39 protein-coding genes, 6 pseudogenes and 2 CRISPR repeat arrays are annotated in these 47,261 nt (G+C 69.8%); of the genes and pseudogenes, 23 read left to right on the top strand and 22 right to left on the bottom strand.

The annotated features are described in order from the left end of the window. The first annotated feature begins 157 nt into the window (after window positions 1–157). From ACFWXC_RS48670 to mgtA, 3 genes are read left to right on the top strand one after another with little or no spacing between them, the layout of a single operon-like run. Window positions 158–883 (top strand): GAF and ANTAR domain-containing protein, encoded by a 726-nt coding sequence (locus ACFWXC_RS48670; RefSeq protein WP_384489956.1) that lies wholly within the window; start codon window positions 158–160, stop codon window positions 881–883. A gap of 25 nt (window positions 884–908) precedes the next feature. Continuing rightward, entirely contained in the window at window positions 909–3,320 is a 2,412-nt protein-coding gene (locus tag ACFWXC_RS48665; RefSeq protein ID WP_384489954.1) for a phosphoketolase, read from the top strand. Continuing rightward, on the top strand, window positions 3,302–5,929 hold the full coding sequence (mgtA, locus tag ACFWXC_RS48660) for a magnesium-translocating P-type ATPase (protein WP_384489952.1): 2,628 nt from the start codon (window positions 3,302–3,304) through the stop codon (window positions 5,927–5,929). Before ACFWXC_RS48665 ends, mgtA begins: the two co-directional genes overlap by 19 nt. Window positions 5,930–6,005: 76 nt before the next feature. On the opposite strand, the gene ACFWXC_RS48655 is transcribed toward mgtA, so the two are convergent. From ACFWXC_RS48655 to ACFWXC_RS48620, 8 genes are all read right to left on the bottom strand, one after another. Continuing rightward, the gene (locus ACFWXC_RS48655) at window positions 6,006–6,986 is read right to left on the bottom strand and encodes an SPFH domain-containing protein (protein WP_384489950.1); all 981 of its coding nucleotides are present in this window, start codon (window positions 6,984–6,986) and stop codon (window positions 6,006–6,008) included. Window positions 6,987–7,000: 14 nt separating this feature from the next. Next, window positions 7,001–7,291 carry a DUF5994 family protein gene (locus ACFWXC_RS48650; protein ID WP_384489958.1) on the bottom strand — a complete coding sequence of 97 codons (291 nt, stop codon included), beginning with the start codon at window positions 7,289–7,291 and terminating at the stop codon, window positions 7,001–7,003. Next, window positions 7,240–7,404, bottom strand: coding sequence for a hypothetical protein (locus tag ACFWXC_RS48645; RefSeq protein ID WP_384489960.1), 165 nt, complete (start codon window positions 7,402–7,404; stop codon window positions 7,240–7,242). The genes ACFWXC_RS48650 and ACFWXC_RS48645 overlap by 52 nt, the downstream gene beginning before the upstream one ends. An 84-nt stretch (window positions 7,405–7,488) precedes the next feature. Next, window positions 7,489–7,908 (bottom strand): hypothetical protein, encoded by a 420-nt coding sequence (locus ACFWXC_RS48640; protein ID WP_384489948.1) that lies wholly within the window; start codon window positions 7,906–7,908, stop codon window positions 7,489–7,491. Between the two features lie 265 nt (window positions 7,909–8,173). Next, on the bottom strand, window positions 8,174–8,611 hold the full coding sequence (locus tag ACFWXC_RS48635; protein ID WP_384489946.1) for a DUF5994 family protein: 438 nt from the start codon (window positions 8,609–8,611) through the stop codon (window positions 8,174–8,176). A 33-nt stretch (window positions 8,612–8,644) separates the two neighbouring features. Then, window positions 8,645–9,646, bottom strand: coding sequence for an acyl-CoA desaturase (locus tag ACFWXC_RS48630; protein WP_384489944.1), 1,002 nt, complete (start codon window positions 9,644–9,646; stop codon window positions 8,645–8,647). Window positions 9,647–11,038: 1,392 nt separating this feature from the next. Next, window positions 11,039–12,499: a phytoene desaturase family protein gene (locus tag ACFWXC_RS48625; protein ID WP_384489942.1), complete on the bottom strand. Its 1,461-nt coding sequence runs from the start codon at window positions 12,497–12,499 to the stop codon at window positions 11,039–11,041. Beyond that, a complete protein-coding gene (locus tag ACFWXC_RS48620) occupies window positions 12,496–12,753 on the bottom strand; it encodes a DUF3556 domain-containing protein (protein WP_384489940.1) in 258 nt (85 codons plus the stop codon). The genes ACFWXC_RS48625 and ACFWXC_RS48620 overlap by 4 nt, the downstream gene beginning before the upstream one ends. Before the next feature lie 517 nt (window positions 12,754–13,270). Between ACFWXC_RS48620 and ACFWXC_RS48615 the strand changes: the two genes are divergently transcribed. From ACFWXC_RS48615 to ACFWXC_RS48605, 3 genes are all read left to right on the top strand, one after another. Continuing rightward, window positions 13,271–14,284: an ice-binding family protein gene (locus ACFWXC_RS48615; RefSeq protein ID WP_384489938.1), complete on the top strand. Its 1,014-nt coding sequence runs from the start codon at window positions 13,271–13,273 to the stop codon at window positions 14,282–14,284. Between the two features lie 316 nt (window positions 14,285–14,600). Further along, on the top strand, window positions 14,601–15,185 hold the full coding sequence (locus ACFWXC_RS48610) for a DUF5819 family protein (RefSeq protein WP_384489936.1): 585 nt from the start codon (window positions 14,601–14,603) through the stop codon (window positions 15,183–15,185). Further along, entirely contained in the window at window positions 15,172–16,320 is a 1,149-nt protein-coding gene (locus ACFWXC_RS48605; RefSeq protein ID WP_384489934.1) for an HTTM domain-containing protein, read from the top strand. The genes ACFWXC_RS48610 and ACFWXC_RS48605 overlap by 14 nt, the downstream gene beginning before the upstream one ends. Before the next feature lie 240 nt (window positions 16,321–16,560). Here ACFWXC_RS48605 and ACFWXC_RS48600 read toward each other — a convergent pair whose 3' ends face one another. Next, window positions 16,561–18,429 (bottom strand): DUF4158 domain-containing protein, encoded by a 1,869-nt coding sequence (locus ACFWXC_RS48600; RefSeq protein WP_384489932.1) that lies wholly within the window; start codon window positions 18,427–18,429, stop codon window positions 16,561–16,563. 259 nt (window positions 18,430–18,688) lie between these two features. Between ACFWXC_RS48600 and ACFWXC_RS48595 the strand changes: the two are divergent. The 5 genes and pseudogenes from ACFWXC_RS48595 to ACFWXC_RS48575 all read left to right on the top strand — a co-directional run. Next, window positions 18,689–19,033: pseudogene (locus tag ACFWXC_RS48595) on the top strand (transposase family protein); the annotation flags it as partial. Continuing rightward, window positions 19,030–19,188, top strand: coding sequence for a hypothetical protein (locus tag ACFWXC_RS48590; RefSeq protein ID WP_384489930.1), 159 nt, complete (start codon window positions 19,030–19,032; stop codon window positions 19,186–19,188). The pseudogene ACFWXC_RS48595 and the gene ACFWXC_RS48590, both read left to right, overlap by 4 nt. A 35-nt stretch (window positions 19,189–19,223) precedes the next feature. Continuing rightward, window positions 19,224–19,697 carry a nuclear transport factor 2 family protein gene (locus ACFWXC_RS48585; RefSeq protein ID WP_384489928.1) on the top strand — a complete coding sequence of 158 codons (474 nt, stop codon included), beginning with the start codon at window positions 19,224–19,226 and terminating at the stop codon, window positions 19,695–19,697. A 25-nt stretch (window positions 19,698–19,722) separates the two neighbouring features. After that, window positions 19,723–20,271, top strand: coding sequence for a TetR/AcrR family transcriptional regulator (locus ACFWXC_RS48580; RefSeq protein WP_384489926.1), 549 nt, complete (start codon window positions 19,723–19,725; stop codon window positions 20,269–20,271). A gap of 744 nt (window positions 20,272–21,015) precedes the next feature. Further along, on the top strand, window positions 21,016–21,255 hold the full coding sequence (locus ACFWXC_RS48575; protein WP_384489924.1) for a hypothetical protein: 240 nt from the start codon (window positions 21,016–21,018) through the stop codon (window positions 21,253–21,255). A 229-nt stretch (window positions 21,256–21,484) separates the two neighbouring features. Here ACFWXC_RS48575 and ACFWXC_RS48570 read toward each other — a convergent pair whose 3' ends face one another. The 5 genes and pseudogenes from ACFWXC_RS48570 to ACFWXC_RS48550 all read right to left on the bottom strand — a co-directional run. Continuing rightward, complete coding sequence (locus ACFWXC_RS48570; RefSeq protein ID WP_384489922.1) at window positions 21,485–21,694, bottom strand: hypothetical protein; 210 nt, start codon at window positions 21,692–21,694, stop codon at window positions 21,485–21,487. 153 nt (window positions 21,695–21,847) lie between these two features. Next, window positions 21,848–22,729: a helix-turn-helix domain-containing protein gene (locus ACFWXC_RS48565; protein ID WP_384489919.1), complete on the bottom strand. Its 882-nt coding sequence runs from the start codon at window positions 22,727–22,729 to the stop codon at window positions 21,848–21,850. A gap of 30 nt (window positions 22,730–22,759) precedes the next feature. Beyond that, on the bottom strand, window positions 22,760–23,290 hold the full coding sequence (locus ACFWXC_RS48560; protein WP_384489917.1) for a hypothetical protein: 531 nt from the start codon (window positions 23,288–23,290) through the stop codon (window positions 22,760–22,762). A gap of 112 nt (window positions 23,291–23,402) precedes the next feature. After that, window positions 23,403–23,801: an STAS domain-containing protein gene (locus tag ACFWXC_RS48555; RefSeq protein ID WP_384489915.1), complete on the bottom strand. Its 399-nt coding sequence runs from the start codon at window positions 23,799–23,801 to the stop codon at window positions 23,403–23,405. 106 nt (window positions 23,802–23,907) lie between these two features. Beyond that, window positions 23,908–24,354, bottom strand: a pseudogene (locus ACFWXC_RS48550) (DUF5994 family protein); the annotation flags it as partial. Between the two features lie 429 nt (window positions 24,355–24,783). On the opposite strand from ACFWXC_RS48550, the gene ACFWXC_RS48545 reads away from it, so the two are divergent. The 3 genes from ACFWXC_RS48545 (at window position 24,784) to ACFWXC_RS48535 (ending at window position 28,172) form a co-directional block, all read left to right on the top strand. After that, window positions 24,784–26,097 (top strand): ice-binding family protein, encoded by a 1,314-nt coding sequence (locus tag ACFWXC_RS48545; RefSeq protein ID WP_384489913.1) that lies wholly within the window; start codon window positions 24,784–24,786, stop codon window positions 26,095–26,097. Between the two features lie 301 nt (window positions 26,098–26,398). Then, a complete protein-coding gene (locus ACFWXC_RS48540; RefSeq protein WP_384489911.1) occupies window positions 26,399–26,956 on the top strand; it encodes a DUF5819 family protein in 558 nt (185 codons plus the stop codon). Further along, complete coding sequence (locus ACFWXC_RS48535; RefSeq protein ID WP_384489909.1) at window positions 26,946–28,172, top strand: HTTM domain-containing protein; 1,227 nt, start codon at window positions 26,946–26,948, stop codon at window positions 28,170–28,172. The genes ACFWXC_RS48540 and ACFWXC_RS48535 overlap by 11 nt, the downstream gene beginning before the upstream one ends. Window positions 28,173–28,958: 786 nt before the next feature. Here ACFWXC_RS48535 and ACFWXC_RS48530 read toward each other — a convergent pair. Next, entirely contained in the window at window positions 28,959–29,420 is a 462-nt protein-coding gene (locus tag ACFWXC_RS48530) for a hypothetical protein (protein WP_384489907.1), read from the bottom strand. Here ACFWXC_RS48530 and ACFWXC_RS48525 point away from each other — a divergent pair. From ACFWXC_RS48525 to ACFWXC_RS48515, 3 genes and pseudogenes are all read left to right on the top strand, one after another. Beyond that, window positions 29,410–29,823 (top strand): hypothetical protein, encoded by a 414-nt coding sequence (locus tag ACFWXC_RS48525; protein ID WP_384489905.1) that lies wholly within the window; start codon window positions 29,410–29,412, stop codon window positions 29,821–29,823. The genes ACFWXC_RS48530 and ACFWXC_RS48525 overlap by 11 nt on opposite strands. A 255-nt stretch (window positions 29,824–30,078) precedes the next feature. Beyond that, a pseudogene (locus ACFWXC_RS48520) lies at window positions 30,079–30,273 on the top strand (CopG family transcriptional regulator); the annotation flags it as partial. After that, a pseudogene (locus ACFWXC_RS48515) lies at window positions 30,273–30,443 on the top strand (DNA-binding protein); the annotation flags it as partial. The pseudogenes ACFWXC_RS48520 and ACFWXC_RS48515, both read left to right, overlap by 1 nt. A gap of 347 nt (window positions 30,444–30,790) precedes the next feature. Beyond that, a CRISPR array of direct repeats spans window positions 30,791–31,429; the repeat unit is 29 nt; unit sequence CGGATCACCCCCGCGTCGGCGGGAAGCAC. 33 nt (window positions 31,430–31,462) lie between these two features. After that, window positions 31,463–33,013: a CRISPR direct-repeat array (repeat unit 28 nt; unit sequence GTCCTTCCCGCCGACGCGGGGGTGTTCC). Between the two features lie 364 nt (window positions 33,014–33,377). Here the strand turns inward: ACFWXC_RS48515 and ACFWXC_RS48510 are convergent. After that, window positions 33,378–33,884 carry a transposase gene (locus ACFWXC_RS48510; RefSeq protein WP_384489903.1) on the bottom strand — a complete coding sequence of 169 codons (507 nt, stop codon included), beginning with the start codon at window positions 33,882–33,884 and terminating at the stop codon, window positions 33,378–33,380. A 27-nt stretch (window positions 33,885–33,911) separates the two neighbouring features. Further along, window positions 33,912–34,127, bottom strand: a complete 216-nt coding sequence (locus ACFWXC_RS48505; protein ID WP_179879016.1) for a DUF6243 family protein — start codon at window positions 34,125–34,127, stop codon at window positions 33,912–33,914. A 550-nt stretch (window positions 34,128–34,677) separates the two neighbouring features. Between ACFWXC_RS48505 and ACFWXC_RS48500 the strand changes: the two genes are divergently transcribed. Next, window positions 34,678–35,340 carry a hypothetical protein gene (locus ACFWXC_RS48500; RefSeq protein WP_384489901.1) on the top strand — a complete coding sequence of 221 codons (663 nt, stop codon included), beginning with the start codon at window positions 34,678–34,680 and terminating at the stop codon, window positions 35,338–35,340. Window positions 35,341–35,404: 64 nt separating this feature from the next. On the opposite strand, the pseudogene ACFWXC_RS48495 reads toward ACFWXC_RS48500, so the two are convergent. After that, window positions 35,405–36,002 (bottom strand): annotated as a pseudogene (locus tag ACFWXC_RS48495) (DinB family protein). A gap of 677 nt (window positions 36,003–36,679) precedes the next feature. On the opposite strand from ACFWXC_RS48495, the gene ACFWXC_RS48490 reads away from it, so the two are divergent. Then, the gene (locus ACFWXC_RS48490; RefSeq protein ID WP_384489899.1) at window positions 36,680–37,537 is read left to right on the top strand and encodes a TetR/AcrR family transcriptional regulator; all 858 of its coding nucleotides are present in this window, start codon (window positions 36,680–36,682) and stop codon (window positions 37,535–37,537) included. A gap of 37 nt (window positions 37,538–37,574) precedes the next feature. Here ACFWXC_RS48490 and ACFWXC_RS48485 read toward each other — a convergent pair whose 3' ends face one another. After that, entirely contained in the window at window positions 37,575–38,525 is a 951-nt protein-coding gene (locus tag ACFWXC_RS48485; RefSeq protein WP_384489897.1) for an SDR family NAD(P)-dependent oxidoreductase, read from the bottom strand. A 254-nt stretch (window positions 38,526–38,779) separates the two neighbouring features. On the opposite strand from ACFWXC_RS48485, the gene ACFWXC_RS48480 reads away from it, so the two are divergent. Then, the gene (locus tag ACFWXC_RS48480; RefSeq protein WP_384489895.1) at window positions 38,780–39,352 is read left to right on the top strand and encodes a TetR/AcrR family transcriptional regulator; all 573 of its coding nucleotides are present in this window, start codon (window positions 38,780–38,782) and stop codon (window positions 39,350–39,352) included. A 7-nt stretch (window positions 39,353–39,359) separates the two neighbouring features. On the opposite strand, the gene ACFWXC_RS48475 is transcribed toward ACFWXC_RS48480, so the two are convergent. Then, entirely contained in the window at window positions 39,360–39,512 is a 153-nt protein-coding gene (locus tag ACFWXC_RS48475; RefSeq protein WP_384489893.1) for a hypothetical protein, read from the bottom strand. After that, window positions 39,509–40,375, bottom strand: coding sequence for an alpha/beta fold hydrolase (locus tag ACFWXC_RS48470; RefSeq protein ID WP_384489891.1), 867 nt, complete (start codon window positions 40,373–40,375; stop codon window positions 39,509–39,511). Before ACFWXC_RS48470 ends, ACFWXC_RS48475 begins: the two co-directional genes overlap by 4 nt. Before the next feature lie 230 nt (window positions 40,376–40,605). Here ACFWXC_RS48470 and ACFWXC_RS48465 point away from each other — a divergent pair, with 230 nt between their 5' ends. The 3 genes from ACFWXC_RS48465 to ACFWXC_RS48455 are packed head-to-tail and all read left to right on the top strand — an operon-like array spanning window position 40,606 to window position 45,795. Then, window positions 40,606–41,535: a hypothetical protein gene (locus ACFWXC_RS48465; protein ID WP_384489889.1), complete on the top strand. Its 930-nt coding sequence runs from the start codon at window positions 40,606–40,608 to the stop codon at window positions 41,533–41,535. Continuing rightward, the gene (locus tag ACFWXC_RS48460; protein WP_384489887.1) at window positions 41,528–43,690 is read left to right on the top strand and encodes a bifunctional serine/threonine-protein kinase/ABC transporter substrate-binding protein; all 2,163 of its coding nucleotides are present in this window, start codon (window positions 41,528–41,530) and stop codon (window positions 43,688–43,690) included. The genes ACFWXC_RS48465 and ACFWXC_RS48460 overlap by 8 nt, the downstream gene beginning before the upstream one ends. A gap of 5 nt (window positions 43,691–43,695) precedes the next feature. Continuing rightward, on the top strand, window positions 43,696–45,795 hold the full coding sequence (locus ACFWXC_RS48455) for a bifunctional serine/threonine-protein kinase/ABC transporter substrate-binding protein (protein WP_384489885.1): 2,100 nt from the start codon (window positions 43,696–43,698) through the stop codon (window positions 45,793–45,795). Between the two features lie 11 nt (window positions 45,796–45,806). On the opposite strand, the pseudogene ACFWXC_RS48450 reads toward ACFWXC_RS48455, so the two are convergent. Beyond that, window positions 45,807–47,099, bottom strand: a pseudogene (locus ACFWXC_RS48450) (SWIM zinc finger family protein); the annotation flags it as partial. Between the last annotated feature and the right edge of the window lie 162 nt (window positions 47,100–47,261).

Raw genomic sequence — 47,261 nt, 5'->3', positions numbered from 1 at the left:
GACAGCGTGGTCGCCCACCGGATCCGTCTCTCGCCGGGCACGACTCCGTCCGGCCTGCAGTCGCCGGATGCACGACCCCCCGACACACAACCGCCGGATGCAGGACCGCCCATCGAGGAGCCCTGATGCTCACGCCCCACACACAGAGGTGCGCACGATGAAGGAACAGCTGATGGCCCGGACGTTCGTCGAGCTGGCGGACAGTCTCGTCGCCGACTTCGACCTCATGGACTTCCTGCGCCTCCTCACCGACCGCTGCGTCGACCTGCTCGACGCGAGCGCGGCAGGCGTCCTGCTCGCCGACCGTGAAGGCGTTCTGCGCGTCATGGCCGCCTCCGACGAACGAGTGCGCCTCCTCGAACTCTTCCAGCTCCAGAACCACGAAGGCCCCTGCCTGGACTGCTTCCACACCGGGATCACCGTGTCCGTTCCCGACCTGCGCGACGAAGCCGCCCGCTGGCCCCTGTTCACCGCCCAGGCCCAGCGCAGCGGCTTCACCGCCGTCCAGGCGCTGCCCATGCGCCTGCGCGACGAGGTCGTCGGCGCCCTCAACCTCTTCCACACCGCCCCGGGGCCCATCAGCCCCGCAGCCACCCCCTTCGCACAGGCCCTCGCCGACGTCGCCACCATCAGCCTGCTGCAACAACGCACCACCGAGCGCAGCACCCTCCTCAACGAACAGCTGCAGACCGCCCTCAACAGCCGCGTCCTGATCGAACAGGCCAAGGGAAAGCTCGCCGAACGCCGGCACACGGACATGGAGCGGGCCTTCACGACGCTGCGCGCCTACGCCCGCGCCCACAACCGCCGCTTGGCGGACGTCGCCCGCGCCTTCATCGACGAAACCGAGCACCTCCCCGGTCTCAGTCCGGGAAATTCCTGATCAGCCCCTGCGAGAAGGGTTCGCCATGCCACTTGGCCCCACTACCGGGACCTCCCTCGACACTCCGGGCACCCCCGACCGCCTCGACGAGGAGGAACTGAGCGCTCTGGATGCCCACTGGCGGGCGGCGAACTACCTGGCCGTCGGGCAGATCTACCTCATGTCCAACCCCCTGCTGACCGAGCCGTTGGCGCCTGAGCACGTCAAACCGCGGCTGTTGGGGCACTGGGGCACCTCACCGGGCCTGAACCTGGTCCACACCCACCTCAACAGGGTCGTCAAGGCGAGGAACCTGGACGCGATCTGTGTCTGGGGGCCAGGGCACGGCGGGCCGGCCGTGGTGGCGAACTCCTGGCTGGAGGGCAGCTACACCGAGACGTACCCGGACATCACCCGGGACGCGGCCGGCATGACCCGCCTCTTCCGACAGTTCTCCTTCCCGGGCGGCATCCCCAGTCATGTCGCGCCCGAGACCCCCGGATCGATCCACGAGGGCGGCGAGCTGGGTTACTCCCTCTCGCATGCCTATGGGGCCGCGTTCGACAATCCGGAGCTCCTGGTGGCCTGTGTGATCGGCGACGGGGAGGCCGAGACGGGCCCGCTGGCCGCTTCCTGGCACTCGAACAAGTTCCTCGACCCGGTACGGGACGGTGCCGTCCTGCCGATCCTGCACCTCAACGGCTACAAGATCGCCAACCCGACGGTCCTGGCCCGGATACCGGAGCCCGAACTCGACTCCCTGCTCAGGGGATACGGCCACGAGCCCCTCCACGTGACCGGGGACGACCCGCACGCCGTCCACCAGACGATGGCTCGCGCCATGGACGAAGCTCTGGACCGTATCGCCGCCTTCCAGCACGCCGCCCGTGCCGGTTCCGTCATCACCGAACGCCCGCGCTGGCCGGTGATCGTGCTGCGCACGCCCAAGGGCTGGACCGGACCCGCCGAGGTCGACGGCCTCCCGGTGGAGGGCACCTGGCGAGCACACCAGGTACCGCTGCCCGCCGTACGCGAAAACCCTGACCATCTACGGCAGTTGGAGCGATGGCTGCGCTCCTACCGGCCCGAGGAGCTCTTCGACGAGCACGGACGCCCGCGGGAACAGGTCCTGGCCTGCGTCCCCGACGGCGCGCACCGCCTGGGCGCCAACCCGCACACCAACGGTGGCCTGCTGCTGCGCGACCTGCCCCTGCCGCCCTTGGAGCGGTTCGCCGTCCCGGTCGACAAGCCCGGCTCGACGACGCACGAGCCGACCCGCGTCCTCGGCGACCTGCTGGCGCAGGTGATGGCCGACACGGGCGAGCGGCGCGACTTCCGTCTGGTCGGCCCGGACGAGACGGCCTCCAACCGCCTCCAGGCCGTCTACGAGGCGAGCGGCAAGGCATGGGAGGCCCAGGTTCTGCCCACGGACGAGCACCTGGAGCGCGGCGGCCGGGTACTGGAGATCCTCTCCGAACACACCTGCCAGGGCTGGCTGGAGGGCTATCTCCTCACCGGGCGGCACGGCCTGTTCTCCTGTTACGAGGCTTTCGTCCACATCGTCGACTCCGTGGCGAACCAGCACATCAAGTGGCTGCGCGTCGCCCGCCGGCTCCCCTGGCGCCGCCCGATCGCCTCCCTCAACTACCTGCTCACCTCGCACGTGTGGCGCCAGGACAACAACGGCTTCTCGCACCAGGACCCCGGTTTCGTCGACCACGTACTCAACAAGTCGCCGGAGGTCGTGCGGGTCTACTACCCCCCGGACGCCAACACCCTGCTGTGCGTGGCGGATCACGTGCTGCGCAGCCGCGACTACGTCAACGTCGTCGTCGCGGGCAAGCAGCCCTGCTTCGACTGGCTCGACCTCGGCGCCGCCCGCGCGCACTGCGCCCGCGGCGCCGGGATCTGGGCCTGGGCCGGCACCGAGTCCGACCCCGGCGAGCCCGACGTGGTGCTCGCCTGCGCGGGCGACGTACCCACCCTCGAAGTGCTGGCCGCGGCCTCGCTGCTCCGCCGCCACCTGCCCCAAATCGCAGTACGGGTGGTCAACGTGGTGGACATCGCCCGGTTGCTGCCCGCGGAGGAACACCCGCACGGCATGCCCGACAGCGAGTACGACGCGCTGTTCACCCCCGACAAGCCCGTCGTCTTCGCCTACCACGGCTATCCGTGGCTGATCCACCGGCTCGCCTACCGCCGCGCCAACCACCCGCACCTGCACGTGCGCGGCTACAAGGAGGAAGGCACCACCACGACCCCGTTCGACATGGTCGTACGCAACGACCTCGACCGGTACCGGCTGGTCATGGACGTCATCGACCGGGTGCCCGGTCTCGCGGTCCGCGCGGCGGCGCTGCGCCAGCGGATGGTCGACGTCCGCTACCGCCATCACGACTGGATCCGCGCCCACGGGGTGGACCTGCCCGAGGTGGCCGAATGGACCTGGAGTCAGTGACCACCCGTGCGGCAGAGCTGCGGGTGGGGGACGCCGCCGCCGAAGACGCGAAGGCCGTGCTGTCCACGCTCGCGAGCAGTCCCGAGGGCCTGTCGGGGGGCGAGACGGGTGAGGCGGCCGAACGGCTCGCGGCCGTCGGGCCGAACGCCGTACGCACGCACCACGTCCGCGTCCTGGCGGTCCTCGGGCGGCAGCTGCGCAGCGCCCTGCTGATCCTGCTGGCGGTGACGGCCGGGGTCTCGTACTTCTTCGGCGAGCGGACCGGCGCGATCATCATCGCAGGGATTCTGGTGCTGAGCGTGGCACTGGGATTCGTCAACGAGTACCGGGCGGAGAAGGCGGCACGGGCCCTGCACTCGCGGGTGCGTCACACGGCCGTCGTGATCCGGGGCGGCGCGGCCGGCGAGGTCGACGTGACCGAGCTGGTGCCGGGCGATGTCGTACGTCTGACACTGGGGCAGGTGGTGCCCGCGGACCTGCGCCTGCTGGAGTGCACCGCGTTCGCCTGCGACGAGAGCGTCCTCACCGGGGAGTCCGCCCCCGCCGACAAGGACCCGGAGCCGGTCGCCGCGGGGGCGGCGCTGGCCGAGCTGACCTCCTGCGCGCTGATGGGGACGGTGGTGCACGGGGGCAGCGCCACCGGAGTGGTCGTCGCCACCGGTGGCCATGCCGAGTTCGGGCGGATCGCCATGGGGCTGGGAGAACGGCAGCCGGAGACCGACTTCCAGGCGGGGCTGCGGCGCTTCTCCATGCTGCTCCTCAAGGTCGCCGCCGCCCTCACCACAGGGATCTTCGTCATCAACCTCCTGCTCCACCGCCCGCTGCTCGACGCCCTGCTCTTCTCGCTGGCCATCGCGGTGGGCATCACCCCGCAGCTGCTGCCCGCCGTGGTGAGCACGAGCCTGGCCACCGGCTCACGGCAGCTGGCGCGGCGCAAGGTCCTCGTCAAACGGCTGGTGTGCATCGAGGACCTGGGCGACATGGACGTCCTGGTCACCGACAAGACCGGCACGCTCACCGAGGGCCGCATCCGTTTCGAGTCGGCCCTCGACCCGGCCGGTACGCCCTCCGACACGGTGCTGAAGCTGGGCCTGCTGACCACCGAGGGCGACCTGGACCAGGTGGGCGGGAACGCGCTGGACGTCGCGCTGTGGCAGGCCACGGATGCGCCCCCGGCCGGACACCACCGGCTCGCGCTGCTGCCCTTCGACCACGACCGGCAGCTGGGCTCCGCGCTCGTCGAGCGTCCGGACGGCAGCCGCCTGCTCGTCGCCAAGGGCGCGCCCGAAGCGGTCCTGGCCCGCTGCGATGACGTACCTGAGGCGGCCGCGGCGGTGCTCCAGGAGCACTTCGCGGCGGGCAGCCGGGTGGTCGCCGTGGCCACCCGGGACACGCACGGGCAGACGTCCCTCACGGCCGCCGACGAGTACCGGCTGCGTCTGGCCGGCTTCCTGGTCTTCCTCGACCCGCCCAAGACCGGTGCCGCCGCCTCACTGCGCCGCCTCGCCGACCTCGGCATCACCGTCAAGATCTGTACGGGCGACAACGCGCTCGTCGCCCAGAAGGTCTGCGCCGACCTCGGCCTGCCGCCCGGCCGCGCCCTGACCGGCCAGGACATCGGGGCGCTGGACGACGACCAGCTGACCAGGGCGGCCGAGACCACCACCGTCTTCGCCCGCGTCTCGCCCCAGGACAAGGCCCGAGTCGTACGGGCGCTGCGCCGCCGGGGCCGGGACATCGGGTTCCTGGGCGACGGCGTGAACGACGCGCTGGCCCTGCACGCCGCCGACGTGGGGCTGTCCGTGGACACCGCGACCGACGTGGCCAAGGACGCGGCCGACGTCCTGCTTCTGGAGAAAGACCTCGGCGTTCTCGCCGACGGGGTCACCGAGGGCCGCCGGATCTTCGCCAACACCATCAAGTACGTCCTGATGGGCACCTCCAGCAACTTCGGCAACATGTTCAGCGCGGCCGGAGCCTCCCTGGTGCTGTCCTTCCTGCCGATGCTGCCCTCGCAGATCCTGCTCAACAACCTCCTCTACGACGCAGGGCAGTTGACCATCCCCACCGACCACGTCGACCCGGAGCAACTGCGCGCGCCCTCGCACTGGGACATCGCCTTCATCCGTCGCTTCATGCTCTTCTTCGGGCCCGTCAGCTCCGTCTTCGACTTCCTCACCTTCGCGGTCATGATCGAGATCTTCCACACGGGCGCCGATCTGTTCCGCTCCGGCTGGTTCGTGGAATCCCTCGCCACGCAGGCACTGGTCGTCTTCGCCATCCGCACCCGCCGGGTGCCGTTCTACCGCAGCCGGCCCAGCCGCCCCCTGCTGGTCAGCGCCCTAGGTGTCGTCGCCGTCGGTGTCGCGCTGCCGATGTCCCCGCTCGCGGGACCGCTCGGTTTCCGGTCCTTGCCGCTCGGGCTCGTCCTCGTCCTGGCCCTGATGGTCGTGCTCTACCTTGTGCTGATCGAGGGCGCCAAGCACGTCTTCTACGCCCGCGCCGACGCGCGGGCCGCGCTTCCACCGGTACGCCACCGCACCCTCCGGCATCGCATCCAACGCCGGGCCGGCCGCTTCAGCCACCCCGGACCGCTGCAACCCCAGTGACACGCTGTCAACGGGGCCAGCAGCGGCACCACCCCGCACCGAGACGATCACGTCACCCCGGGCAGGCCGGGAACGGTCAACCGCTCAGGGATTCCTCGGCGTCCCGCCGCGTCGGCCAGTTGTCCCGCCGATCCCGGGCCACCTCCGCACGGCAGCCGACCCGCTCTCCGGGCAGGGAGACCGACGGTGCGAGGGCCGGTGCGGGGATGGCAGGCTCCGGGATCACGGCCCCCGCGGAGAGCGCGGCGTGCCTGTCACTCCGGCGCACGAGCCGTCCGTCGGACTCGTCGTCGCTGTCCCTGCTCTGGTGCTCGAAGAAGCGGAGCATCTCCACGGGGAACGGCATCACGAGGGTGCTGTTCTTCTCGGCGGAGACGTCCACCACGGTTTGCAACAGGCGCAGTTGGAGTGCTCCGGGGGTGTCGGCCATGGTTGCGGCGGCGTCGCTCAGCCGCTGGGACGCCTGGAACTCTCCGTCGGCGGCGATGACCCGGGCCCGGCGTTCCCGCTCGGCCTCGGCCTGCTTCGACATCGAGCGCATCATCGACTCCGGAAGGGCGATGTCCTTGATCTCCACGCGCTCGATGCGCAGTCCCCAGGGTTCCTCGGTGGGGGCGTCCATCACCTTCTTGAGTTCCGCGTTGATGTGGTCCCGGTCGGAGAGCAGCGTGTCCAGATCCGCCCTGCCGATGACCGCACGCAGCGAGGTCTGGGCGATCTGGGAGACGGCGCTGGGGTAGTCGCGGACGTTCACCAGGGCCTTGACCGGGTCGATGACCTTGAAGTAGACGACCGCGTCGACGGTGAGCGTCACGTTGTCGGCGGTGATGGACCCTTGCGGCGGGATACCGAGGACCTCGGTCTGGACGGACACCTTCCGCATCCGGTCCCCGATCGGCCGGATGACACGCAGGCCGGGCCCACGGATGTCCGGCAGCAGCCGCCCGAAGCGGAACACCACGCCCTTCTCGTACTGCTGGACGTTGCGCAGGCTCAGGGCAAGCAGGACCAGCCCGGCCCCGGCGCACACCACCAGCACAGTGATCAGAACACCCATGGTTCTCACTTTCCTTACGTCGATGACGGTCCGGGACCCGAGCGGTCCGGGAAGCACACGGCACGGGAAGTACCCCGGCCTGTCGTCTGAGGTGCGGCCGGGGTCTCGGGCTGCTGTTGAGGCTCTGGTGTGTCGGCCCGGCTAAGCCGGGAGAACCCTGCAGTGCGTCGGTCCGGTCGGCCCGGGTGATGCCGGTGGCGGCCAAAGTCGCTCGCGTCGAGGCCCACGCGGGCGATGGGGCCAAGGCGGGTCGTCAGCGCGGTGAGGAGACCCGGCAGCCGGCTCCTGAGGTCGCGTGTCCGCAGCCACCACGCGCCGTCGAACGTCCCGTGCACTTGGTCGTCTCCATCCGCAGGACCGGGGTGCCGGGAAGCACCGGCTCCCCGTTGGTGTCCGCAAGGAGCCTGACGGTGTTCATGACGTCCTTTCCCTCATTTACGGGTGCGCCCGGCCCTTCCTCGGCCGGCTGCGGCCGTGGTGGCCACCAGGGTTCTCACGGCTCTCACCGCGCCGTCGGCGGAACGTATACGGCCGGGATCTGCGGGCGTGCTGCCGGATCGCGGACTTCGTGGTCTTCTTCGGAGTCCCAGGCCGTCTGCCCCGCCGAGTCGGCCTCCGACACTGTGCGCAGGCGCGCCGCCTCCACCATCAGCCGGTCCACGTGCGAGGTGCGCAGGCAGTCTCTGCCGGCGGCCATCAGCCAGCGGGCCGAGACGGGCGTCGGCTGCACCTGCCCGCCCATGGGCACCGCACCCGGGGAGGCCGGCCAGTACGGCTGGTTCGTCAGGCCCCCGGTGATCCGCCCCGACAGCAGATCGAGCACGGCGGTCGGCGAGGAACCGAGGGGAGCGGAGGGGATCCGGAGTGGCTTGGAGGAGGGCGTACTTCCGGGGATCGGCGTGGGGTAAACGGTCGCAGTCATGACGCGAACCCTGCTCCGGGCCGACCGGAACCGGCCCGGCGTGGTCAAATCGCCGAAAGTGACAACGACATGGAAGCCAGTGCACGAAATACCCTCGGTAACACCAGCGTACTCCGTCGACGGTCCGAGCGGACTCCCCCGTCCGGGCAGCGCAGCCGGCCAAGGACCGGGCACGTGGAGCCCGCCCGGCCGGGTCCGGTGACAACACACCCCCAGGCCCGCACCCGGGGTGCCGCGGACCCCGGGGGTGGTCCGGCGGCCACCGTCAACGAGCTGCGACTTCCAACCCCGCGCTGTCCTTCAAATCGGTGGCCATACTCTCCATCAGCCGCCCGGCCTCCGCGTCCGTGGCGGCGGGTGGCACCACCAGCAGGTCACACCTGCCGCGGCCGGGCGCCAGCAGGCAGACGGTGGACGGGGAGTGCTGGGTGGTCGTCCGGCGCAGGCGTACGACCTGGTTGGCGACGAGCAGCCGGTTCGGGAACGGGGACCATACGGTCTCGTCCACGAGGACGCTGGTGACCTGTCCCCAGGCGTGCGGCAGTCCGGCCAGCAGCCTGGGCAGTTCGGTCGCCAGATCGGGCGAGCGGGGCCACCATGCGCCGTCGATGCGCCGGGGCATGTGGCCCTGTGCCGGCTGGGACACCAGGCGTAGGCGGACGGCGGACAACGAGGAGAGCGGGGGCGGTGGGGCAAGTGTCATGAGAACTCCTGAACGGGATGCGGCCGCTCGGGCTCACGCGCGGCGGGCGGCGATACGGTCCGGGGTGGGCCAGCGAACGTCCCAGACCCAGCCGAGGCGTTCGAAGAAACGGATCACGGCGGCGGACGGGTCGAGCTGGCCGCGGTCGACGCCGTGCCGGGCGCAGGTGGGGTCGGCATGGTGCAGGTTGTGCCAGCTCTCACCGAACGAGAGCAGAGCCAGGGGCCACAGGTTGGTGGCGCGGTCGTGACGACGGGTACGGAACGGCCGCTCACCGATCACATGGCAGAGGGAGTTCACGCTCCACGTGACATGGTGGAGCAGAGCGATGCGGACAAGTCCCGCCCACAGCAGGGCGGTCAGTGCGGACACCCAGCTGCCGCCGATCAGCCAACCCGCGGCGAAGGGCAGCGCGAGGGTGAATACACACAGGGCCGGGAAGGCCCGGGACACGGCCCGGATGTCACGGTCGGCCAGCAGATCGGGAGCGTAACGCGCCGCTGACGTGGGGTCGTTGCGGAACAGCCAGCCGACGTGAGCATCCACCAGTCCGCGCAACTGGCCGCATACAGAAATGCCGTAGCGATACGGAGAGTGAGGATCGCCCGGCCGGTCGGTGAAGGCATGATGACGGCGATGGATGGCGACCCAGCCGATCACGTCACCCTGGAAGCTCATCGACCCGGCCACCGCGAGCGCGGTGCGCAGCTGCCGGACGGCCCGGTAACTGCCGTGTGTCAGGCCACGGTGGAAGCCGACCGTGACGCCGAGGCCCGTGACGGTGTAGAGCACCGCGGCGAGCAGGACATCGACGGGATGGATCAGGCGCCCCCACAGCAGCCAGACGGCCAGACCGAGTGCCAGGAACGGGAGGAAGACGATCAACGCTGTGATCGCCAGGGACAGCCGCTCGCTGCCGGTGCGCTCGGCAGCCGTTCCCTCGCGCGGGAAGGCTGCCCTCCCGTCGTACTCCGGGGACGGCGGGGCGCCTTCCGGCGGGACGGCGGACGGGGAACGGAGGATATGGAGAGACATGCGCGGTCCTTGACCTCGGTGACGACAGTGCGGCCGGGGTCTTGGGCTGCGCCTCTTGGACGGTGGGTGCGTAACGGCATCGCAGAGAGCGGATGCGAGTCGCACGGACGGTGGATACGGGAGCTATGTGGGCTTGGACTGGCCAGGACGTGGCGAGTGGGGGCGGGTCCGTCAGGCGGTCTCGCCCTGGTGGGTGCTATCGGCGGGCGGTCTGTGGAGTCGAGCCAAGAGCCGAGCGGACCGCCGGCGCGCGAGGCGCCCAGTGTGAGGTGCAGTCACGTGCCCGCTCCTGAGGGGCCGCGACGAGGACGAGACCGGTCCGAACACCGGCGTACGACGTGCCCTCGACGTTGTCAGCGTACTCCTGCCGCTCGGGACAGCCGCTCCGGCGCATCTTTGTGGTGCGGTGCCCGCCGAAACCACCGGCCGATGCCCGATGACGGGATGACGGGTTGGTCGATCACGAACTGCTCCCGGGACGACGAAGTGAATCCGCGACCAGTCACACTGTTGACCTTGCCGTCTCTCGTGTGGCAGCCCGGGGAGTCCCACTGACAGACCGGCTGCGACGACAACAGAGGTGGGCGGCGGGGCCGTCAGGTCGCCCTGGTCGGTGAGATCGGCGGGCGCGGGCATCTGCGCCACCTGCCAACAGCCCCTGCCCAGCAGGACATATACGGCACCAGGACCGAGACAGACCTAACGGAGTCCCACTGGGCGTCTTGTGCGAAAGCGGCTGCCCCAAACGCACTCTGGCCAGCGGCTATGGTGGAACCGGTCTTTGGGGAGGGGCCGGACACTTTCGCGCGAAATCCCAGGACACTTTCGCGTAAGTCACCAACGGTGCCCCCGCTGGCGATCCGACCGTGACCCAGTTCCGAAGGGACAAGCGGCTCCAAGAGGCTCCCGAACCTCGGCGCCTGCCGGTCACGTTGCGATGACCCTCGGAGGTGGCGAAGTGCAGGGCGGTCCGGCCGAGATCTGTCCACGGCGTCTAGGCAGGTCGGCGGCGAGAGCCCGACGGCACCTGCGGCGGCACCGAGGTAAAACACTGGGAGTGTTCCTGACGAATACGAAAGCGCGGTGTGGGAGGGTCACAGAGGACATGCTCGGGTAACTGGCCAGCCTCGGACTGGAGTGGGCAGGGGTCGGCCACGGGCTATCCAGGTGGGCCGTCATCAGATGACGGCCCACCTCGTGGGATCGAGCAGCAGATGTTCAGCTCGTTGGGAGGGCGGGGGCATCGCTCGTCGCAGGCCGGGGCACCTGCCACACGTGGACGGAGAGCAACCGTCTGATCGAACTCGGCCGCAAGGCCAACGGCGCCGTGGACTGGAACCTGGGGTCCGAGCAGGTCTCCAATGGCCTGGGCTGCACGAGCGAGGAGCACTTCTACGTACGCGAGTCCCGGGAGCGCTCCTGAGCCTGCCAGGTCGGGCGGCCCCCCAGGTGGCGCAGTGCTGATGCCGCCGCCCCGGCGCCGCACATGCCGTGCACTCCAGGGCCGGGTGGGGTGGCCGCTGAGCACAGGAACACTCCGGGCAGGCCAGTGGCGTACGGGTCCAGCGCCGGGCGGGCGCCCAGGAGGAGCTGGGAGGCTGTCTTCGCTCCGGTGAGGATGTCGCCGCCGGTGAAGTTGGGGTTGGCCGCTGCGAAGTCGGCGGGGCGGGTGACGTGTCGGCCCACGATACGTTCGTGTACACCGGGGGCGAAGCGTTCGAGCTGCCGGAGGATCGCCTCCGTGGCGTCGCCGTCGTAGCCGTGCGGGACATGGGCGTACGTCCAGACGGGGTGGACGTCGCCGACCGACCGGGAGGGGTCGGCAAGGTACTGCTGGCCGACCAGGACGAAGGGCCGTTCGGGCATCCGGCCCTGCGTCACGTCCCGTTCCGTCCGGGCTACTTCGGCGAGCGGGCCGCCGAGGTGCACGGTCCCGGCCCGGCGTGCCCGCTCGTCCCTCCAAGGCACGCCGCCCTCGACGGCCAGGTCCACCTTGAAGGCACCAGGGCCACGGCGGAAGCGCCGGTACGCGCCCGTCACGCGGGCGGGCAGCCTGTCGCCGTAGAGGGCGGCGACCTGACCGGGGTCGAGGTCGAGCAGAGTCACGTCAGCGGGCGGGATCTGCCGTCGGGCGGTGATCCGCACGCCGGTCTCGATCGTGCCGCCGGCGGCGAGAAGAGCCGCGGCCATGCTGCGGGCGATGGACTGCGAGCCGCCCTCGGCGACGGCCCACCCGGCGGCGTGGCCGGAGGTGAGGATGCCGAGCCCGATCGCCGAGACGAGCGGGTCCCAGAACGGCCGGAACGCGTGCGCCGCCACCCCGGCCCACAGAGCCTGGGCCTGCGGGGTCCGGAAGAGGCGCGCGAGGACCGCGGGAGGCAGCACGGCCGGGAGGCCGAACCGGGCGAGCAGCAGCGGGTGCGCCGGGATCCGCAGCAGCGGACCCATCACGTCGTGCGCGAGGGCGTCCCAGCGCCGCACCGAGGGCTCCACCAGGGCCCGGTAGCGGCGTCCGTCCGGGCCGAGCCCGGCGGCGGTCTCCGTGACGGAGCGCAGCAGGACCCCGGCCGTCCCGTCGTCCAGCGGGTGCACACAGTCGATCTCCGGCAGCCGCCAGCGCAGCCCGTGGCGTTCGAGGCCGAGGGCCCGGAGCGCGGGCGAGGTGACGGCCATGGGGTGGATGGCCGAACAGTGGTCGTGCAGCAGGCCGGGCAGGATCGCCTCGTGGCTGCGCGTGCCGCCGCCGACCTCGTCGGCGGCCTCCAGCAGCGTGACGTCCAGGCCATCCCGCGCGAGGAGGGCCGCAGCGGCGAGCCCGTTGGGCCCGCCACCGACGACGACCGCGGTCGTCATGACGCCAACCCCATGGGCGGAACGCCGGGCGCCGAGCGCAGCGCATGACGAGACACGGCACCGCACACGGGATAGTCCTGGCCATCGGTGGGCCCGGGCTGCCGGGTCACCATGTCGCGCACCGTGACGTGGCCTTGGTCGAGCAGGCCAAGGGCGACGTCGTGGATCTCATACGCCACAGTCTGCCGGTGGATGGGCTGCCCTTCCAAATGATCGCTAACGGCAGCCGTGCCCTTATTCCTCGGCGCTTCCATGCGCCGCGGGCCCGGGTGGGTGAAGTCCTCTTCGCAGGTACCTGGATTGCGGGGAAGTACGCTCCTCCGGAGAGAATCACGGAGCTGCTCATTTACTCAACACGCCGGTGAGGCGTCGGGTGTGGGGTGGGGGTGGTATTGACCCACGGGTCACGGATGCATGAATTGCTTTGCCGCCCGGGCTGACCTGGGATGTGGCGTCACCTTTTCACCCGTCTCGACCAAGCAGGCACGGCCATTCAGCCTATTAAAAATTTTCTCAGCATTTGCGATCGGCTCGTCAGGATCAGCAAAGCCGCGCGCATGGGTCGTAAGTTGGAGCATGCGCCTGCGTAATATTCCAGCGGCAGAGACAGGCGATTCTGTGTGACCGAGAACCGCCAAATACGTCTCCATCCCCCTCACAGGAGCTGGCCCTTCGATGACGCTCAATATCCCTGTCGCGCCTCTGCGGCGCACTTTGTCGGTATGGACCGCCGCGGTACTTGCCGTGGTGATCTCCGCTGTCGTAGTCGCTGTGTCACCGACCCAGGCAAGTGCCCTCGCCACGTTCGTAGATCTGGGCAGGGCGGACAGCTTCGCGGTACTGGCCGGTTCGGAAACCACCAACACCGGCCCCTCGGTGATCACCGGGGATGTCGGAGTGTCTCCGGGAACGTCCATCAGCGGATACGGGCCGCCCGCCGTGGTGAACGGGACCCAGCACTCCGCGGACACTGTGGCTCAGGACGCCCAGACCGACCTGATCACGGCGTACGACGACGCTGCCGGGCAGCCCTCCGACGGGGCACTTCCCCCGGACGCCGGTGGCCTGACGCTGGTTCCCGGCGTCTACACAGCCTCCTCCACTCTCGGGCTCACCGGCACCCTCACCCTGGATGCCCAGGGGGACCCCAACGCCGTCTGGGTGTTCCAGATCGGTTCGGGTCTGACGACGGCGTCCAGCAGCCGTGTATCCCTCGTCAACGGCGCCTCGCCGTGCAATGTGTTCTGGAAGGTCGGCAGTTCGGCCACTCTTGGCACCAGCACCGCCTTCGTGGGCAACATCCTGGCCATGACCTCGATCACTGTCACCACGAGCGCGACCATCGAGGGACGGGCGCTGGCCCGTAACGGCGCCGTGACGCTGGACACCAACACGATCACCCGGCCGCAGTGCGCGACTGGCACTACGGGTGGCACCACGACGGCTGGCACTACCGGTGCGACGACTGCCGGTACCACCGGTGACACAACGGCCGGCACCACCGGCACCACGACCGCCGGTACCACCGGTGACACAACAGCCGGCACCACCGGCACCACGACCGCAGGCACCACCGGTGACACAACAGCCGGCACCACCGGCACCACGACCGCAGGCACCACCGGCACCACGACCGCAGGCACCACCGGTGACACAACAGCCGGCACCACCGGTGGCACCTCCGGTGGGAACGGCCATGGCTGCAAACCCGAACACAACGGGTACGGCAACGACTATGGCGACAACCCCGGCCAGGACGACAGCTACGGCTGTGACCCTGCCTAGCATGCGCGACCCACTCCAGCGGGGTGACTGCTCGCAGGCAGCCACCCACGTGTGCGAGTAGGAACCGGTGGCGTGCGGCGCGGGTCGTCATCGATTCCGCCGCGCGCCGCAGGCAGAAGCTCAGGAGAACCAGGTGAGAAAAGTCGGGACGGAAGGACCGGACAGAGCCGTGCGGGGTGGCATTGCGTCAGCAGATGCTGACGACTCGGACGAGGCGGGCGCTAGGCCGACCGCACAGAGAGAGAACGGGAGACCGACTGCGTTCCAAGCGTCTTCAGAGCCGCCCGTCGCTCTGAAGGCCGGAGTACAAGTCGCCGTGGTCCTGTGCCTGGCGGCGGCCCTGGTGCATGTACTCCTGGTGTTCCTGCAGGTGGCACCGCCGAATCCCGTCTCCCGGCAGTACAGCCGGCAGGTCAACGCCTGGGTCTTCCCGTTGTTCGAACAGAACTGGCGGCTCTTCGCCCCCGACCCGGAGTCGGTCAACCGGCAGATTTCGGCAAGGACCATGCACACCGCCCCGGACGGCACCACCGTTGTCAGCAGCTGGTTCGACCTGACCGCCGTCGACACGGCCTCAGTGGAACACAACCCCTTCCCGAGCCACACAGCACAGAACATGCTGCGCCGGGCCTGGACTTCCTACCTCGAAACACACGGCGGCGACGACCATCCGCGCTCACCACGCGCTCTGATGATCCAGCAGTACCTGCGCAACATCGCAGCGGATCGTCTCGCCGCCCATCGCCACGGCACATTCGAGTCCATCCAGCTGAGGGTGATCACCCTGCCCATCGCCGCGCCGCCTGCAGCGGGCGGCCCCGGTCCCGGCACGGCCGCACCACGGCGCGCCGACACCCGTTACCTGCCCTGGTGGAAGGTGGCCCGCCATGCAACAGGCTGAGCAGACATCGGCCCCGGCAACCACGCCGACACACCCCGGACACGGCGCCGAGCGGGCGGGCGCACAGGTGCCGCGGCACCTGCCGGCCCGTGTCGCTGCGCTCCTCACGCTTCTGCTGGAGCAGCCGATCTCCCTGTACGCTGCGGCGGTTCTGCGCATCGGGTACGGGTTCCTCTACTTCGCCTTCCTTCTGCGCGAGTTTCCTCACCGCGACGAGATCTGGGGTCCCGACTCACCGTGGACGCCGACACTGGCCAAGCAGCTCTTCGACCAGACCGGCTGGGCCAGCATCCTCACCCTGTCCGACAGCCGGGCCTACTTCGAGGTCTGCTACACGGCAGCCATCGTCATCTCCGCATTGTTCATGCTGGGCTGGCGGACCAGAGCGGTGTCCGTGCTCTTCGCGGTCGTAGTGACGTCGTTCCACGCCAGGGCGATCTTCATGACGGACGGAGGGGACAGCCTCATCCTCCTCATGGCCCTCTACCTCGTCGTCACCGCGTGCGGCCGACGCTGGTCCCTCGACGCGCGCAGGGCCCGGCTCCAGGCATCCGCCGGCAAGGCAGTCCGGCTTCCGCTGGACCAGGCGTTCGGCGAGCTGCGACGCCATCTCCGCGACGCGCGCCTGACAGTGACCACCGTGCTGCACAACTGCGGCATGCTCGTCATCGCCGTCCAGGTCTGCTTCCTCTACGGATCCGCGGGCCTGTACAAGGTGCAGGGCGCCTCCTGGGGCAACGGCACCGCTCTCCATTACGCCCTGAATCTCGACCTGTTCCAACCTTGGCCCGCGCTCTCCGCCATGGCGGACGAACACGACGTACTGATCGCCATCGCCTGCTACCTGACGGTGCTGTTGCAGGTGGCCTTTCCGTTCGTCCTGTTCGGCAGGCTCAAGTACCCCGTCCTGACAATGCTGCTGAGCATGCACCTGGGTATCGTGCTCTTCCTGGGCCTGCCGCTCTTCTCCGGCGCGATGATCGTCGCGGACGCCGTGTTCCTTCCGGACCGCTTCTACCGGTACTTGGGACAGTTGTCGCGGCGAGTTGTGCCGTGGGCCGACGGCAGGGAGGCACCGACTCCGACCCCCGCAGAGGCTGCACTGGTACCTCCGCAGTCGGAACATACCCGCTGAGGCCGACACTTGGTGCCGCTGCACGACCGGAAATCCAGCTCGCTGACCACTCCGTGCATCGCGGCTTTCAGCCCTCGTGAGGGCCCGCAGATGCCTTCGGCGTCGCGCTCCCGGACTGCCCGACCGGGTAAAGCACCGTGGTTGGGTCCCAGGTCCAGCAGCCCCACCCGTCCAGCGCGCAGACCTGCCTTCTGTCCCGGTCTGTTGGCCGGCCGCAAGCCCGGACGGCGGTGCCCAGGCTCAGTGAGTCGCGTGCATCAGATTCCTTTTGAGCTGCGGGGAACGGGCCTGCTTGCCGCCGGCGTGGACGAAGCAGTCCAGGAAACCGGTGTGCCGGTCCATCTCCACCAGCAGCGAGGCGATCGGCACGTTCGGCAGCATCCGCTCCAGCTCGCCGTGCAGCTCCTCGGCCTCAGCGGGGATGTCCTCCGCGGTCAGCGGCGAGATGACCAACTCCCCGTCGTCGTTCAGCCGGACCGGCCCGTCACCGCGCCCCAGGACCTCCTCCAGGTCGCCCAGAGCCTCATCCAGTTCGTCCATCACCAGCGGCAGCGCCTGTGAGGCGTCGGGGCTCTTGCCGACCAGGCGGCAGAACTCGCTGCGGTGCGTCTCCCACTGGGCGGGCCTGAACAGATAGGCAGCCGGGTTGTCGTAGCGGCGCAAGCCCGGCACGAACACATCCCCCGACCGCAGGCCGTCGCGCAGCGCGAGCAGCGTGCACAGCTCCCAGTAGTGCCGGTACGCGGTCGCGTCGCCCTTGGCCGCGGCCTCGTCGAGGTAGCCCTGCCACCGGGCCGGTATGAACAGCGTCGGCGCCTTGTCGGGGACGTTGCGGGCGCCGGTCGCGTTCAGCTCCCGCAGGATCTCCAGGGCCTCGATCAGCGGCTTCGCCTCGGTGCCCCCTTTGAACCGCACCGCCTGAAGCACCTTCGGCGCGAACTGGCGGATGTAGGTGTAGGAGCCTTCCAGGAGCGCCAAGTGCCCGTGGTCCTTCGGCGGCCGCACGGTGGCCCCGGCGTTGGCGGTGATCAGCCGGGACATACCGATCTTCCCGCGCAGCAGCGTCCCCACCGCCTCGTCCGGGATACCCGCATCAGCCAGCACCGGCAGGATCTCGTCCAACAGGGCGAGCCGGTCCTCCGAAAGCCTGGCCCGCTCGGCAAGCGCTTCACGCAGCTTGATCCGGGCGCGGGACTCCGAGCCGGACAGAGCCTGGTCGAAGAGCTGGACGACGGAGTCAAGGACGTCGACGGAGGACTGCGCGAGCAGCGTCAGCAGGATCGGATGGCGCCTGCCCGGCTCGCGCCGCACCAGGGCCTGCGCGGTCAGCCGGCGCCCGATCTGGGCCAGGTAGCGGCGACGCTCGGAGGGCAGGGACGTCATGTCCAGGCTGTCCGCGCCAAGGCCGCGCAGGAACCTCAGCTTCTCGATCTCGCCGCCCACGCTCGTCGGCGACGCCTGCACCGGCCCGGTCACCAGCCAGTGCAGCCGCGAGGACTTGAGCTCCGGATCGACGACCAGCAGCCCGTCCAGGCCCTGAGCCCGCTCGGGGTAGAGCAGGTGGGCCACGCGGGCGTGGGTCTCCCGTTCGGCGGCCTCGCGGGCGGTGGCGACCTTCTCCAGCAGCGAGACCACCCCCGACCGGATCACCTTCGCCGCGCGCAGGTACTCACAGCCCAGCCGGAACAGCAGACTCGGGGAGTCGTGTTCCATCGCACGGGCCAGCAGGAACTCGTCCAGTTCCTTGAGCTCGATGCTCTTCGCGGGCTTCCACCCCAGGTACTCGGCGATCTCCCGCAGATGATCGGTACGGGTCTGCTCACGCTCCCCGTAGCCCGCCAGATCGGCGACAGCGAGGCCGAGCTGGCGGGCCAGGCGGCCGACCGCCGCAGGCGGAGCGGCGAGCACCTCGTCAGGGACGAAGCCTAGCCAGGGCAGCGTAGACAGTTGCACGGCGGCACCGAGCACGTTCTGGGCACGGCGGAACTTCCGCAAGAACGCCTCGTCGGCTGGAATGAGGGTGAAGTAGCGGATCAGCTCGTCCTTGCCGATCGTCGGGAAAGACCGTAAGCCCTCCAGTTCCTCATCCGAGAACACCCGCGTGGCCATCGGCCCCTCCCACCCCAGTCGATCAACACAGACGGCACCACCGGTACCCGGCCGGTTGGTGCGGGCAGACGAAAACCCCGAACCAGCGTCAGCAGGACGGGGGTTGCACTACTCTGCGGCGCCCGCGAGGCGGGCGGGTCTCTCATCGCGCAGGTTCGCCATGGTCGGGTCCGCCTTGATCTGCTTCGAGAGATCAGCCCAGATCAGGGGCTGCCGCAGCTGCTTAGCGTTGTTTTTTCGGCGAGAACTGCTGGGACCCCGCATGCCAGAGATCACCGCCTGCCGCCACGACAAGCTCACCGCCCACCTGCGGGCCACCGGTCTCGGCGCCATCACCGACCTGGGATTCGTCGGACTCGACGACAGCGGTCCCGACGCCGATCCGGCGGTGATCACCGGCTACAAGGCCGCCCGAAACCGGCCGCTGACGCGAGGGCAGAAGCTGTCCAACAAGGCGCTGGCCGCAGTGCGGGCGCCGGTCGAGCACGGCTTCGCCCACCTGAAGAACTGGCGCGTCCTCGGCAAGGTACGCAGCGACCCGAAGTGGGCGACCGCCTTGGTAAGGTCCCTGCTGGTCCTGACGAACCGCGAAGTCTCCCGGTGACCGACGATCTTCCCCGAAGCGTGGCGGGCGCCGATAGTACCGGGCCGCCGCCCGCCGCCGAGGGGCGTCTTCTGGACGCCATCCCCTACGTGAACCGGACCGGGATCCCCTGGCGTCACCTCCTGCTCGCCTACCCGCAACGGCTGCCGCCGTAGTAGGTTATAGGTCGACCACTAATGTAGGAGTGAAGATGACAGTCAAGGAAGACGACGCCAGCCGCCGCGCCGCTGCCCAGCACGCCCTGGCCGAGCACCTGCGCCTTACCGCCGCAGGACGCACCGACGAATGGGTGGAGCTGTTCGCCCCGGACGCGGTGCTCGAGTTCCCGTACGCGCCGGCCGGCGTCCCCCAGCGGGTGACGGGGCGAGAGGCACTGCGCGCGCACATGAGCAACTTTCCCGAGACCTTCGACGTGGAGTTCGTCGACTTGGTGTTCCATGACACGGTCGATCCCACTCTGGTGATCGCTGAATTCCGCTCGAAGGGCACTGCGCTGCCGACCGGCAAGCCGTACGAGCAGACGTGCATCTCCGTCGTGCGGACCGATGACGACGCGCGGATCACCCACTACCTGGACTACTGGAATCCGCTGGTGGCGATCGAGGCGCTCACGCCCAACGACGCGCCGTCCGACTCTGACCGCAGCGTGACGTTTGGAGGCTGAGGGGAGCCGTGTTTGACTGACGCCCATGCCTGCCGCCGGTACCAGCACGAAGAGCGACGAACGACGTCGGACCATCATGGCCGCCGCGGTCGACTGCTTCGCGCAAAAAGGTTTCTACGGTACGACGACACACGAGATCGCAGAGTGGGTCGGCATCTCTCAGCCGTATCTCTACCGCCTGTACCCGAACAAGGAAGCACTGTTCGCGGCGGCGGTCGACCACGTGTCCGTCGTCATGACCGAAACGCTGGTCGCTCACTCGCCGGCGTCGGGCGGGGCAGGGTTGGCTCCCGAGGCGGCGTTGGATGCCGCACGCGGCGCCTATGCCGCGCTCGTCGCGGACCGGAGCATCCTGCGTTTCCTCATGCACGCGAACTGTGCCGTCGGCGAGCCGCTGGTGGCACAGGCCGTGCGCCGGTGCTACGCCAAGCAGGTTGACACCGTTCGGCAGCTGCTGGGCGACGACGACGCCGTGCGGCGCTGGTTCGGCGCCGGAATGCTCGACAACGTGGTGGCCGTGCTGGGTCTGGCCGACATCGATGAGCCGTGGGCGCACGTCCTCACCGCTCGATGACCCGACACCGGCAGTTCGGCGACGACGGCCCCGATTCTTCCTCGTAGGCCAGCTCGGCCGGTGGGACTCGGCTTCTTCGCCCAGGCGATCACGAGCTCCCCCCGCTCGGCCTGGACCTCCTGCAGCTGCTTGGCCAACTCCGCAGCGACGTGCCCAGTTCACTCCGGCGAGCCGTGATCCGCTCCAGCTCCTGCATCCCCGCACCCTCCCACGCTCTCCCGGCGTACCTGCCCGGCCGCGGATCGTAAGAGCGGCGCAGCAGAACCCGAAGACGGCCCCGAACGACATGTCAGACGATCTTCGCCATGGACACTGGCCGACGACCAGTGCGAGTAGCTCTCCCGACCCTCACACCAGACCCGTGACCAGCAACTTCACGATGCACACCACTCAGTGGATGTTGCTGCCTGACTTCGATGGCCCCTGGTCTCTGAGGGGAAACCAGGGGCCGTCTGCCATGGCAATCGGTCACCGGGGCCAAACGTGTCGTGGTCCCCCAGCACGAGCCGAGGAAAGCAGCCGCGGAACCACGGGACACCGGTGCACGCGTGCCATTCCCAATAACGTCTGTCACCGGCCGAGGTCACGGCACCAGGCCGCATACCCCAACGCTCTCAGGCCGCTGCGGCCTCGCGGGACCGGACATGATCCGGGACGGATCGCCACCGACCTGGCGGTGATGCTCGCCGACGTTGCGATCTGATTCCGCACGACCTGCCGCCGCGCGGCGCGGTGAGGTACCACTTGACCGAGCGTTGCGACGGCGGCATCGGCCAGACCATCCACGACCTGCTGCGCTGGCAGGTGTGGGGGAAGGCGAGGCGGAAAGCGGACACGAGCCTGGTGGTGCTCGACACCCAGAGCGTGCACGCGGCAGCCGGGGTCCCGGCTGAGTCGACGGGGCGTGATGCGGCAAAAAAAATACCGGGCCGCAAGCGCGGCCGACTGACCGGGGCCACCGCTACGGCCTGGCACAGCGCATGACCGGCGGGGAGCTGACCCTCGGGGTGGTACTGGCACGACTGGAGATGCGGAAACGGGAGACCGCCGCAACAAGCCGGGACGGCAAGGGAGCAGATCACGCAGCTGACCGCACGGCTTGACGAGCTCGGCTGGGCCGCCGAGGAGGTCCGACTTACCCGCAAGACGCTGCTGGAGCTGCCCGATCCGCAACCGCCCGCGCCGCCGACGCCGAAACGCCGGCCCATCCGGCCTACCAGCAGATCATGGCGGTGTTCGCCGCCGGAGCCGCTGCGGGGCGCGGCAGGTGTGCGAGGCGATGGACATAGAGATCGCGCCCAACAACATCAACAACACCCGCCTGAAGCTCAAGCGGCTGACCGAGCGCAGAATCCTGGTCGAGACCGAGCAGGGCTTGTTCCCGCGAATCCGAACTGCGCGGCAGGTGCTCGTAGTCCCACACCGGCCGACGATGGAGACGGATCTCCTGCGGCCCGGCGCCGTTCAAAGGTGCCGCTACCACTCGCTCCGCCCCAGGTCAGAACATCCAGTCTCCCACCGAACCCCGGACAAGGACTTGGAGAACGTGTTGGGTGCAACTCCCTCGGTGAGGCCGTCAGAGTACTGAGGGGCGGCTTGCCGCGTCGATGTGTGACTTGGTGGCGTCGGTGATGAAGTCGTGCGTGCTGTCCGGGCTGAGGGCTCGGGCCTGGAGGTGGTCGTACATCATGGCGTACTGCTGTACGGCGGATTGTCTTTCCAGGTAAAGGTCGCTGGTGAAGCGTTCCAGGTACACCACCCCTGTCTGCGGGCCGTCGGCGAACTGCAGGATGGAGAACTGTCCTGACAGGCCCGGGTGGGCGCCCACCGTGTAGGGGAGGACTCGCACGGTGATGTGCGGCTCGGCGCCGAGTGCGTTCAGATGCTCCAGCTGCTCGCGCATGACGTCGGGACCGCCGACGACACGGCGCAGTGCCGATTCCTCCAGGACGACCCGCAGACGCAGTGGTGAGGTGGGGTCGTAGATCCGGTGCTGACGGCGTAGCAGCACCTTGAGGCGCCGGGCGGCCTGTTCGGCAGTGACCGGGGGAATCGTTTCCTCGATGACGGCACTGGCGTAGGCAGGGGTCTGCAGCAGGCTGGGAATCACCATGGGCTCATAGGCATGGATCGAGGCGGCGTCCATCTCGAGGCCGATATGGACGCTGTGGGGGTGCTCTCCGTAGGCGCTCCACCATCCCTGCTGTCCCGACTCCTGGGCCATGCGCATCAGGGAGTCGACGACCTGGTGGTCCGTCACCCCGTAGATGGCGCAAAGGTCGCGTACATCGCGGGGGCTGATGGCACGGCGGCCGTTCTCCATATGGCTGATCTTGGGCTGGGAGACCATGAGCCGCTCAGCCACTTCCGTGCTCTTCAGCCCACTGTCATGGCGGAGCCGGCGCAGTTCGGCCCCCAGACGGCGTCTCCTCATGGTGGGACTGATGATCACCGTCATGCGCGGGGTACCTCCGGATCCACGTTGTTGTCAGATCCGAAGGCTGCCATGGGACACGACTTGTCGATCATGTGCCATGCCGTCGTGTGCGTGGACCGGTGAAACGGACTGTGACGTTGTCATTTTCCTTTCCTGTACCGACATGCCGGCTCTTCGTGCCGCTGCGTCCCGGAGTCGTGCGCGAGGCCGTCCGGGGTGGCGCCGAGCGAGGCGCGGTTGATCTGCGAGCAGCCGTTCCTGCGGGCGGCGGGTGAAGTCTCGGTCCTTGTGGTGCGGGTGGACCACGGTTCCGGTAATGGCGAAGACACGCCCGGATGTCGTGAGCTGCTGGATGTGCTGAGGGAGTGTCGGCTTGAGTCCCTGCCACCAGGAACCGTCCCGGCGTGCAACAGACCCGAAGGCGCACCCGAGCAGCGTGGAGGTCTGGGCGACCAGCATCGCGAGCCCTGGCCTCCGGACGCCGTCCATGAGACGCCGCAAGAAGAAGTCCGGACGGTTGTGGTGCTCCTCACCGGCGGCCGTGTCGGAGGATTCGACGTACAGGTCGGCCAGGTCTTCCATGAGGCTCTCCGCCTGCCGGCGGTTGAGTCGGCGCAGCCGCACCGTGTCTGCGTCCAGGCGATCGGCTCGTGGCCGCCGAGTTCCCATGGTTGCCCGGCCCCGGATCGCCCGCTCACCGCACACGCTCCGGGGCGGGGTCTGTGGATTCGACGACGCGTGCCGCAGGGCCGGCCGGGCTTGTGAGGAGATCGTCCGGCAGGCCGGAGCGCAGGAAGTCGTTGCCGGTGAGGGCGAGGATGCGAGCCAGTACCGGAGGCGGGTGGTGCAACCGAAAGGATCCACCGGCCACGGCGGTGGCCCGCGACGCGTGGAGGAAGACGTTGAGGCCGGTCACGTCGCAGAAGGTGACGGCGGTCAGATCTACGTCGACGACGCGGATGCCGTTGAGCAGGCATCGTCCCAGCGACTCGCGCACGAGGCCCTCCGTGTTCAGGTCGATCTCTCCGACCAGGGTGATCAACGCCCGCCGGTGCTTGTCGCGCCGATAAAGGGTCAGCTGTGGAATGGGCATGGCACCTCGGTTCAGGAAACCGGCCCCGCATGGGCCGTTTTGTCGCAGCGGGCCACGGGGTGGCACCGGAGCATTACCCCCCAGGTGCCCCGTGCCGGAGTCAGCCCTCGCCGATCAGACCGGTCGCCGTGAGGATCCGCGACGGGTCGGTGGCCGCGGCCATCAGCCGGGCCGCGGTGGCCGGCTCTGTCTCCGGTGGGATCACCAGCAGGTCCCAGCGGCCGACGGTGTAGGAGAGCAGCATCAGCTTGTGCGGGTCTTGCTCGGCCGCGAACCAGCCGACGTGCACCACGTGCCCGTGGACGGGCACCTTTCGCGGGATGACCGGCCAGAACGTGGGGTTCACCGTTACCCGGGTGATCCGCCCCCACAGCGGGTCGAGGACCTCGATGAGCGCCGGAAGCTCCGCCATGAGATCGCGGGAGCGAGGCCACCAAGCGCCGTCGATCAGTGCTGGAGCGGTGCCAGCGGGTGCCAGTTCGAGTCTGAGCAGCGACGAAGAAGCAGGAATTCGGTCTTCGACCGCGGGCGTCAACAGAATGGTCGCGGTCATGTTGCGGACCCAACCCCGGGCCGGTCACGGCCGGCCCGGTTGTGGTGAATCGCCGGGAACGACACCGGCGTGGAAGCTGGTGCTCGAAATGCTCTCGGTAATCACCAGGGTACTCCTCGTCAACGCCTCACGGACCGACGCGGGCCTGCGGGCTGGACGGAAGACCGGGGCCAGGGCGGCCGACTGGACCGGAAGAAGCACCCCTGACATACGATCCGCGAATTCAGGTGAATGCGCCGGACAATCGGAAATATGAATTTACCAACACCTGCCATGCATTTGGGGGTTTAATTCCCCGCGACCTCAACTCTCCTTCGATTGCCGTTGCCGCGCAAAGATTTCTCCGTAATATGCAGCGACCAGATCCAGGCACCCGGGCAATTTGGCAGGGCCCGGTACGCCACGGCCCCCACAGAAAATGGCCTCTCGATGAAGCTGAAAATCTCTCAAACAGCTCGCGGCCGCGCCTTGCCCGGCTTGCTGGCCTCGGCCCTCGCCTCCACGGTTGCCGCGGCGATGGTCGTCATGACGCCCGCGCAGGCAGTCGCCATCGCTACACCCGTACCGCTGGCCACGACCGCGAGCTACTCCGTTCTGGCAGGTGCGGGAGTCACCAACACCGGCCCCTCGCTGATCAGCCACGACCTCGGGACGCACCCGACCCCGGCCATCACAGGCTTCCCGCCCGGCCAGGTACTCGGCGCCGTGCACGCCGCCGACGCCGAAGCGCTGAAGGCCAAGTCCGACCTGGTCACGGCGTACAACCAAGCGGCCGGCCAGGCGAAGGACTTTGACCTCGCAGCGGGAATCGGAACTGGCACCACGCTTATCCCGGGCGTCTACACCGCTACATCCGGTGTCGGACTCACCGGCGACCTGATCCTGGATGCCAAGGGGAACCCGAATTCCGTCTGGGTGTTCCAGATTCCGGAAGCCCTGACGACAGCGTCCTCCAGCCGAGTGCTCCTGACGAACGGCGCTTCGCCGTGCAACGTGTACTGGCAGATCGGGAGTTCGGCCACGCTGGGCACCACCTCGACCTTCGTGGGCACCATCATGGCGCTGACGGACATCCACGTGACCAACGGGACGAACATCGAGGGCCGGGCGCTGGCCCGCAACGGTGAGGTGACGCTCGACAACAACCGCATCTTCCTCAACAACTGCGCGACCAGCACGACCGGTGGCACCACGACCGGCACCACGAGCGGTACGACGACCGGAACCACCAGCGGTACGACGACCGGTGGCACCACGACGACCGGTACGACCACCGGTACGACCACTGGAACCACGACCGGCACCACCCTTGGCGTGACCGGTGGCGGTCTGGTCAGCGGGGGTCTGGTCACTGGCGGCCTGCTGGGCGGGCCGATCGTCGGGACCGGCGGCACCTCGGGGAACGTCTCCGGCAACACCGCCGGGAACACCTCGGGCAACACCGCGGGGAACAACGGCACGTCTGGGAACACGTCGGGCAGCACCGCCGGGGACACCGCGGGTGGGCACGGCGGCAAGCCCGGTGAGCAGGACAACAAGCCCGGCGGCCCGGGCCACGGTGGCGGCCATCACGAGCATGGCAAGCCGGGCGAGGAGCATCAGGGCGGGCCCGGCAAGCCGGAGAACGGCAAGCCTGAGAACGGCGAGGACTACGCCAACTACGACTACGGCAAGTACGACTTCGGCAAGTACGCCAACTACGGCTATGGCAACACACCGAAGTCCGAGGGCCACGAAGGCTAGGCGGCAGGCTGCGAGAGGTCCGTACATCGGATGACGGCGCGCGGCGGGATCCCCTCGATTCCGCCGCGCGCCGCTGGCGTCGGCCGGTCCGCAGAGACCTCAGGCGCCGGGCAGCGGATACGAGAAGGCAAGGTGGGCGGTGTCGAGCGGAATTGATTCAGCGCACGTGCGGGAAACCGGAGAGTCCGATGCCGGTCCGCTTCCATGGGAGGGGTACGACGGCGAGGACCTACCCGGCGAGCGGTCCGCAACAGCCAGGGCGCTGAGAACGGGGCTGCACACTGCCGTCCTCCTGTGTCTGGTGACGACCCTGGTCCATCTCGGTGCCGTCTTTCTTCATGTGGCACCTGCCAACTCCGTCTCAAGGCGGTACAGCCAGCAGGTCGACGCATGGGTGTATCCCCTCTTCGAACAGAACTGGCGGCTCTTCGCCCCCAACCCCGACTCGGTCAACCGGCAGGTCCTGGCGAGAACCGCGCACACCGCGTCCAACGGCTCGATGCGGGTCAGCCCGTGGGCCGACCTGACCGCCATGGACCGTGCCGCGGTCGAGCACAACCCGTTTCCGAGCCACACGGCCCAGAACCTCCTGCGCCGTGCCTGGGCCTCCTACGTCGACACGCACGGAGAGAACGACACGGCACGCTCGGACCGGGCCGTGATGATGCAGAAGTATCTGAGCAACATCGCCGCCGACCGCCTCGCCGACCACGACGACGGCCGCTCCTTCGAGTTCGTCCAGCTCCGGGTCGTCACGCTGCCCGTGGCCGCGCCCGGCACGGCGGCCGGGCACCGGCCGCCGACGCCGGTGGAGAACCGGCTCCTGCCCTGGTGGAAGGTGACCCCCTATGGGAAATGAGCAGATCCGCGAACTCCCCGCCACGGCGGTCACGCAGGACCGGCTCGTGGGCCACGACGCATGGACCGCAGACGCGCTCTGCCGTCGGCTCCCCGCCCGAGCCGACGCCTTGTGGGCACTTGTCACCGGCCGGCCGGTGTCCCTGTACGCCACGTCGGTTCTGCGCATCGGCTACGGGCTGCTCTACCTGGTCTTTCTCCTGCGCGAATTCCCTCACCGGTACGAGATCTGGGGGCCCGGCTCCCCGTGGACGCCCGCGTTGGCGGCACAGCTCTTCGACCAGACGGGCTGGTACAGCTTCCTGATCCTGTCGGACAGCCGTGCCTACTTCGAGCTGTGCTACGTGCTGGCCCTCGTGACGTCCGCGCTGTTCATGCTGGGCTGGCGGACCCGGGCCACGTCCGTCCTCTTCGCCGTCGTGGTGACCTCGTTCCACGCCAGAGCGATCTTCATGACGGACGGGGGCGACAATCTCGTCCTGCTGATGGCTCTCTATCTCGTGCTCACCGCGTGCGGCCGGCGCTGGTCCCTGGACGCGCGCCGAAAGCGGATCAAGGCGGCGCGGGCGGACAACGCGCCGGAGCAGGTGCGGAGCTCTCCCGCTCAGCAGCTCCGTGCGGCGCGCGGCAGGCTGGTCACGGTGGTGCACAACTGCGGCGTCTTCGTCATCGCGGTGCAGGTTTGCCTTCTGTACGGATCGGCCGGCCTGTACAAGGTGCAGGGCTCTTTCTGGGACGACGGCACGGCCCTCCACTACGTGCTGAACCTCGACCTCTTCCAGCCCTGGCCCGAGCTCTCCCATCTCCTGGACCAGTACCCGCTCCTGATCGCGATCGTCGGTTACCTGACCGTTCTCACACAGGTCGCTTTCCCGTTCGTGCTCTTCGGCAGGCTCAAGTACCCCGTGCTCACCATGCTGCTGGGCATGCACATCGGTATCGCGGTGGTCCTGGGACTGCCTCTCTTCTCAGGCACGATGATCATCGCGGACGCCGTGTTCCTTCCCGACCGCTTCTACGCCTCCCTGCCTCACCTCGCCCGGCGCGCAGCCCGGAGATCCGGCGTGCGGACGCCGGCGCCCCGGCCGGGAGCAGGGCTCGGATCCGTACCCCCGCAGGGCGGCCACTCCGCTTGCCGGGAGGGGAGCAGGCCGATGTCCCGTCCGGGAACCGGTCGCAGCGGTCCGGCGCCGTCCGGGCCGACGGTGACGGAATAGGAGCCGTGCGGGACCGGCACCCGCGGCGCTCATTCGCGCGCGGAGCATGGCGGACGGTACCGAGGGCATCTCGCACACCGGTGTCCACACCGGGTCGCTCTCGGCGAGCGATGAAACCGGGGTCGCCACAGAGACGGCCCGGAGACGGGTCCGCACATGTTGGCGGCCTTGCACCCAGCCCTGCCGCACCCCGAACCCGTCACGGTTCCAGCCGAGTCATGAGCGTACGAGGGCGGCGCCCCTTCGAACTCCCGCCGCCGGCACAGGCCGTTCGCCTCGGTGACGGTGCCGCAGTCCAGCAGATCAAGTCCCTAGCCGGGATCTGGCGCATCGACCAGCTCATCGACGAAGCACCGAGGGTGGCTGCCCGCAGTCGGTTCGCCCTGTTTCTTCTGTGTGATCGCGGGTCGGTGGCAGACACGGCGTCGGATGCCGCAGCGCTGCCCGGCCCGGCGGCCGACCATGCGGTGGCCGCCGACGCCTCGGTGATACTCACGTCTGAGGGAGCAAGACGAAGGGGAGAACCAGTAATCCCTGGTCCACGTCAAGATATCGCCCGTAACGCCCGCACCGCACATAATGCGCACGCACAAAACCGCAGTTCAGGCACCCTTCCTAGGGGAGCAGGGTATCCGTCAATGGCCGGTTACCGAAACCGGTGATTCCGCGGACTATTGGCAGTCCGCCACGTCTCCCCGCTTCCCCACTGCTGCGGAAGCAACTAAACGCGAAAGGCACTGTTGACAGGAATGCCCAGTCAGAGCGGCGGAACGCCTCACGGCCAGTTCAGCCCCAGCACATCCGCGCCACCTGAAGTGGGACGGCGAGCATCGAGGACGCCGCCCAGGCGTTCAGCTTGTCGAGATCCCCGAAGGCGGGTACGAGTACGTCCGCGAGGTCGTGCGCGGTCCGCGCGACATCCAGGGAGCCTCCCACGCGCTCGGCAACGTCGCGGGCGAGATCCAGTTGCCGGCGGGCACGCAGTTGGTCCGTGTCGTCTATGTACAGGGCTGCGACCCCCGTGGGGCGTCCTCGTGTGTCCTCCAGACGGAACGCGGACAGCGACAGTGCGTGTCGCCGCATCGCGTGGTGCCGCCAGCTCACGTGCTGGTTCCTGCCGAGCACCGGGATGCCCGTCTCGAGGACCTGGCGCAGTACCGCCTCGATGCTCTCGGCGTCCTCGGCGCACAGCACGTCGTGCAGCCGGGTACCCGGCTGTGCAGGGAGGCCGTCGAGCGTGTCCGGCATGGCGTTGGTCTGCACAGTGGTGAGATCCGTGTCGTGCAGAGCGATCGCCGGCTTCGTCGTGCCCGGCAGAGAGGCGCAACAACTCTTCCTCGAGTTCGAGGCACCGTTCTCCGGGTTCATGCCGGAAGCCCGTGACTACAAGGTCCAGCTGCAAGCCCGGGTCGGTCACCGCAAAGGGTGGCGCCGCCTGCTGACGTTCACCCTGCGGGCCGCCAACATCATCGATCCGAATCGCTACACCGTCTACAACAACGCGCCGGTCGAGCTGACGAAGGAAGATCAAAAGAGGGCGGATTCCGCGCTCCTTGAACTATTGGAAGAGCAAGGGGACGACTCCGCTCCGGGCGGCAGGAGACAGCGGGATTCTCCCCATGACGATGGCGATACCGGTACGAGCCGCTAATGCAGCACCAGCGACACCTGCCGCGCCGCGTCACCGGTTCGACGCATCTTCGGCGCGCAAGGCTGCCGCGTCGGTCGGTTACGAGCCGGTCTTCGTCCCGATGCCGTGGGTGATGAGGCTCTCGGCAGTCTCCGCGATGGGACGCGCTCGCCACCCGAGCAACTTCTCCGCCTCGGTGCTTGTGGCGTCGAGATCCCGGCCGAACTGGTGCTTGAGCAGTCGCAGTTCCGGGTTCACGATGCCCAGTGTGCCTGAGCCAAAGCCCGCAGCGGCCTGTCCGCCTACGTCGCCGCAGCCGTGGCCCGGCAGATCGAACGCGACAACCTCAACGAACTCATCCAGGTCGCCGAGGCCGAGCACGGGCCCGTCACGGACGACGAGGTCCACGCTCTGCGTGACCAGCTCCACCAGGCCCGTCGGCAGCAGACGCAGGGCGGGGCCGACGCCGCGTGCCCCGCTCCACCGCCGCGCCCGGCGGCACCCTGGTCCTGCACAGTGAGGAGCTGGCCAAGGCCGTGCTGCGCGACCGGTCCCTCACGGGATGACTCGCCCTGGCCCGGGCCGACGACCTGCGCGTGATCACGTCCGCGGCGACACTGGTCGAGGTCGTCCACGCAAGACCGGCAGGCAGGCGCTGAATACGCCGCGGCCCAGGTCCTGGCCTTGGACGACTACACCCTCACCTACCCGACGCAGCTGGAGTGAGACCAAGGCTGGAGCCAGGGGGCGTGCCGTCCCGGGCCGGCCAGCGCGAGAACAGCCCCGAACCGCACACCTCCACCGAGACGGCGTCGCCTGCGAATGACAACAGCAGGGCCGCCTCGACGGGGGATGCGAGACGGCCCAGCCGACAGTGTGACACAGAGGGATGACGCCAGTCCGATGCCCTCACTCGCGGACTCGGCCCACGGACTACCCCGCGTCGGCAAAGAGCAAGATGCGGTCTCGGCCGAGGGCTAGCTCACCGCCGGATCACCCCGCGTCGGTGGGAAGCACTCGCGCGAGGTTTCGGCGATTGGTCAGCCCAGCGGTTCACCCCCGCATCGACGGGAAGCACGGGTTCTCATGTACAGGACTGTACGAGCATGTCGGATCACCCCCGCGTCGGCGGGAAGCACGTACCTGCTGCGCCGGGCGCGCCGACGTGCAGCGGATCACCCCCGCGTCGGCGGGGAGCACGACAGCTGCTGCCACATGACGGCCTGCGGCGCCGGATCACCCCCGCGTCGGCGGGAAGCACGATTCAGCGCCTGTGCTCGGACGCGGGCATCGCGGATCACCCCCGCGTCGGCGGGAAGCACCCGTGGTGTCCGCAGATCTCCCCCGTGAATTTCGGATCACCCCCGCGTCGGCGGGAAGCACCGCGCGAGCCTGCGCGTCGGCCCGCGCCTCGGCGGATCACCCCCGCGTCGGCGGGAAGCACGAAATCACAGCTACATAGGAGAATCATCGTGTCGGATCACCCCCGCGTCGGCGGGAAGCACGGGTGCCGCTCGATGCCGATCGCCTTGGCGAACGGATCACCCCCGCGTCGGCGGGAAGCACATCGCCGAGATCTTCCGTGAGGACGTGAAGCCCGGATCACCCCCGCGTCGGCGGGAAGCACATCCGCTCCTGCCGCATGCTGACCGAGGTCGACGTCCTTCCCGCCGACGCGGGGGTGTTCCGCTGGGCTCCAGCGCGTCCGCCTTCCGCACGGCGTCCTTCCCGCCGACGCGGGGGTGTTCCGCTGCGTGATCTCAAGCGTGGGCCGGATGGACAGTCCTTCCCGCCGACGCGGGGGTGTTCCGCCGGTACGCAGCGTGGTGCGCTGCGGTGTACGGTCCTTCCCGCCGACGCGGGGGTGTTCCGGTGCGTGAGATCGCAGTGGCGTGCGGCCAGTTGTCCTTCCCGCCGACGCGGGGGTGTTCCGGGACACCCGACGACGAGGACCTCAAGACCGACGTCCTTCCCGCCGACGCGGGGGTGTTCCTTTGCGGGGCGACCCAGGTCGCCCCGGGGTCGCGTCCTTCCCGCCGACGCGGGGGTGTTCCTTCCGACGGTGGACGCCGGAGCAGGTCTTCGAGGTCCTTCCCGCCGACGCGGGGGTGTTCCGCCGGACGAAAACCGACTCCGCGCCGTCCGCATGTCCTTCCCGCCGACGCGGGGGTGTTCCGCCGTCGAGGCCGCGCTGGGCGTCCTCCTTGTTGTCCTTCCCGCCGACGCGGGGGTGTTCCGAAGTCCATCGACGTGGCCGCGAAGCGTTCCACGTCCTTCCCGCCGACGCGGGGGTGTTCCGTACGTCTGGGGCGGCAACAGCCTCAGCTCCGGGTCCTTCCCGCCGACGCGGGGGTGTTCCGTCGCTGGCAACGAACACCCTCGGTGCTCTGTCGTCCTTCCCGCCGACGCGGGGGTGTTCCGTACGTGGTCACGCCGCGGCCCGCGGCGGGCTGGTCCTTCCCGCCGACGCGGGGGTGTTCCGTCCTTGTAGGGCTGGTCCGTGCTCCCGCGTTCGTCCTTCCCGCCGACGCGGGGGTGTTCCGAACCTGTTGGTCGATGTGGGCGAGGGTGCGGGGTCCTTCCCGCCGACGCGGGGGTGTTCCGTACGACATCAGCTCCGGCCAGTACCAGGTCCGGTCCTTCCCGCCGACGCGGGGGTGTTCCGGCCATGAGCAACGTCCGCGCCGTGACCGGGGCGTCCTTCCCGCCGACGCGGGGGTGTTCCGCTGTGCACGTCGGGGATCGGGGACGCGTTCAAGGTCCTTCCCGCCGACGCGGGGTGTTCCGTTCGTGCCGAAGTCGGACCGTTACATCATGGCGTCCTTCCCGCCGACGCGGGGGTGTTCCATCGATCGTCGCCAAGCTGGAGAAAACCGGCGAGTCCTTCCCGCCGACGCGGGGGTGTTCCGACTCAGCCGCCTGGTGTCGCCCACGACATCGCGTCCTTCCCCCCGACGCGGGGGTGTTCTGCTGATTCCCGCCAAGTCCAGACCGGCAGCCTCGTCCTTCCCGCCGACGCGGGGGTGTTCCGCGCATGAGGAACCGACTGGAGACCGCCGCATGGTCCTTCCCGCCGACGCGGGGATGTTCCGGCCACCAGGGGCATCCGCATGCGCAGCGCGTTGTCCTTCCCGCCGACGCGGGGGTGTTCCGTGGGTGGGCGATAAGTTCGCGTGGCTCTATACGTCCTTCCCGACGCGGGGGCTTCAAGGGCACTGGGATTCTCACGAGCGAAGGGCTGCGACCTTATTCGTCGCGGAGAGTTCCCCTGCCGCGTGCTGCGCATCGGCCGTACGACACGTGTCGTCACCGCGTCCCTGCTCCGCGTGCTCGAGAGCGGGGTGCCTGAGTACAACGGTACCCACGCCGGCCGCGATCCGTCGTAGCACGATTCGCGCAGAAGCCCCGATGGAGTGCTTCCCGACACGGCTTCGTCGTATCACGGGCTCCGAACGCTCGAGAGCGGTGAGTCGACAGTTGCGCCCATCGGGGACGCCTCACTCCCTCGTGGCTCGCTCCCTGCAGAAGCCCCAGTCGGGATGGATCCCCGACGGGGCTTCGCCGTATTACAGCCCCTATGAGCGGGGTCCTGGCTGTAGCCATCCGACCAGGTGGAAGACCTCCCGGGCCGCATAGCGTTTGAGGCAACGGACGATTTCACGTCGGGTCTTGCCCTCCTTGATGCGGCGCTCGTAGTAGTCCTGGGTGCACGGGCCGACCCGCAGGCGGGTGAACACGATGCGACGCAGCGCAGCAATAGTCCGACGGTCGCCACTACGGTTGAGGCGACGGAACTGCCGGCGTCCCGAGGGACGCTCGACGGGACTGACCCGGCACAATGCGGCGAAGGACGCCCTGCACGCTCTTCCTGACAGTGTCGCCCGGGCTGGGCACGGGGATCGCGCTGGTGGTGATGCTGCTGGTGCAGCTCGGGTGTTGGCGGTGACGGCGCTGCTGAATCTGCCGCCGCCCCGGGTGGTCGGCTGAGACGCGGGTGCTCGGCCGAGAGCTGAGCGGGACCGGCCGCGCCCGGTACGGCAGCAGGGCCCGGACCGCGCGTCGCGGTCCGGGCCCTGCCCCATGCGGTGCCGCCCTGCGGCGGCGGTGCGTCAGCTCTGTGCGGTGTCATCGCTCGTCTGCCCGGCGCCCTCGGCTGCGCCTGCCTTCTCGCGCATCTTGCGCACCAGCTCCGCCTTCTGGTCGGCTGCACCCTGGCGGTCGAGGTTGCGGTGCGGACCATTGTTCTGCCGTTCGGCGCGGGACAACTTCTTGCGCTGGCCGCCGCCCATGCCCACGGGGTTGTTGATGTTCTTGCTCACGGTCACGGGCTCTCCCGGTAATGATGTGAAGTGATCTACGGATTCATCGGTGGGGGACGGGCGGCGACGTCGAAGGACGTCAGCAGGGGCCCATCACGCTCTCACTCGTAAATCGGCGTCTGGAAGAACATGACAAAGACGTTACCCGGTTCCTTCGGCCCCACACACCGACCTTTTCGCCGCCCCGGCGTCGGCCGGGCCTTCGGCGAGCGCCCGGGGCCAGTCGTTTCCTTCCGGGAGTCTCAGCACCGCCAGCACCCGCCGGAGGTCGCCGCCCGCCCCGGGCAGGTCCAGATGGGCGTTACTGGGCCGCCTCGGGCATTGTCAGTGGTCGCGAGCACACTGACGGAATGAGAGATCATCTCACTTGCGCCCCGCCGTTGCGGCCAGCCTCTGCGGAACGTCTGCGCAGCGAGGCGTCGTTCGCGGCGCTGTGCGCGGTCAGCCCGCCCGAGTGCGACCTTCGACTCCCTGACACAGCTGGGAACTGATCACCGGGCTACGGAGTCCGTCATAGTGTGAACGGCCGGGATGCCAGTGAAGTGGTGGGGAAGTTGTGACGAACAGCAGCGGTAGCAATCCGTCGGCAGCGGGTCCGGGCACGTCTGCGCCGGGGCAGCCGCGCTGGGCCTGGTGGGTCGTAGGCATCGTCGTGCCCGTCGTTGGCATCGCAGCCACGGTGTTCGTTAACAACCGGCACAGCTCTGCTGACGACTCGAAGCCACCCGCCGTCGCGGGGGCACCGTCTGCCACGCATGATCAAGCCAAGCTAGCCGCATCAGCGGATCCGGCCAGCCCGGAGAACACGGCGTCCCGCGCCATGTTCGGTCCACACGACATTCAGTTCCGGACCAGCGCCTACGGGGTTGACATCGACTTCGACACGCGCAAGCCGCTTGTTGCGGATGACCTCAAGGGCGCCGACTTGTCGGCCGTCACTGATGGAAGCGGGACGGCTGGCTCCACCAACTTCCATGGCGGCCCCCGGCTCGCGGCGATCATCGCGCCGATTTCGGGAAGTGGTGCTGATCCAGCCGAGGCGCAGTGCGCGGAGGCGTTGCGGAGCAACGGAGACCCCATGCTGCAGGACCCGCCTCAGGATGCGCAGTTCTGTGTTCAGACCACCGAGGGGCGTATTGCGTTCGTGCGTGTCGTGTCGGCCGTACCGGGTGGGCACACCATGAGGCTCACAGCGACGGTTTGGGACCTCGCCACCTAGCCGCGCCCTGAGACAGGCCAGCGACAAGCCCTCAAAAAGCCTACAGGCGACGAGAACACCCGTGCTACGAGCTCTTGGTAGAACTAGCGTGATCAGGCTTGGCGACGGCTACTTTGGCAGCTCGCTCGATCTTCGCTCGGTGGGCATCCCAGAAGGCATCGTAGTGCTGCTGAGTCGCGTATTCGGCTGTTTTCCCTGTCGAGCTGTTCGCGCAGGATGTCGGCGTGACCGGCGTGCCGGCTGGTCTCGGTGAGCATGTGGACCAGGATGTTGAACAGCTTCACGTTGGGGCGTGGCCACCAGGGCACGTAGCCGAGGGAGTCGATGGCGAGGGCGGTGATCGTCGCGTCTGAGTGCTCCCACACGCGACGGTAATGGTCGATGATCTCCTCACTCGTCTCCTGCTCGGTCGCCCACATGTCGGCGCCACGTTCTCCGGTGTTGTCCCACCGGGGCAGAGGTTCGGGGAACGGTCGGTCGAAGACTTCGCCGAAGTACCTGGACTCCCAGATCGACAAGTGCTTGACCAGGCCGAGAAGGTTGGTTCCAGTCAAGGTCAGGGGGCGTCGGATGTCGTACTCAACGAGCCCATCGAGCTTCCAGAGAACCGCCTCGCGCATCTCTCGCAGATCGTTGTGCAACGACCTACAGGGCGAGGGCATCCTGCCCGTACCTGTTTATGCAACCAAGGAACCGAAACCGCCGCCGAAGTCTCGACGCACCCCCGGCCCTGGTCAGGAGAGCCTCGACCTCTCGGACTGACACCCGCCCGGCCTGAGTGCCTGACGCCCGCAACATCAACGGAATATTTGCACGACGACGCCCCGCCGCAGCAAGCCGGCGGGGCGTCGTCGTATCAGGTCCCCGTCTACGCAGGACCCCCGCCAGAGCAAGCCGACGGGGGTCCTCACATGTCACGAGCGATCACAGGCGATCACGGGCGGGTCACCAACCCCGCGGACGCACTCACGCCACAGGGCTCTGACCTGGACTTACGCGCTCACCCTGGATCAGCTGGACGCCCGTGGACGATTTCTACGACATGTGCCAGGTGGTCCCCAGTGAGGGGCCCAGGATCAGGACAGGAGCGTCTTCTGGCCCGTCAAAGCGGTATTGCAGGGTGTTCGGTGGTGTCTCGCTCACCCGTCTGACCCTCTCATGCGTCACGAAATCTCAGATCGCCGGTCCGAACCTAACGGCTCTCGCCGGCCAGCGGCCTGAGTACCACACGCTGGACGAGTTCCGTCTTCCCCTGTCGAAGAACCGACCGTTGTGGCGACTTCGCGAAGATTCCCGACGCGCGGTTTCACACATCCCTTCGCTTCCCTTCCGTTCCCTTGTGGATGACCTTCGCATTCCGCTGTTCGGCACGACGAACGAGCGCGGCGGAGAAGGACAGCCGCCGGACTCGGCGGCGGTCACGCCCGGTTCTCCCGTACGAGGGGGTGTGCAGACCGTGGCCGCGGGTCCGGCCGGCCGGGGTGACGCATGCACCGGACCGGTGGTCACGGCGATGCCGCAAGATGGACTCAGCACAGGGCGGCGAACCGCGCTCCCGGAACCGGGGGCGACGCGGTCACCGGCCGAACAGGAGGGCAGTACGCTGAGCGGCCGGATCGACCCGCGCATCACCCGGACCACCCAGGCCTTCGAGCAGGCCATCGTGGAACTCGCTTCGGAGCGGCCGGTCTCCCAGATCAGCGTCGCCGAACTGGCCGACCGCGCCGGGGTCACCCGAGCCACCTTCTACAACCGCTACAGCACTCCGCTGGAGCTGCTCATCCAGGTCCTCGACGCCGACCTGGACCGTGGTCACCGCCTGGAGGACGAGCGGGCGCGGCGCAGGCACTCGGCCGCAGAGTTGCTGCGCCTCACCACCGCGGAGGTGGGCAACCACGTCGAGCGGTTCCGGGCGATCTACCGGCTCTCCCTCGACGACCCGGCGGACAGCGGGGTCTACGAGGCGCTCGTGCGCCACTTCAGCGAGTACACCCTGGCGTTCATGGCGCGCGGTGATCGCTCGGCGCTTCCCGACGCCAACCCCCAGGTGATCGCCCAGTTCCTGGCTCACGGCTTCGCCGGCGCCATCAAGGCCTGGCTCCATGACCCCTCGGTCACCAAGGACGACATGATCGACGCGGCCGTGGCGTGTGCTCCCGCGTGGTGGGCGTCCGGCTATCTGCCACGGACGTCCTGACCACGGCTGACGGGCCGGCACGACGGTTGCGTTCCGCTCAGGAGCGGAGCATCGCGGTGGAGACCTCCCAGAGCCGGGCCGCGTCGTCCGCGTCGAGGGCGTAGGGGCGTACGCCGCTGTCGGCGTAGGGGTTGGGGTCGGTGTTGAGCTCGGCCTCGTTGCAGTCCTCGAAGTAGCGGCCGGTGACGCCTTCGAGCAGCGGGGACGCGGCCACCAGCACCGAGGTGGCGGCGCCTTCCTCCACGGTCTTCCAGTTGAAACCGGCGAAGGCCTCCTCGACCTCCGGCGTCATGTTGCTCTCCTGGTGGCGCTGGAGACCGGTGCGGATGCCGCCGGGCATGACCGCGTTGGCGGTGATCCCGTCGTCGGCCCATCGCTCGGCCGCCCCGACGGCCAGCAGTGCGTTGGCGGTCTTCGACTGCCCGTAGGCGAGCCACGGTTCGTAGGCGCGGTGCTCGAAGTGGATGTCGTCGAAGACGACCGGCGAGAACAGGTGGCCGGTGGAGCTGAGCGAGACGATGCGGGCGCCGGCGGCGGCAGCGAGCGCGTCGTGGAGGCCGAGGACCAGGTTGAAGTGGCCGAGGTGGTTGGTGGCGAACTGCAGCTCCCAGCCCTCGGGCGTGCGGTGCAGCTCGGGCAGGGCCATGACCCCGGCGTTGTTCACCAGGATGTGCAGGGGGCCCTGCCAGGCATCGGTGAAGGACGCCACCGAGGCCCGGTCGGTCAGCTCCAGCGGCGCGGCGCTCACCTTGGAGTTGCCGGTCCCGGCCGCGATCTCCCGGGCGACACGGCTGCCCGCCTCGACGTTGCGGACGGCGATGGTGACCTCGGCTCCGGCGCCGGCCAGTGCGCGTGCCGTCTCCACACCGATGCCGGACGCGCCGCCGGTGACGATCGCGCGCCTGCCGGTCAGGTCGACGCCGTCGAGGACCTCCTTCGTCGTGGTGTGAAAGCCGTAGGGCGTGGTGAAACGTTCGCGGGGACTCATGGGCTGCTCCGTTCATGTCGTTATCCGGAATATGTTCCGGTAACAGAAGGCTAAGTGGAATATATTCCGCTTGCAAGTCGAGGGAGCACGCCCTCGACCGAGGGCGCATACGCCATGCCGCGAAGCACGATTCCGCAGGTGGGAGGCGTCTTGACCCGACCATCGGCCAGGCGGGGTCACCTCCGCCGGCCTGTATCGTGAAGGGGGAATAGGTTCCGCTTCCCATGGGTGGTTGCGACCAGGACGAGGTGACCGTGAGCGAGGCAGTGCAGCGCAAACCGCGCGCGGACGGGCAGCGCAATCGGGCGCGCCTGATCGCGGTGGCGTTGCGGCTGTTCGTGGAGCGAGGTCCGGACGTCTCGTTCATCGAGATCGCCAAGGAAGCCGGCGTCGGTGTCGGAACCGTCTACCGTCACTTTCCGACGCGCGAGGACCTCATCGAGGCCGCGTACCGCTCGGAACTCGACGCGGTGTGCGCGGTGGCCGGGGAACTGCTCGACGAAGTGCGGCCCCAGGACGCGCTGCGCATCTGGATGGACCGCTTCATCGACTACATGACCACCAAGATCGGCCTCACGGAGGCGATCCGGGTCGTCATCGCCGCGGGCGGGAACCCCTTCGCATACAGCCGCGAGCGCCTCGGTGAGGCCGTCGCAGCGCTGCTCTCGGCGACCGCCGCCGCAGGGGTCACGCGTCCCGGACTCCGTCCGGACGACATCGTGATGTCCCTCAGCGGCATCGCCATGGCCGCGGGCGGCCCTGGGCAGCGCGAGCAGGCCGGCCGCATGCTCGACCTGCTGTACGAGGGGATGCGCACCCGGCCGTGAGCGGGACTCACCGCACGCGGAACAGGCCCTCCCGGACGACCGGGACCAGCAGAGTCATGTCGCCGGCGCAGGTCGGCGCGCTGGTGTGCACCAGCGGGTCGGGACCGAGCGGCCCGACCGCGGGCGTCCTGGCGGCGCTCCATCTGCTCCCCCTGCTCACCGGGTGTGGGTCGCCAGGTGTTCCAGGATCGGCGGGATCACCTGGTCGGGTACCTCCTCGGGCAGCCAGTGGCTGGCCCCTTCGAGGGGGACGAAGCGGTACGGCGCGTCGATGAACTCCCCGGTGGCGTGTGCCGCTTCGCGGCCCAGGGCACCATCCTCGCTGCCCCAGATGTACAAGGTGGGCACGGTGATGCGGTCGCCGGGGGTGGTGAGGTCGTCGTCGACGGCGCGGTACCAGTTCAGGGTCGGGGTGAGCGCCCCGGGCCGGGAGAGGCGGCGGATGTTGCTCTCGACCAGGTGGTCCGGGATACGTCCGTCGTAGGCGCGGCGCAGTCGGGCGGCGCCGTCGGCCAGCAGGGCCGCCTCGGCGGCGTGGTCGGGCCGGCGGAAGAAACGCACGTAGTCGAGCCGGTGGTACTGCCCCGGGTCGGCCTTGGCCGCCTCGCGCAGCGCCCGGGGGTGGGGGGTGGCGAGCACGGACAGGGACTTCAGCCGCTCGGGATGGGCGGAGGCCAGGGCCCAGGCGACCAGACCGCCCCAGTCGTGTGCGACCAGATGGAACCGGCTCGCGCCCTGTGCGTCGGCGAACGCGAGCGCGTCGTCCACGAGGTGCTCGACTGCGTAGTCGGAGATCTCGGGCGGACGGGCGCCGGGGGAATAGCCGCGCTGGTCGACGGCGACGGCGCGGTACCCGGCGTCGGCGAGAGCGTGCAGTTCCTCGGTCCAGGAGCTGGCGAACTCGGGCCAGCCGTGGAGGAGCAGGACGAAGTCACCGCCCTGAGGGCCGGCGGCGAGGGCGTCGTACCGGTACGGGCCGACTTCGATCGTCAGCTCTTCCAGACCGCTCCGAGGGGTTGCCATGGGTGTTCCTCTGGTCAGTGAGGGTGGCGCTGGGCGGATCCATCCTATGGACCTGTGCCTGGCAAGCAGCCACCCGCCATGATCACCGTGCAGTGTCACCAAGTGATGGCCAAGGGGTTACTGTTCGCCTCAACTCGGTTTCCCACAGGCTCAGTTGAGACGGGATGGCGCTAGCGTTCGCCGTGCGGTCCCGGAGCAGGGGCCGTACGACAGCCTGTTGGGGGGCGAGCGTGAGGGGACACGGACCGTTCCTGTGCGCGGCGGCGACGACACTGTTGCTCGCGGCGTGCACGGACGGCGGACAGGGCGACAAGGACGACGGCACGACACCGAAGGCCACGGCGAGCACGTCGGGCGGCGCGGGCGCGAGCGCCTCTCCGGCCGCGGAGAGCGAGCCGTACACACTGGCCGAGGCGGTCGCGCCCAGGACCCGGGCCGAGGCGGCGGAGTTCGTACGCGGGCTCACCGTGCAGCCGGACTACTTCGGCAGCGGGTACCGCAGGCGCGACCCCTACGAACTGGGGCCCACCACCTGGGCCGTCCTCGGCGAGGACTGCCTGTGGCGGCGGGAGCCGGTCCCGGCCACCGTCCTGGCCAGCCTGACGCGCTCCTTCGTCCGGCCGGGCACGGGCGGGAAGGGCGCGGTGTACGTGTCCGTCACGGTCACCGTCCACACCTCTGCGCTCCAGGCCCGCCGGGACATGGCCGCCTCGCTGGAGGAACCCCTGCGCTGTCCGCAGCAGCGGCTGAACGCCACCGACACCGTGCAGAAGATGGCCTCGCGGGGCGATCCGTACGCCGAACAGCGCACGGCGACCGCCGACGACGACCTCACCGAGTACGGCGAGTACGTGGTGGTCGGTGAGGCCGAGCCGCGGCCTTTCGACTGGTACAAGGACCGGCTGGGCCCGGTGACCGTGGCCGCGACCGTGCGGCACGCGGCCGGCGAGAAGGACGAGGAGCACACCACCATCACCCAGGCCGCGTTGCACGGCATCGGCTACGTGACCGCGAACGTGGACCAGTACGGCAGGAGCAGAGCCTCCGCCGCCGCGTCCCCGTCCGGATCCCCTTCCGCGTCCGGTTCCGCAACCGCATCCGGTTCCGCATCCGGTTCCGCATCCGCCTCCACCGAGCCGAAGGGAGCGGGCGATGAGTGAGCCGCTGCGGCCCTTGGACCCGTCGTCCGTCGGCGGCTTCCGGCTGCTGCGCCGGCTCGGCGCCGGCGGCATGGGCGTGGTCTACCTGGGCCGTTCCGAGACGGGTGCGCTGGCTGCCTTGAAGGTGATCCGGGCGGAGGGCGCCACCGACGACGACTTCCGCACCCGGTTCGCGCGGGAGGCGGAACTGGCCGGCCGGGTCGACAGCCCCTGGGTGGTACCGGTGCTCGGTGCGGACGCCACCGCGCACGATCCGTGGCTGGCGACCGCGTTCGTGGCCGGTCCCGCGCTCGCGGAGGCGGTCCGCGACCACGGGCCGCTGCCGTCGGCCGCCGTACGGGTGCTGGGCTCGCTGCTGGGCGAGGCGCTGGCCGCCGTGCACGCGGCGGGCCTGGTGCACCGGGACGTGAAGCCGGGCAATGTGCTGCTCGCGGTGAACGGCCCGCGCCTGATCGACTTCGGCATCGCGCGGGCCGCCGACGACACCGCCCTCACCGCGTCCGGCATGGTGGTCGGCACCCCCGGGTTCCTGGCGCCCGAGCAGGCGCGCGGCGAGGAGGCCGGACCGGCGAGCGACGTGTTCGCGCTGGGCTGTGTGCTGGCCTACGCCGCCACGGGCCGCCCGCCGTTCGGCACCGGGACCCCGGACGCGCTGCTGTACCGCACGGTCCACGACGAGCCCGACCTCGGTGGTGTGGGCGACGGACTGCGCGAGACGCTGGCCGCCTGTCTGGCCAAGGATCCCGGGGACCGGCCCGGCCCCGAAGAGGTGGGTGCGCGGCTCGCCGCGGACGCCCCCGAGTCTCCCTCGGCGTGGCTGCCGGACCCGGTCGCCCGTATGGTGGCGGCCCGGTCCGCGGAGAGCCTCGCCCTGCCGGACATCGAGCCGACGGTCGTCGACGGCGCCGGGCAGCCGGTCGGCACCACCTCCCGGCGGCGCCTGCTGCTGGCCGGCGGTGCGCTGCTGCTGGCGGGCGGCGGCACCGGGGCGGCGCTGTGGGCGGCGGGACGCGACGACAACTCGGGCGGGAGGACAGCAGTCCGGCCGTCGTACGTCCTCGGCGTGCAGGTCACCACGAGCGGGACGGCCGCGAGCCTGGCGCGGGCCTCGGAGCGGGCCGCGCGGCTGGCCGTCGCACAGCACAACGCGACGAAGGGCCGCGCCTTCGACCTGGCGGTCCGGGTCGTCGACGACCACGGCACCACCGCCGGAGCCACCGACGCCGCTCACCGGCTCGCGGCCGACCGCGATGTCGTGGCCGTGCTCGGCCCCCTCACCGAGCTGACGCTGCGTGCGGCCTCGCGCGTCTACGCCTCGGCCAAGCTGACCCATGTCTCCAGCACCACCGGACAGAACGACTACTTCGTCTGGTCGCCGACCGTCTCCTTCCAGACCGGGATGCCCCACCAGGCGGGCGGCACCCTGATCGTGCTGCACGCGCTGGCCACCCGCCGAGCGGGCCGGGCCGGCATCGTGATCGACCGCTCCGGAGGGAGCGTCGAGTACGACCAGGGCGGCATCCTGGCCAACTCCTGGCGTGAGACCCTCGGCGAGGTGGTCCCGAAGATCGTCGCCGAGGACTCGAACGACGCGCCGGCCGCGGTGCGTCACGTCCTCTCCCGCGGCGTCGACGACTTCGTCTACCTGGGCCCCCTGGAGGCGACGGTCCGGGCGGCGCGGCAACTGTCCGCCGCCGGCTTCACCGGCCCGCGCTGGATGTCCCACCTCCTCTACGGCTCCGACTTCCCGAAACTCGCGGGCGCGGCGGGCGAGGGCTGGTTCGTGGTGACGTCCGCCGTCGACGCGAGCGTCCTGAGGACGAAGGCGGCCGAGCGGTTCACCGCGGCCTGGCGCAAGGAGTACGGCGGCATCCCGGACCCGTACGGCGCCGAAGCCTACGACAGTGTCCGGATGGTGCTCCAGGAGTTCGCCCGCACCGTGCCCCCGGGCGGCGGACGCCCGAACCGGCTCGCGCTCGCCGAGCGGCTCCACAAGGCCACCTACCACGGCATCGCGCGCACCTACCAGTTCAGCGACTACCACCAGTACGACGAGACCAAACAGGCCATGGGCAGCGAGACCTACGTCCACCAGGTGCACGACGGGCGCTTCCGGCAGCTCGGTCCGATCCTGGCGGCCCAGCAGAAGGGGTAGCGGAGGTGGAGCGGCTCCAGCCCGCCGATCCCTCGTCGATCGGCGGGCACCGGCTGGTGGGGCGGCTCGGCGCCGGCGGGATGGGCGTGGTCTATCTGGCGCGGTCGCCGCACGGCGCCTGGGTCGCGCTGAAGGTGATCCGCGAGGAGTACGCCGAGGACCCCGGCTTCCACGCCCGGTTCCGCCGCGAGACGGAGCTGGCGTCCCGGCTCGCCGGCCGCTGGACCGTGCCCGTGCTCGCGGCCGACGCGGACGCCCGCTCGCCGTGGCTGGCCACCGCGTACATACCCGGCCTGCCCCTGTCCGAGGCCCTCGCGCTGCGCGGCCCCTGGCCGCTCCCCCAGGTCCGGGCGCTGGCCGCGGCGCTCGCCGCCGCCCTGGACGACGTGCACCGGGCCGGGCTCGTCCACCGGGACGTGAAACCGGCGAACGTGCTGCTCGCCGCCGACGGACCCCGTCTGATCGACTTCGGTATCGCCCGCGCGGTGGGCGCGACCGCCCTCACCACCGACGGCTCGGTCATCGGCTCCCCCGGCTATCTCTCGCCGGAACAGGCGCGCGGCAGGACCGTGGGGCCGCCCAGCGACGTCTTCTCACTGGGCTGCGTCCTGGCCCATACGGCCACCGGGCGGCCGCCGTTCGGGACCGGCCGTGCGGCGACCGTGCTGTACCGGACGGTGCACAAGGAACCGGACCTGGCCGGGCTGTCGGCGGACCTCGTCCCGATGGTGCGGGCCTGTCTGACGAAGGAGCCCGACGACCGGCCGACCGTGGCCCGTCTGCGCGCGGAGTTCGGTGAGTTCACCACGGGGACGTGGCTGCCCGAGGGGCTGCCGGCCCTGGTCGCGGACCGTGCCACCGACGTCCTCGACCTGCCGGTGCCGGAACCCACCACCCTGTCCGTCCCGGACGCCGAGGCCGGGCCGTCCCGGCGGCGCCTGCTGATCGCCTCGGCGGCGGTGGGCGTGAGCGCGGTCGGCGGCGGTTCCGCATGGTGGCGCTGGGGCCGCACCGGGGCGCCGACGGCCGGGAAGCGCCCGCTGCCGTCCCGTACCCTCGCGCTGCTCGGCGACCTGTCCACCGCCGTCGTCCAGGCACAGGTACGCGGGGCACGGCTGGCGGTGGCCGAGCACAACGCCGGCTCCGACCGCACCTTCGACCTGGCGCTGCGCACCGCCGACGACCGGGGCACGGCGGCCGGGTCCACCGCGGCGGCCGGCCGGCTCGTCGCCGCACCCGAGGTGTACGCCGTGATCGGCGCCGGCACGAACACGGCCGTGCCCGCCGCCGTCCCGGTGTGCACCAAGGCCGGGGTGTGCCTGCTGATCACCCGCGCCGACACCGACGCGATCGACGTCACCAACACGACCAGCTCCCTGATCCTGCGCTCCACCCGCACCCCGGGCCCCGGCTCCCTGGTGAAGTACCTCAACCGGGTCGTCAAGCCCGCCCGGACCGTCGTCGTCCACGATCTCACCGACGCCGAGGAGGGCGAGGCCACCCTCCGCGCCATCACCGTGTACCGGACGCTGGAGGTCGGCACCGTCGATGCCGCCGAGGTGGCCAAGGGCGACGGCTTCACCGGTGTCGCCCATGACCTCGCCGCCCACCCGGACACGGTGGTGATCTTCGCGGGCGGCGTCCCGGACCGCGCCGCCGCCTGCGCCGAAGCCCTCACGGCGGCCGGGCACCGGGGAGTCCGCGGGGGCGACGAGCACATCCTCGGTACCTCCTTCCTCAGGGCGGGCACGGGCTGGTGGATCAGCACGGGCTACTGCGACGCGGCCACCGACCCGAGAACCCGCGCCTTCGCCGCCGCCTACCGGAGCCGCTACCGCACCGCTCCCCCGCCCTGGGCGGCCGAGGCGTACGACGCCGTCCGCTATGCCGCCCACGGGCTCGCCGCGCCCGGCGGCGGCGAACGCGAGTCGCTGCGCGCGGAGTTGCTGCGCGCCCCCTGGCAGGGCATCACCCGCCGGTACAAGTACGAGAGTCAGTCCCAGTACCTGGAGACCGGCCAGGACGGCGGCTGGTTCCTCTACCGGGTGGAGGGTGCCAAGGCCCGGTTCGTGGCCCGGCACGACGACATCGGCAAGAACGTCTGACTCCGGGATCGTCAGAGGTCCTCCGGCGCCCCCAGTCCCGTCAGCGCGCCCACCGGGTCCAGGTCGGGGGTGCCTCTGGGCCACCAGTCGTCCTGGCCCGGTTCGGACTCGTAGGCGTACCACAGGCCGTCGCGGCCCAGCCGGAGCTGAACGTGCCCGCCGGGGTGGGTCAGGTGGTTGCGCCAGGGCCGGAAGGCCGGGAGGTCGGCGGCCAGGAGCAGGGGTCTGGCCCGGTCGAAACGGCCGGCCGGCGGATCCCAGGGCTCCTCCAGCACGGCCAGTCCCTCCAAGCCTCCCTGCCGCCAGGCGGCGACCGCGCGGGCCAGGTCGCCCGGGGTACGGCCGACGGCGTCCGCGAGCGAAGCGTAGAGGGCGCGGGTGGACGCGGTCAGGCCGGAGCCGGGGCGGGCCGCGGCGAGGCGTACCGCGTCCTGCCAGAGGGTCAGTTCGCCGACCGGGTCGCGGCCGGAGGCGAGCAGGGCGTGGGCGCGGGCGGCGGCGTCCGTGGCGAGCTGGTCCAGCGTGAAGGGGTCGGGTCCCCCGGGCACGCCCGGGTACACCGGGGGCTGCTCGGGGTGCGGCGGAACCGCCAACGGAGGCGGCAGCGGCGGGAGTTGACGTGGGACCAGGGCCTCGGTGGCGCGGACGCCGGGCAGGGCCGCCGGCTGCCGCTCCCGGGCCGCGCGGGCGGCGTTGCGCCGGGACAGCGCGTCGAGGACCTCGCGCTCCCCCTGACCGCGCAGCAGAAGCAGCACGAACGGGTCGGCGTCCAGCAGCCGCGCGGTCTGGTAGCAGAGGGCGGCCGCGTGCTTGCAGGGGTGACCGAAGTCCGGGCAGCTGCAACGGGGTTCGAGCTCCCCCGGCCCCGGCAGCAAGGGCACTCCGCTCTCGGCGAGGGACTGCGGCAGCTCCTTGTCGAGCAACGCGGCGATGTCCCCGGGCCGGTCGGCGGCGGCCTCCAGGAACCGTTCCCACTCGTCCGCGCCGAAGGTACGCAGCCGCACCTGCACGCGATACGGCCGCGGCCGGCTCCCCTGCACATACGCCAGGACCAGCCCCGGCGTCACGGTGATCGCGTCCACATGCCCCCGCTCGGCATAACTCCGCCCCCGCGCGAGCCGCTTCACGTCCAACGCCCCCTCCTCCAACGCCCGGACCCAGGCGTTCCCCCACCAGGTCTCGGCGAAGTCCGCCCCGGAGACACCGGCCCGGGAGGCCAGGGCGGGGAAGGAGGGAAAGGTCCGGCGAAGTTCGGTGTCGCGGTGGGGGGTGCCCATGGTGCGGGGCAGGCGGGGCGCGGTGGGGGCGGGTGAGCCCGGCGCCGTGGCGGGCCAGCAGCAGCCCGGAGAAGATCGCGTACTCCGTGTCGTCCGTACCGGCGGGCCGGTCGGCCACGTACCCCGTGATGCGGCCCCAGCGGGCGCGGATCTCCGAGGGCTTCATGTTCTCGGCCGGTGCCCCGAGGG

Source organism: Streptomyces sp. NPDC058683 (assembly GCF_042716195.1).
Classification (GTDB): domain Bacteria; phylum Actinomycetota; class Actinomycetes; order Streptomycetales; family Streptomycetaceae; genus Streptomyces.
The sequence above is the reverse complement of the archived record's forward strand: the minus strand, read 5'-3'. Positions and strand labels throughout refer to the sequence as shown.

Bases quoted from the DNA above. Each gene is read 5' to 3' on its own strand.
- ACFWXC_RS48670 (WP_384489956.1), top strand. From the start codon at position 158: ATGAAGGAACAGCTGATGGCCCGGACGTTCGTCGAGCTGGCGGACAGT.
- ACFWXC_RS48665 (WP_384489954.1), top strand. From the start codon at position 909: ATGCCACTTGGCCCCACTACCGGGACCTCCCTCGACACTCCGGGCACC.
- mgtA (WP_384489952.1), top strand. From the start codon at position 3,302: ATGGACCTGGAGTCAGTGACCACCCGTGCGGCAGAGCTGCGGGTGGGG.
- ACFWXC_RS48655 (WP_384489950.1), bottom strand. From the start codon at position 6,986: ATGGGTGTTCTGATCACTGTGCTGGTGGTGTGCGCCGGGGCCGGGCTG.
- ACFWXC_RS48645 (WP_384489960.1), bottom strand. From the start codon at position 7,404: ATGAACACCGTCAGGCTCCTTGCGGACACCAACGGGGAGCCGGTGCTT.
- ACFWXC_RS48640 (WP_384489948.1), bottom strand. From the start codon at position 7,908: ATGACTGCGACCGTTTACCCCACGCCGATCCCCGGAAGTACGCCCTCC.
- ACFWXC_RS48635 (WP_384489946.1), bottom strand. From the start codon at position 8,611: ATGACACTTGCCCCACCGCCCCCGCTCTCCTCGTTGTCCGCCGTCCGC.
- ACFWXC_RS48630 (WP_384489944.1), bottom strand. From the start codon at position 9,646: ATGTCTCTCCATATCCTCCGTTCCCCGTCCGCCGTCCCGCCGGAAGGC.
- ACFWXC_RS48625 (WP_384489942.1), bottom strand. From the start codon at position 12,499: ATGACGACCGCGGTCGTCGTCGGTGGCGGGCCCAACGGGCTCGCCGCT.
- ACFWXC_RS48620 (WP_384489940.1), bottom strand. From the start codon at position 12,753: ATGGAAGCGCCGAGGAATAAGGGCACGGCTGCCGTTAGCGATCATTTG.
- ACFWXC_RS48605 (WP_384489934.1), top strand. From the start codon at position 15,172: ATGCAACAGGCTGAGCAGACATCGGCCCCGGCAACCACGCCGACACAC.
- ACFWXC_RS48600 (WP_384489932.1), bottom strand. From the start codon at position 18,429: ATGGCCACGCGGGTGTTCTCGGATGAGGAACTGGAGGGCTTACGGTCT.
- ACFWXC_RS48585 (WP_384489928.1), top strand. From the start codon at position 19,224: ATGACAGTCAAGGAAGACGACGCCAGCCGCCGCGCCGCTGCCCAGCAC.
- ACFWXC_RS48580 (WP_384489926.1), top strand. From the start codon at position 19,723: ATGCCTGCCGCCGGTACCAGCACGAAGAGCGACGAACGACGTCGGACC.
- ACFWXC_RS48565 (WP_384489919.1), bottom strand. From the start codon at position 22,729: ATGACGGTGATCATCAGTCCCACCATGAGGAGACGCCGTCTGGGGGCC.
- ACFWXC_RS48560 (WP_384489917.1), bottom strand. From the start codon at position 23,290: ATGGAAGACCTGGCCGACCTGTACGTCGAATCCTCCGACACGGCCGCC.
- ACFWXC_RS48555 (WP_384489915.1), bottom strand. From the start codon at position 23,801: ATGCCCATTCCACAGCTGACCCTTTATCGGCGCGACAAGCACCGGCGG.
- ACFWXC_RS48545 (WP_384489913.1), top strand. From the start codon at position 24,784: ATGAAGCTGAAAATCTCTCAAACAGCTCGCGGCCGCGCCTTGCCCGGC.
- ACFWXC_RS48535 (WP_384489909.1), top strand. From the start codon at position 26,946: ATGGGAAATGAGCAGATCCGCGAACTCCCCGCCACGGCGGTCACGCAG.
- ACFWXC_RS48530 (WP_384489907.1), bottom strand. From the start codon at position 29,420: ATGCCGGACACGCTCGACGGCCTCCCTGCACAGCCGGGTACCCGGCTG.
- ACFWXC_RS48510 (WP_384489903.1), bottom strand. From the start codon at position 33,884: ATGGGGCAGGGCCCGGACCGCGACGCGCGGTCCGGGCCCTGCTGCCGT.
- ACFWXC_RS48485 (WP_384489897.1), bottom strand. From the start codon at position 38,525: ATGAGTCCCCGCGAACGTTTCACCACGCCCTACGGCTTTCACACCACG.
- ACFWXC_RS48470 (WP_384489891.1), bottom strand. From the start codon at position 40,375: ATGGCAACCCCTCGGAGCGGTCTGGAAGAGCTGACGATCGAAGTCGGC.
- ACFWXC_RS48460 (WP_384489887.1), top strand. From the start codon at position 41,528: ATGAGTGAGCCGCTGCGGCCCTTGGACCCGTCGTCCGTCGGCGGCTTC.